Annotated in this window: 43 protein-coding genes and 2 pseudogenes; 27 read left to right on the top strand and 18 right to left on the bottom strand. The window is 42.1% G+C overall.

All coding sequences use genetic code 11. The features are described 5' to 3' along the window. Window positions 1-227 precede the first annotated feature (227 nt). From EQO05_RS12610 to eif1A (EQO05_RS12595), 4 genes are all read left to right on the top strand, one after another. Window positions 228-410, top strand: a complete 183-nt coding sequence (locus EQO05_RS12610; RefSeq protein ID WP_048134822.1) for a CxxC-x17-CxxC domain-containing protein — start codon at window positions 228-230, stop codon at window positions 408-410. Between the two features lie 287 nt (window positions 411-697). Continuing rightward, window positions 698-1,030, top strand: a complete 333-nt coding sequence (gene eif1A, locus EQO05_RS12605) for a translation initiation factor eIF-1A (RefSeq protein WP_128507070.1) — start codon at window positions 698-700, stop codon at window positions 1,028-1,030. A 999-nt stretch (window positions 1,031-2,029) separates the two neighbouring features. Continuing rightward, complete coding sequence (locus tag EQO05_RS12600) at window positions 2,030-2,218, top strand: CxxC-x17-CxxC domain-containing protein (protein ID WP_128507045.1); 189 nt, start codon at window positions 2,030-2,032, stop codon at window positions 2,216-2,218. A 396-nt stretch (window positions 2,219-2,614) separates the two neighbouring features. Continuing rightward, complete coding sequence (gene eif1A / locus EQO05_RS12595) at window positions 2,615-2,947, top strand: translation initiation factor eIF-1A (protein ID WP_128507043.1); 333 nt, start codon at window positions 2,615-2,617, stop codon at window positions 2,945-2,947. Between the two features lie 521 nt (window positions 2,948-3,468). Here eif1A (EQO05_RS12595) and EQO05_RS12590 read toward each other — a convergent pair. After that, window positions 3,469-3,762: a DUF86 domain-containing protein gene (locus EQO05_RS12590; protein ID WP_128507041.1), complete on the bottom strand. Its 294-nt coding sequence runs from the start codon at window positions 3,760-3,762 to the stop codon at window positions 3,469-3,471. A 54-nt stretch (window positions 3,763-3,816) separates the two neighbouring features. After that, the gene (locus tag EQO05_RS12585) at window positions 3,817-4,122 is read right to left on the bottom strand and encodes a nucleotidyltransferase family protein (RefSeq protein ID WP_128507040.1); all 306 of its coding nucleotides are present in this window, start codon (window positions 4,120-4,122) and stop codon (window positions 3,817-3,819) included. A gap of 383 nt (window positions 4,123-4,505) precedes the next feature. On the opposite strand from EQO05_RS12585, the gene EQO05_RS12580 reads away from it, so the two are divergent. The 8 genes and pseudogenes from EQO05_RS12580 (at window position 4,506) to EQO05_RS12545 (ending at window position 8,296) form a co-directional block, all read left to right on the top strand. Further along, the gene (locus tag EQO05_RS12580) at window positions 4,506-4,724 is read left to right on the top strand and encodes a type II toxin-antitoxin system HicB family antitoxin (RefSeq protein WP_128507038.1); all 219 of its coding nucleotides are present in this window, start codon (window positions 4,506-4,508) and stop codon (window positions 4,722-4,724) included. Continuing rightward, window positions 4,725-4,949, top strand: a complete 225-nt coding sequence (locus EQO05_RS12575) for a type II toxin-antitoxin system HicA family toxin (protein WP_128507036.1) — start codon at window positions 4,725-4,727, stop codon at window positions 4,947-4,949. Window positions 4,950-5,324: 375 nt separating this feature from the next. After that, on the top strand, window positions 5,325-5,645 hold the full coding sequence (locus EQO05_RS12570) for a hypothetical protein (protein ID WP_240664652.1): 321 nt from the start codon (window positions 5,325-5,327) through the stop codon (window positions 5,643-5,645). Continuing rightward, window positions 5,642-6,001, top strand: a complete 360-nt coding sequence (locus EQO05_RS12565) for a DUF6516 family protein (RefSeq protein ID WP_128507032.1) — start codon at window positions 5,642-5,644, stop codon at window positions 5,999-6,001. The genes EQO05_RS12570 and EQO05_RS12565 overlap by 4 nt, the downstream gene beginning before the upstream one ends. A 453-nt stretch (window positions 6,002-6,454) precedes the next feature. Then, window positions 6,455-6,607: pseudogene (locus tag EQO05_RS16235) on the top strand (type II toxin-antitoxin system HicB family antitoxin); the annotation flags it as partial. 22 nt (window positions 6,608-6,629) lie between these two features. Next, window positions 6,630-6,824: a type II toxin-antitoxin system HicA family toxin gene (locus EQO05_RS12555; protein WP_128507030.1), complete on the top strand. Its 195-nt coding sequence runs from the start codon at window positions 6,630-6,632 to the stop codon at window positions 6,822-6,824. 2 nt (window positions 6,825-6,826) lie between these two features. After that, window positions 6,827-7,069 (top strand): type II toxin-antitoxin system HicB family antitoxin, encoded by a 243-nt coding sequence (locus EQO05_RS12550; protein WP_128507029.1) that lies wholly within the window; start codon window positions 6,827-6,829, stop codon window positions 7,067-7,069. A 531-nt stretch (window positions 7,070-7,600) separates the two neighbouring features. Beyond that, window positions 7,601-8,296, top strand: a complete 696-nt coding sequence (locus tag EQO05_RS12545) for an undecaprenyl diphosphate synthase family protein (RefSeq protein ID WP_370273802.1) — start codon at window positions 7,601-7,603, stop codon at window positions 8,294-8,296. 472 nt (window positions 8,297-8,768) lie between these two features. Here the strand turns inward: EQO05_RS12545 and EQO05_RS12540 are convergent, their stop codons facing one another. Further along, on the bottom strand, window positions 8,769-9,701 hold the full coding sequence (locus EQO05_RS12540) for a Fic family protein (RefSeq protein WP_128507025.1): 933 nt from the start codon (window positions 9,699-9,701) through the stop codon (window positions 8,769-8,771). A gap of 374 nt (window positions 9,702-10,075) precedes the next feature. On the opposite strand from EQO05_RS12540, the gene EQO05_RS12535 reads away from it, so the two are divergent. Together EQO05_RS12535 and EQO05_RS12525 are read left to right on the top strand one after the other, a co-directional pair. Next, window positions 10,076-14,842, top strand: a complete 4,767-nt coding sequence (locus EQO05_RS12535; protein ID WP_128507023.1) for a DUF3320 domain-containing protein — start codon at window positions 10,076-10,078, stop codon at window positions 14,840-14,842. A gap of 201 nt (window positions 14,843-15,043) precedes the next feature. Then, window positions 15,044-16,036 carry a DUF4238 domain-containing protein gene (locus tag EQO05_RS12525; RefSeq protein WP_128507021.1) on the top strand — a complete coding sequence of 331 codons (993 nt, stop codon included), beginning with the start codon at window positions 15,044-15,046 and terminating at the stop codon, window positions 16,034-16,036. Between the two features lie 352 nt (window positions 16,037-16,388). On the opposite strand, the gene EQO05_RS12520 is transcribed toward EQO05_RS12525, so the two are convergent. The 3 genes from EQO05_RS12520 to carA all read right to left on the bottom strand — a co-directional run bounded on the left by EQO05_RS12520 (window position 16,389) and on the right by carA (window position 22,119). Beyond that, entirely contained in the window at window positions 16,389-17,573 is a 1,185-nt protein-coding gene (locus EQO05_RS12520) for an argininosuccinate synthase (RefSeq protein WP_128507019.1), read from the bottom strand. 227 nt (window positions 17,574-17,800) lie between these two features. Then, window positions 17,801-21,013: a carbamoyl-phosphate synthase large subunit gene (gene carB, locus EQO05_RS12515; protein WP_128507017.1), complete on the bottom strand. Its 3,213-nt coding sequence runs from the start codon at window positions 21,011-21,013 to the stop codon at window positions 17,801-17,803. Beyond that, window positions 21,013-22,119 (bottom strand): glutamine-hydrolyzing carbamoyl-phosphate synthase small subunit, encoded by a 1,107-nt coding sequence (gene carA, locus EQO05_RS12510; protein ID WP_128507067.1) that lies wholly within the window; start codon window positions 22,117-22,119, stop codon window positions 21,013-21,015. The genes carB and carA overlap by 1 nt, the downstream gene beginning before the upstream one ends. A gap of 811 nt (window positions 22,120-22,930) precedes the next feature. On the opposite strand from carA, the gene EQO05_RS12505 reads away from it, so the two are divergent. The 6 genes and pseudogenes from EQO05_RS12505 to EQO05_RS12480 all read left to right on the top strand — a co-directional run bounded on the left by EQO05_RS12505 (window position 22,931) and on the right by EQO05_RS12480 (window position 29,374). Beyond that, window positions 22,931-24,286, top strand: a complete 1,356-nt coding sequence (locus tag EQO05_RS12505; protein WP_128507015.1) for a glycine betaine/L-proline ABC transporter ATP-binding protein — start codon at window positions 22,931-22,933, stop codon at window positions 24,284-24,286. Continuing rightward, window positions 24,283-25,116 carry a proline/glycine betaine ABC transporter permease gene (locus EQO05_RS12500; protein WP_128507013.1) on the top strand — a complete coding sequence of 278 codons (834 nt, stop codon included), beginning with the start codon at window positions 24,283-24,285 and terminating at the stop codon, window positions 25,114-25,116. The genes EQO05_RS12505 and EQO05_RS12500 overlap by 4 nt, the downstream gene beginning before the upstream one ends. Before the next feature lie 162 nt (window positions 25,117-25,278). After that, a complete protein-coding gene (locus EQO05_RS12495; RefSeq protein ID WP_205793809.1) occupies window positions 25,279-26,220 on the top strand; it encodes a glycine betaine ABC transporter substrate-binding protein in 942 nt (313 codons plus the stop codon). A 267-nt stretch (window positions 26,221-26,487) separates the two neighbouring features. Further along, window positions 26,488-27,333: a tetratricopeptide repeat protein gene (locus tag EQO05_RS12490; protein ID WP_128507011.1), complete on the top strand. Its 846-nt coding sequence runs from the start codon at window positions 26,488-26,490 to the stop codon at window positions 27,331-27,333. 485 nt (window positions 27,334-27,818) lie between these two features. Further along, window positions 27,819-28,757: pseudogene (locus EQO05_RS12485) on the top strand (ankyrin repeat domain-containing protein); the annotation flags it as partial. Window positions 28,758-28,873: 116 nt separating this feature from the next. After that, a complete protein-coding gene (locus tag EQO05_RS12480; RefSeq protein ID WP_128507007.1) occupies window positions 28,874-29,374 on the top strand; it encodes a hypothetical protein in 501 nt (166 codons plus the stop codon). 436 nt (window positions 29,375-29,810) lie between these two features. Here EQO05_RS12480 and EQO05_RS12475 read toward each other — a convergent pair whose 3' ends face one another. From EQO05_RS12475 to gatE, 4 genes are all read right to left on the bottom strand, one after another. Then, a complete protein-coding gene (locus EQO05_RS12475) occupies window positions 29,811-31,172 on the bottom strand; it encodes an aminotransferase class III-fold pyridoxal phosphate-dependent enzyme (protein ID WP_240664650.1) in 1,362 nt (453 codons plus the stop codon). A 79-nt stretch (window positions 31,173-31,251) separates the two neighbouring features. Continuing rightward, on the bottom strand, window positions 31,252-32,733 hold the full coding sequence (locus tag EQO05_RS12470; RefSeq protein ID WP_128507004.1) for an aldehyde dehydrogenase family protein: 1,482 nt from the start codon (window positions 32,731-32,733) through the stop codon (window positions 31,252-31,254). Between the two features lie 327 nt (window positions 32,734-33,060). Further along, a complete protein-coding gene (locus EQO05_RS12465; protein WP_128507002.1) occupies window positions 33,061-33,444 on the bottom strand; it encodes a response regulator in 384 nt (127 codons plus the stop codon). 572 nt (window positions 33,445-34,016) lie between these two features. Continuing rightward, window positions 34,017-35,918 carry a Glu-tRNA(Gln) amidotransferase subunit GatE gene (gatE, locus tag EQO05_RS12455; RefSeq protein ID WP_128507001.1) on the bottom strand — a complete coding sequence of 634 codons (1,902 nt, stop codon included), beginning with the start codon at window positions 35,916-35,918 and terminating at the stop codon, window positions 34,017-34,019. Window positions 35,919-37,027: 1,109 nt separating this feature from the next. Between gatE and EQO05_RS12450 the strand changes: the two genes are divergently transcribed. Then, window positions 37,028-38,401 (top strand): hypothetical protein, encoded by a 1,374-nt coding sequence (locus tag EQO05_RS12450; protein ID WP_164888552.1) that lies wholly within the window; start codon window positions 37,028-37,030, stop codon window positions 38,399-38,401. A 620-nt stretch (window positions 38,402-39,021) separates the two neighbouring features. Here the strand turns inward: EQO05_RS12450 and EQO05_RS12445 are convergent. Beyond that, on the bottom strand, window positions 39,022-39,675 hold the full coding sequence (locus EQO05_RS12445) for a DUF2284 domain-containing protein (RefSeq protein ID WP_128506997.1): 654 nt from the start codon (window positions 39,673-39,675) through the stop codon (window positions 39,022-39,024). Between the two features lie 169 nt (window positions 39,676-39,844). Between EQO05_RS12445 and EQO05_RS12440 the strand changes: the two genes are divergently transcribed. After that, entirely contained in the window at window positions 39,845-40,276 is a 432-nt protein-coding gene (locus tag EQO05_RS12440) for a universal stress protein (protein WP_128506995.1), read from the top strand. 222 nt (window positions 40,277-40,498) lie between these two features. Here the strand turns inward: EQO05_RS12440 and EQO05_RS12435 are convergent, their stop codons facing one another. Continuing rightward, window positions 40,499-41,944, bottom strand: coding sequence for a 4Fe-4S binding protein (locus EQO05_RS12435; protein WP_128506993.1), 1,446 nt, complete (start codon window positions 41,942-41,944; stop codon window positions 40,499-40,501). Beyond that, window positions 41,944-44,337: a CoB-CoM heterodisulfide reductase HdrA2 gene (gene hdrA2 / locus EQO05_RS12430; protein ID WP_128506991.1), complete on the bottom strand. Its 2,394-nt coding sequence runs from the start codon at window positions 44,335-44,337 to the stop codon at window positions 41,944-41,946. The genes EQO05_RS12435 and hdrA2 overlap by 1 nt, the downstream gene beginning before the upstream one ends. 1,426 nt (window positions 44,338-45,763) lie before the next feature. Between hdrA2 and EQO05_RS12425 the strand changes: the two genes are divergently transcribed. From EQO05_RS12425 to EQO05_RS12405, 5 genes are all read left to right on the top strand, one after another. Next, window positions 45,764-46,045 carry a ferredoxin-thioredoxin reductase catalytic domain-containing protein gene (locus EQO05_RS12425; protein WP_128506990.1) on the top strand — a complete coding sequence of 94 codons (282 nt, stop codon included), beginning with the start codon at window positions 45,764-45,766 and terminating at the stop codon, window positions 46,043-46,045. Between the two features lie 368 nt (window positions 46,046-46,413). Further along, window positions 46,414-46,878 carry a (Fe-S)-binding protein gene (locus EQO05_RS12420; protein WP_128506988.1) on the top strand — a complete coding sequence of 155 codons (465 nt, stop codon included), beginning with the start codon at window positions 46,414-46,416 and terminating at the stop codon, window positions 46,876-46,878. Window positions 46,879-46,889: 11 nt separating this feature from the next. Beyond that, window positions 46,890-48,134 (top strand): formylmethanofuran dehydrogenase subunit B, encoded by a 1,245-nt coding sequence (locus EQO05_RS12415; protein WP_128506986.1) that lies wholly within the window; start codon window positions 46,890-46,892, stop codon window positions 48,132-48,134. Beyond that, window positions 48,134-48,532, top strand: coding sequence for a molybdopterin dinucleotide binding domain-containing protein (locus tag EQO05_RS12410; RefSeq protein WP_128506984.1), 399 nt, complete (start codon window positions 48,134-48,136; stop codon window positions 48,530-48,532). The genes EQO05_RS12415 and EQO05_RS12410 overlap by 1 nt, the downstream gene beginning before the upstream one ends. A 109-nt stretch (window positions 48,533-48,641) precedes the next feature. Next, window positions 48,642-48,929 carry a hypothetical protein gene (locus EQO05_RS12405; RefSeq protein WP_128506982.1) on the top strand — a complete coding sequence of 96 codons (288 nt, stop codon included), beginning with the start codon at window positions 48,642-48,644 and terminating at the stop codon, window positions 48,927-48,929. Window positions 48,930-48,947: 18 nt separating this feature from the next. On the opposite strand, the gene EQO05_RS12400 is transcribed toward EQO05_RS12405, so the two are convergent. The 5 genes from EQO05_RS12400 to EQO05_RS12380 all read right to left on the bottom strand — a co-directional run. Continuing rightward, on the bottom strand, window positions 48,948-49,586 hold the full coding sequence (locus EQO05_RS12400) for a class I SAM-dependent methyltransferase (protein WP_128506981.1): 639 nt from the start codon (window positions 49,584-49,586) through the stop codon (window positions 48,948-48,950). 44 nt (window positions 49,587-49,630) lie between these two features. Then, complete coding sequence (locus EQO05_RS12395; protein WP_205793808.1) at window positions 49,631-51,031, bottom strand: NosD domain-containing protein; 1,401 nt, start codon at window positions 51,029-51,031, stop codon at window positions 49,631-49,633. Window positions 51,032-51,599: 568 nt separating this feature from the next. Further along, window positions 51,600-53,879 (bottom strand): PGF-pre-PGF domain-containing protein, encoded by a 2,280-nt coding sequence (locus EQO05_RS12390; protein ID WP_128506979.1) that lies wholly within the window; start codon window positions 53,877-53,879, stop codon window positions 51,600-51,602. Between the two features lie 409 nt (window positions 53,880-54,288). Next, window positions 54,289-56,319: a nitrous oxide reductase family maturation protein NosD gene (locus tag EQO05_RS12385; protein WP_255420856.1), complete on the bottom strand. Its 2,031-nt coding sequence runs from the start codon at window positions 56,317-56,319 to the stop codon at window positions 54,289-54,291. A 987-nt stretch (window positions 56,320-57,306) separates the two neighbouring features. After that, on the bottom strand, window positions 57,307-57,671 hold a 365-nt coding region (locus tag EQO05_RS12380), incomplete at its 5' end, for a PGF-pre-PGF domain-containing protein (protein ID WP_128506975.1).

Here is a 57,671-nt window from a genome sequence, read left to right as displayed (position 1 = left end):
TCTGGCTACCTTCTCTGGGAATTAATTTAAAAATTTTTCTCATTTGAGAGAGTGTACTTCCTTTACTATAGATGCTTTTATATAATTTGACTATATAGTGTATCATGCATCGAAAATAAAGAGACGTATAATCTGTCATTAAAAACCAATTTTGTTTTTTAATGTAAGGGGCTATACAATCTTGTTTTTAACTATTGATTATTTGCTAAAGCGGAGGTGAAACGAAAATGGCTTTTAATGACAGAAATTTCAGGGGAAATTCCGGAGGTTTCCGTGGTAACAGCGGACCAAGGGAAATGACAAAAGTAACCTGTTCTGACTGCGGTGTTGAAACGGAAGTACCTTTCAAACCTACCGAAGGCAGGCCAGTATACTGCAGAGAATGTCTTCCTAACCACAGGAAATTCTAAAGATAATCTGCATCAGGTGTTACTAGTTTTGTAAAATTAAATTTTACATTAACGCCTGATTCATCTTTTTCTTTTTGTTTTTTGGTTTATTCTCTCTTGTTTCTTGCTTATTTTCAACTCGTGCAGCAGGAAAAAGTAAGGACAAAAAGGCATTGAGAATAATAATTGGTAAGAATCATTCAATTTTCGACTTATTAATTTTTCAACTCAACTCATTAATTTCCACTTATAAAAAATCAATCATAGATTATCAAGGAGGAATTAACCTGGCTAACTATAGAAGCACTATTAGAAAAAGAAGATCAGGATCTACAAAACCAGTAAACTCAGGAGATACCCCTGAAGTATCCAGGGTAAGAATCCCCCGCAAGGACAGAAATGAAGTCCTGGCAACAGTTGCGTGTTTACTCGGTTCGAAAAGGGTAACGCTTCAATGCATGGACGGAGTTGTCCGCATGGGCCGGATTCCAGGCTCTAAAAAGAAGAGGATGTGGATTCGCGAAGGCGATGTTGTAATAGCCAATCCCTGGGAAGTGCAGGACTCCAAAGCCGAAGTAACCTGGAAATACACAAGGCCTCAGGTCGAATGGCTTGAGCGAAAAGGCTACATTAAGTACTGATCTAGAAGTATCAGACTGAAGATGCCTGATAAAGGTATCTTAAATAAAGGTGTCTGAAAAAGATACCTGAAATCCATATTTTCACTTTTCTGCAGGAACGCGCCTGCTTTGATGCGAGCCAGGTTATATAGACAATAACTTATTGGCGTATCATGTACTTTAGCACTTATGATTGCTATAGAAGAATGCTGACTTTTTCCATTCTATTTTAACTCAATGTTAATATATTTTTCCTGCGAGCTGCATGCCCCAATCTAAAAAAACTAAAACCCAGGGTTTTGTAGATTTAGAAGGAGTATTTTACGGGCTGAAGTTGATCAACAGAATAAATTTTTGACAATTCAGATTGAGGAGAAGCAGCCAATTTGGAGTTGTGAATCGGAAGCTTAATATGTGCTGTGCAAGATGCAAGTATAGACAAATAGATCAGCACAGAAATTTATAAAATTATCAGAGACAACTTCCGCATAGAAGTTTCGCAATGATTATGCTTATATGAGCAAGTTGACCATGTTTGATATCTAAAAAGAGCTGGATGAAGCAGGCGATTCTGTTCTCAATAAGATCAAGAGTGTTACATGATATTGTTTCTTATATTACTTTATGTCCTTAAGATGGTTGTGTTTTATTGGATTGCGAAAAGGATACTCAGATGGAGAAAAAAAAGACAGGGTTATGTCGACTCTCTTGAACGAACCTGATATCTAAACAGCGAGACACAAATCAGGTCAAGTTATAGCCAGACGTCAGTATAGCCAGATGTCAGCCAGGAAATTCATGAATCCGGAAGGATTAAAGGGTTCTCGAAAAGAAAGAATAGTCTGGTTTTGTGTTTTCCATCGATACATTTATATATTTTAACTGCTATGTATGTGTGTTGACAAATAAAGATCCGTATAATCATCTGTTATTAAAAACCAATTTTTGTTTTTAATCAAAGAGTTCTATACAATCTTATTTTCAAACAAATAACAAAAACTAAAACAAGGTGAAACAAAAATGGCTTTTAATGACAGAAACTTCAGAGGAAATTCTAACTTCGGCGCTCCCAGAGAAATGCACAAGACAACCTGTTCAGACTGTAAAGCTGAGACAGAAGTGCCTTTCAAACCTGACCCGGAAAGACCGGTTTACTGCAGAGAATGTCTTCCTAACCACAGGACACCCAGAGAAAACCGCAGATACTAAATATTGTTTGTGTAACTGAGTTTACATCAACACTTATTCGTTCCATATTTCAGGTCTATTTTAGACCTGAATATACTTATTTACCTGTGACCTTTTGCAGTTTGAAAAGAGCACTTTACAGGGAACGTTTTCCTAACCACAAAAAATTTTAAGAATAATCTGCATCAGGCATTATTTCGTAATTAAGGTTACATTAACGCCTGATTCATCTTTTCTTTTTGTTTTTTTGTTTATTCTCTTTGTTTCTTCACTTATTTCCACATCTGAGGAAAGGAAGAATAGAAACAAACAGGCATCGAAAGTGAGGATTGACACAAACTGTTCAACCCAAAACCTATAATAAAAAATCATAAAGTATATTAAGGAGGAATTAACCTGGCTAATTATAGAAGCACTATTAGAAAAAGAAGATCAGGATCTACAAAACCAGTAAACTCAGGAGATACCCCTGAAGTATCAAGGGTACGGATTCCTCGCAAGGACAGAAATGAAGTCCTGGCAACGGTTGCGAGTTTACTCGGCTCGAAAAGGGTAACGCTTCAATGTATGGATGGAGTTGTCCGCATGGGCCGGATTCCAGGCTCTAAAAAGAAGAGGATGTGGATTCGCGAAGGAGACGTTGTAATAGCCAATCCCTGGGAAGTGCAAGACTCCAAAGCGGAAGTAGCCTGGAAATATACAAGGCCTCAGGTCGAATGGCTTGAACGGAAAGGCTACATTAAGTACTGATCTAGAAGTATCAGAGTAAAGATGCCTGATAAAGGTATCTTAAATAAAGGTGTCTGAAAAAGATTCCTGAAATACATGTTTTACTTTTCTGCAGGTTCGCGTCTATTTTACTGATGGCAAGATTCTATAGATGACCTATTGAATCATACTTTAGCATTTATAATTACTATAGAAAAATGCTGAAATTTCTTTCATTGCATCTTATTTTCTATTTTAGAGCCGATCCCAAAGCTCAAAACCTACTTTCCTGGATCTTTTATTTTAAATAACCAATCATGTCTCGGATTACGAAAGCAATCCTGAATAATTCTGATAATTAAGACTAGAACTTGATTTTGGGATGAGTTTTTAATGTATTTTCCTGCCGGCGGTCTGCTTAAATTTACCCCTAATACGTTTGTTAAGATAAACTTAAGAAAAGAGAAATTGAAAAACTCGTGATTTTCGCAGGTTTATAAGGGGCACTTTGCAGGGCCTTTTTGCTCAAAGTGATCTTTTCCTCCAAGGGAGGTTTTTCTGATTCACATCTCATCCAGTATGCGTTTGATATCAGGTTTTGCTTCTGGAATACCTTCTATAACGGATAACCAGACTACCTTCAGATTTACTCCAAAATAAGCATGAATCAACTTGTCCCGTATCCCTGCCAGATCTTTCCACGGAACAAAAGGATATTTTTCGCGTACTTCGGAAGGGATATTCTTTGTTGCTTCGCCAATGATTTCCAGAGCTCTGATTACTGCAAACTGGGTTTTGCGGTCTTCGGTAAACTCTTCAAATGTCCAGCCGCTGACAAATTCTTCTGCTGCTTCCATTGCATCATAGATATCCTGAATACAGTCTTTTGCTTCGCGAATATCGATCCCTCTTCAAACAGCTTCAACTTCACTCAGGATGTGTTTGCCTATGTTCGGCTTTAAAGCGTCTTTCATAACCAGATCCACTTTGATACCTAGGGCATCCGAAAGGTAGTTTTCAAGGTTGACAAATTTAAAAATAGTAGGGGTTCTGGAAAACTCAACGAGTATGTCCAGGTCGCTTCCGGGTTTCTGTTCTCCCCTTATGTAAGATCCAAAAATACCCAGATAACTGACATGATACTTTTCTTTAAGCTCAGGGAGCATCTCATGGAGTTTCCTAATATAGATTTCAGCTTCCTTTCGGCTTTCCGGCATTTTTTCAGGCTCTGTCTGGTTCCTCTTGATATGCTGTAGTATTTGCGGTTGTAGTATTTATAACTACTAAAGAAGGAGGGTGAAAACTTTTTAACGTTCAATTAAATTAAGATATATTTTTCCTGCTGACGGTCTGCTTAAATCTACCCCCAACACGTTTGTAAAGATGATGTTAAGAAAAGAGAACTAAAAACCCTTAATCTTTGTAAGTTTTAAGGAGCCCTGTGCAGGGTCTTTTTTGCTCGAAGTGATATTTTCCTTTGGGGGAGGGATTTCTGATTAAAGTGAAAACTTGTCAACTATATTCTGTTTTCGTAAAGCTGTCTGAAGTTAACCCCTTTTACCCATACAAATTTAAACAAAAAGCCTTATAAGCGATATTTATGCGGTTCAAAATTATCCTTGAGGAAGATGAAGAAGCAGGGGGATTTATTGCTAGCTGCCCAGGTTTACCGGGCTGTTTTTCGCAGGGAGACACGACAGAAGAAGCTATTGAAAATATAAAAGAAGCAATTCAAGCCTGTTTGGAATCCTTGGCAGAAGATGAACTGCAGGAATGCATTGGAAAGTCCTCCTGCAGAGTGGTTGATGTGGTTGCTTGAATGTCTGGACTTCCTGTGATTTCCGGGATGCAGGCAATTAAAGCCTTTTCTAAAGCTGGCTGGTTTCCTCACCGGCAGGTAGGAAGTCATGTTGTCCTGAGAAAAGAGGGATCAAAGGTTACGTTGACAGTCCCGAAGCACAAAGAACTGAAACCGGGCCTTTTAAGAAACTTGATAAAAGCCTCAGGACTGACGGTGGAAGAATTTGAAGCTCTTTTAAAGTAAAATCTTTGTGAGTTTAGTTGTTTTACCTAACAAAATTCAGTTTTAATATATTTTTTCCTGCTGGCGGTCTGCTAAATCTTCCCCGAATACGTTTGTAGATATTGAAAAACTAAAAAACCGAGAGTTTCTAAATCTAAAAGAGTTTAGAAGTAGCCCTTTGCAGGTCCTTTTTTGATCGAAGTGAATTTTTTCCTTTGGGGAGGGAATTTTCTGATTGGAAGTGAACTCTTCTTCACGTTCATTTCAATTGAAATATATTTCTCCGACTGACTGTTGCTTTAATTTCTTAAAACTATTTTTGCAAATGTGGTGGAAAAGACAAATTCTATGAGTATACAAATACATTTAAGATTGGAGAGACAAAATGCTAGTTAGGTGATACTATTGGGAGAAGCTATCGAGTACGTAAAAATTCCTCGTAAAATCTTTGAGCCTATAAGTGACATGGTGAAAGTAGGCCTTTATAAAGACGAACAGGAGGCATTAAAGCAACTTGTGCATGACCAGGCTGAACAAAAGATTGATTACTATGGTAAAAAGGTAGCTGAAATGGAGAAAAAGTACGGTATGGATTTTTCTGCTTTTGAAAAAAGAATCCAATCGAGAGTAGAGGAAGAAGACTTTGAAGAGTGGGATGATTTCATAATCTGGGAAAGCTATGTCACAGCATCACGATATTGGGAAAAGTTCTTATGACTATAAGCAAAATCGTTTCTGCTCTTTCATCCAGTGAGATTGTACTTGAATTAAAAGTTCTCAAAGCAATAGTTGAACCTCCTGTCCAGGCTTTAAAAGCAAGAGCAACTCTCAAAGATGGCTACCTATTGGAGATTAGTGAGAGTGTGGGCCCCGATTTCAGACGATATTCTTATCACCTGCAAAAAGAGGATGCAATGATAAAGCGTTGGGATAATTCTCCACACTGGAAAAATCTAAAAACGTTCCCCTATCATGTCCATAAAGGAAATGAAGCAGAACCCAGAGAATCTCCCGAAGTATTTATAGAAGATGTTCTCCGTAAGGTGAAGAAACTACTGAGTTTAAATCCATGATTCTCATAATTTTTCATTACTGTACACTAGAAATACATTTTAGAAAAGTCCAGGTCTGAGTTATCTTCTTTTGATCTTCTTTGTGAGCAATTTCACTCATTTTACCAGTTCAGTTTTAATATATTTTTGCTGCCACCGGACTGCTTAAACCTACCCCGAATACGTTTGTGAAGATAAAGTAAAGAAAAGCGAAATTGAAAAACCCGTGATTTTTGCAGCTTAAGAAGGGGCACTTTGCAGGGCTGATAAGTTTAATTTATTTCTTCCTCTATTAAGTGCCAAGAATCCAAAACTTAATCAACCGATCCGTAGAATCTATATAAGATCTAGACAGCATAAAAGTAAATACAAAAAAGTTCGGACAGGAGTCTTATCATGCTTATACAATACACCCAGGCAGCTCTTGAGAGGGCAAAATACGAAATAATCGATGACGAATAACCATATTATGGAGAAGTTCCCGAACTTGAGGGTGTATGGGCTACTGGCAAGATCTTGGAAGAATGCCGCAGAAACCTGAAAGAAGTTATTGATGAATGGATTGTCATCAGATTAAGAAACGGACTGCTTCTGCCTGGATTCTGCAAGTTTTCGAATTATATTTAAATACCCCTGAATACAGATTAATATGAAAGTGCGTGAGGTTATTAAACTTCTTGAAGCCGATGGTTGGTATCTGGTTGCTACAAAAGGCAGTCACAGGCAGTATAAGCACCCAACCAAACCAGGCAGGGTAACAATTGCAGGTCATGGTGGAGATGACCTTGCACCCGGCACTTTGAACAGCATATTAAAACAAGCTCAATTGAAAATGGAGAGCTAACCATGTACCGTTTCCTTGTTGTAATCGAAAAAGCAAACAATAACTATTCAGCGTACTCTCCTGACCTGCCGGGCTGTGTGGCTACCGGTTCCACCCGAGAAGAGGCAGAGAGGAATATCCACGAAGCTATTGAGATGCATGTGCAGGGGTTGCTGGAGGATAATTTACCCATTCCGAAATCAGAATCTTTTGCCGAGTATGTGGCTATTGCTGAAAAACCCTCTACCGGTTCCGAAGTTGTGTAAGTTATATTTCTCATTGTTAAATCTTTTTTAAGTAGCTCAAAATATATTTTTCCTGTCGGCGGTCTGCTGATATCTTCCCCGAATTCTTTTGTAAATTCAAAGTGAAATTGAAAAACCCGTGATTTTCGCAGGTTTAGAAGGAGCCCTTTGCAGGGCCTTTTTTCCTCGAAGTGATCTCTTCCTTTGGGGAGGGATTTTTCAGATTCAAGTGACATTTTTCAAGTGAATTATGGATCAAGATAAGCTGTCGAAACCGGACCGCCAAAATCGAAAAGAAAATCTTCCCTGTTTCCAGTTCAGTTTAAATATATTTTTCCTGCCGGCGGTCTGCTGGAATCTTCCCCGAATACGTTTGTTAAGAAAATAGTGAGATTGAAAAGCTGTGATTTTGCAGGTTTAGAAGGAGCCCTTTGCAGGGCCTTTTTCGATCGAGGTGATCTTTTACTTTTGGGGAGGGGTTTCTGATTAAAATAAAACTTCCAGCTAGACTTTGCGTATAAATTTGTTAGCTAAGTTCAATAAAGATTATTTATAGCATTTTTAAGTAAAGAAATAGGGGGTTATTTTCTGGATATACCTAAATTTAAAAGACTACCAAGGCACATAGCCATAATACCGGACGGCAACAGGCGATGGGCTCTAAATCGAGGTCTGGAAAAGCATGAGGGATACAAAAATGGAATAACTCCAGGCCTGGAAGTATATGATATATGCGAAAAAATCGGAATAAGTGAAATTACTTTCTTTGGGTTTACTCAAGACAACACAAAAAGGCCTCAAATTCAAAGAAAAGCATTTGTTGACGCCTGTATAAAATCAGTTCAGGAAATTTCTAAACGCGATGCAGAAATACTTGTAATAGGTAACACTAATTCGGATGTGTTTCCAGAAGAACTGCTTGTCTATACAAATAGAGTCAAAGTCGGGAAAGGTAAAATAAAGATAAATTTTTTGATAAATTACGGCTGGTATTGGGATTTAATGTATGCATTTGATAACTCCACGGATAGTAAGAGAACGATAGAAAATATTGCATCAGCAGATATTCCAAGAATAGACCTACTTATTCGCTGGGGAGGAAGATGTAGACTTAGCGGAATGCTTCCAGTTCAAACGGTATATTCGGACATATATGTAATCGATGAAATGTGGCCAGATTTTAAGCCAGAACACTTATTCAATGCACTGGAGTTCTATCAGGACCAGGATATTACATTGGGCGGGTAATTTACCTTTTTGTCTTTCATCTATTTTTTAAAATTGATTTCATTCTTCTTTAGGCTGTTTTCTGGTTAAGTTGAAATCTGTTAACCAAATCCTGTTTTCATATGAGATATCTGAAACTTGACCCCCCAAATAGGAGATGAAATCCTTTCAATCATTCATTACTACTTGGTCATACATTTTTTAGGTTGTAAATATAGCTACAGGATTTGCAATAATAGGATTAGTGATTTTTGCAGATTTATAAGGAGCCCTTTGAGGGCCTTTTTTGCTCGAAGTGATATTTTACTTTGGGGGAGGAATTTCTGATTCAAGTGACATTTTTCAAGTGAATTATGGATAAAGAAAGATTGTCTGAAACTGGCCGCCAAATACGAAATGAAGATCTTTCCCACTTTAATTTACTTAAAATAGGCTTTATCTGCCTGTTGTTTGCCTGAATATTGTCCTGGTATATTTGTTAAGAACACAGAAATCAAACATCCTTTTTTCCGTGCTCGGATAGATACTGATCAACCGCACGTCTTGAACTATGCCACGTCTTTCCTATTTTTACTGCATCCAGAAGCCCCTGTCTTGCTCGTAGACTGAGATATTCCTGAGAATAAGGTGTTTCCAAGGAAAGTTTTTTAAGGGGTATCAATTCATCGGCTCCGCCTGAGATCGAGAGATATAGGGTTAAGTTTTCATCCACGGATTTTGCTATAAAATTGGCAAATGGTCCCAGGTTTCCTGCATCCGCGGCTCTAAGGGACTTGTAATATTTTACCCTGTCCTCTTTTTTGAGCACGACAGGAGGGTAATCCCTTGAGATCAAATACAGGTTTGTGAGAAGTCGGGCTACCCGTCCGTTTCCGTCACTGAATGGATGAATTTCTACAAACCTGTGATGCAGGAAGGACGCCATTTCAACTGGATGCTCACTGTTTTCAGATATCTTTTCGATAAGTTCATCCATCAGTTTCACTATCTTCGACCAATCGGGCGGAGATTTCACTGCGCCGGCTATCCTGACATTTCTTGTGCGGTACCTACCTGCATCTTCAAGTATGCCTCTGGTTACAATTTCATGGATTTCCTGAATTATTATATGGTCTATTGAACATTTTTTCTTTGCCAGCTCTTCCATCCGGTCAAAAGCTTTTGCATTGTTGGTCGCTTCAATATGTTCCCTGAGAGATTTCCCGCCAATAGTCAGCCCTTCTTCCAGGACAAGTTTTGTTTCCTGGAGTGTTAGCGTGTTCCCTTCTATTGCGTTCGAGTGGTAAGTGTGCACTAACCTCATCTCTTCATGGAGCCTGCCTAAAGCATCTGCCGGAATGGGTCTCATGGAGGTTAACTGCTCCATTTTTTCGTTTATTCTTGCAAGAAGTTCTTCTTTAATCAGGGATGTATCGGTATGTGTCATAACTTTATGTATCCGATATATGCCCTCTGATATATATCGGTATCGGCAAATTTTTGAACAATCCGATATAAATAGTTCCTATTTAGTTCAATTCAGCTTTAACACATTTCTTCCGCCGGTGGTCTGTTGGAATCTTTCTCGAACATGTTTGTAAAAATCTGAGGAATCTAAAACCGTGATATTTGCAGATTTATAAGGAGTTCTTTGCAGGGCTTCTTTAAATTAAGTGTTTCTTCTTCCTCTTGGGAGATTTTCTGATTTTATTGAAATTAAGAAGATTTTTATTGTAAGAAATTGTATGAAAAAGGCAGATTCGTTAATAGTTCCTTCTTTCTCATTATAGATTTTCAAATTTAGATACTGGCAGTGTTAATATGGCGAATATAGAAAAAGAATTAGATCTCTTGCGTCAAAATCTTTTAGATCTTTCTCTAAGAAATAACTTAGTTAACTATAGGGTATCAAAAAGTCAAACTTTATCGATAATAGATGAACATCCTCGTGAGATTTACAATATATTTGTCCTTCAAGAAAAGTCGATGAAGTTTTTACCAGCTATAAATCAGGATTCTAACACATTAAAAACTGATTTTGAGGCAGTTGATAATGCAGATATTAAATGGGCTCCAATAATTAATGAGGACGAAGAGCCAGAGAATTATTTTGACAATTACCTTAATACTCCTTATGAACCTGAAGAGCTTGAAAAACGTCTATTCTACATAGCTAATAAAGCTAATTCAGTATTTGAAGAACAAGGATATCCAGTACTATATCTTGCCCTTGGTTTTCTAAATTGGACAGAGAGCAAAGATTCAAATATCGTACATAAAGCTCCCCTAATTCTTGTTCCAGTCGAACTTAAACGTCCGGGAGTGGGACGTAAATTTACGCTACAATGGACTGGAGATGATATCTTTACATCGATCACCTTGCAGGCAAAGCTTGCTGAACAAGGTGTTGAACTCCCAGAATTTGAAATGCCTGATGAAAAAACTGGTATCGACACTTATTTCCAATCTGTTGTAAATGCTATTTCAGAAAAGAAGGATTGGAAAGTACTTAGTGAAATTTCACTTGATTTTTTTAACTTTAAAAAATTCGTTATGTACAAAGACTTGGATCCTGTGGCGTGGCCTGGAAATTTATCTCCTGCAAATCATCCTCTTATGGAACAAATTTTTAACCCAAAGTCAGATCCAAGGAATTTACAGAGCTTTTCAGAAAACGATGTTGATATAAAACTTTCTGCAAAAAATACATATCATATTATGGATGCTGATTCTTCTCAAATTGCAGTTATTGAAGATGTAAAAGCTGGAAAGAATCTCGTTGTAGAAGGACCTCCAGGAACTGGAAAATCTCAGACAATTGCTAATACCATTGCTGAATTACTAGTACAGGGAAAAAGCGTACTTTTTGTTAGTGAAAAAATGGCAGCTTTACAAGTCGTGAAAACTCGTATTGATAATACAGGTCTGGGCGATTTATGTCTCGAGATTCACAGTAATAAAGCAAAGAAAAAAGAGGTACTGTCTGAACTTGAACGCACTTTAAACAAGCCTCCAATAAAACAGGTAAATATTGATCAAGAGATTAATAAACTAGAGCAGTTAAAGTCAGAATTAAATGAGTATGCAAGGGCTCTTCATGAACCCATTGGAAAACGTGGCATTTCTTTATATAATCTATATGGTTTAAGAGAAGAAGTCCGACTTTATTTTACAAAAGTAAATAGATCAATGCTAAGAGTTGAGTTTTCCGATCCCGATAAATGGGACAATAATCAATGGGATAAAGCAATTTCAACACTTGAGAAGTTGACAGAATTGTTACCTTCTATAAACACAGTATCATCTAACCCTTGGAGAGGTTGTGAACCCGATGACCTTTTGCCTCCTGACATTGAGGAGCTTAATAAATTAATTGATGAGACTTTGCAATCGGTCTCAGATCTAGAATCCCTAGTTAAAAAAGTGGTGAATCTTACTGGAACTGATACTCCTTTATCAGAATCTCAACTCATCCCTTTAATTGATGCTGCTAAAATTATTGTCTCAATGCCTCAGATAGATGAAGAGGTTCTAAAAAATCCAGAGTGGAACTCTCCAAATAAAGATGCAGAGGAGCTCATATTAGAATTAAGAAAATATCAAGAACTGGACTCAATTGTCAAAGATAAATTTAAAATTTCTATATTAGAGATTGATGTTTCTTCTTTTAAATCATTGTCTTCAAAGTTCCTAAAATTTTTAAGTTCAAAATATAAAAAGACTAAACGTGAAATTCAAAGTTATTATAACTCAAAGCCTCCTTCTGATGATATTAAAATCTTAGAAGACTTACGTTATGTATCTGACTTGAAGTTAACACTAGAGAATTTTGAGAGCTTACAATCTAGAGGAAAAAAGTTTTTTGGAATTTATTGGAATAATGAAAAAACAGACCCCAAATCATTGGAAGATCTCAGTAAAATGATTGTTTCTTTTAAAAGGTGTGTATTAGAAGGCAAACTCTCAGAAAATGCTTGTAAGCTAATAAGCAAAGGTTCTAACAAGGAAGATTTGAGTTTGGATATTAAAAATATACAGCAAATTAACACTAAATTGGTAGACCAGCAAAATTCATTGTTCAGACTAATCAAGCCAGACTTTGAAACTATATTTGGAAGAAGTTTTGATGACGTTACATTTGAAGAGACAAAAAATAAATTAAACTTGTGGAAGTACGAACAGTCATCGCTTATCACATGGAGTCATTTCATCAATCACAGAAACAAGTGTTTACATACCGTTGCAGCACCTTTAATCCATTTAATTGATAATGATAAAATTATTGCAGAAGACCTTGTGTATGCGTTTAAAGGTAACTACGTAGATAGTTTATTGAGAATTATTTTTAGAGAAAAAAAGTTCCTTCCAGAATTTGTTAAAGAACTTCAGGATAATAAGATCAGCAAATTTAAAGAACTCGATAAAAGAGTTATTTTCTTAAATCGTCAACGTATCGCATACGAAGCATACTGTCATAGACCTAATTTATCTTCTGGAGCTTCAAAAGATTCTGAAGCTGGCATCCTCTTAAAAGAGTTTACTCGAAAGCGTGGCCACCTACCAATTAGAAAACTCATGACTAAAGCTGGAGGCTTAATACAGAAAATAAAACCCTGTTTTATGATGAGTCCTCTCTCAGTTGCTCAGTACCTTGACCCAAGCACAACAAAATTTGATGTAATTGTTTTTGATGAAGCCAGTCAAGTTAAGCCCGAAGACGCAATTGGAGCTCTGTTGCGTGGAAATCAAGCCGTTGTGATGGGAGATTCTCGCCAACTTCCTCCAACAAGCTTCTTTGATCATGTTGCTGATGCTTTAGACTTTGATCCTGATGATGATTCAGATTATAAAGATATGGAAAGTATTTTGAATATGTGCAAGAGAAGTTTTCCTTCAAAATCACTTCTCTGGCACTATCGGAGCAGACATGACTCTTTGATCGCAGTTTCTAACCGTGAATTCTATAATAATCGCCTTTACGTATACCCCTCTCCCATGCATGATAGTGAAAATCTCGGATTAAAATTTGTGCATCTTCCGGATACTATATACGATAGAGGTAAAAGCAGTGTAAATCTTGGAGAAGCGCATGCAGTTGCAAAAGCTGTTCTAGAACAATATAACCTTTATCCCTCTAAAAGTATTGGAGTAGGTACTTTCAATACCAAACAGCAGCAAGCAATATTAAATGAAATAGATTTACTCATACATCAAGATCCTGCAATATACTTTAAAAATGAAAAAAGTGAGAAATTTTTTGTTAAAAATATCGAGACCATTCAGGGAGATGAAAGAGATATTATTTTCATAAGTGTAGGCTTCGGATTTGATTCTTATCATAAGTTGTCCCGCAGTTTCGGTGCTCTTAATCAGGAAGGTGGGGAAAGAAGACTTAATGTTTTGATCAGCAGAGCGCGTGAGAAGTGTATTGTTTTCTCGAATTTCACAGCAAAAGATCTAAGCATTGACGGGAGTGCTTCAGTTGGTTTGAAAGCCCTAAAAACTTTTCTTGAATATGCAGAAACTAAAAATTTTAATCCAATATCTGGTCCTGGCGAAGATAGCGACTCACCATTTGAGGATTCCGTGTACGAATTCCTGAGAGACAATGGATACGAAGTTCATAAACAGGTTGGATGTGCTGCCTATAGAATTGACCTTGCAATTGTAGATCAGCGTAATCGTGGACGTTATCTCATTGGAATTGAATGTGATGGTGCACAGTACCATTCTTCGCCTGTTGCACGCGATCGTGATAGGTTACGTCAACAAAGATTGGAGGAGCTTGGATGGAAAATTTACAGAGTATGGTCAACAGATTGGTATCGTCACCCTGTAGAAAGTGGGAAAAAGTTATTGGAAGCTATAGAAAGCACAAAATTAAGCAAGATGACTGAAGGAATTAGTCCGAAAAATAATTCGGAGACTTATCAGGATAAGATCAGGAATGATGAGAAAACCAATGTGATCAATTGTTTTACATCGCAGAATGAAACATTGGAAAAGCCTCAAAATGAAATTCCAAAATATAAAATTTGTCCACTGACTGATATTTCTACAAAAGATTTCTCTGAATTATATGAATTTCAATTAGAAGAAATAATTACAAAGATTGTTAAGATTGAGGGACCTATCCATTCAGATGAGCTAATTCAACGCGTTAAAATGCACTTTGGAATTGCACGTGCTGGAAACGTAATAAAAAGCACGATTCAGAGTGCAATTAAATCTGCGGAGAAATCAAAAAAGATATTGATTAAAGATCATTTTCTTTGGCCAGATTCTGAGCCTGATTGTTTATTGAGAAAACGTTGCGGGGACACATCAGTGAAAATTGAATGGATTTGCGATGAGGAAATAGCTCAAGCTGTATTTTTTGTTCTTAATAACCAGTACTCTACTGCTCAGGAAGATCTAACATCTCAGGCGGCACGAGTTCTTGGAATTAAAGTGGTACGAAAGAACGCTAAAGATAAAATTAACAATATAATTGAGTCTCTAATACAAGATAACCACCTGACAAAACTACCGAATAATATGTTATACTTCAAAGAGACCGTTACTGCTAAGCAAATTATTCAGCATTAAACGTATCTCTAGAAAAAACGAACAAACCAGGTCTTCGGAATAAAGGGCATTTAGAGAGCTGCGAGCAAGGATAGTAAGTGCGCCTTTGTAGAGTTTGACCTTCACTATATGTTTATAAGATAAAGTAAAGGAATAACTATTTAACAACTCTAAAAAAGAAAAAAACGTAAGTTTTAAGCAAATTACATATTATGAAGAAGTATGAGCGAATCAAATGATCAACAACCTATAAGTCACCATTATGTACCAAAGTTTTACCTTAGACAATTTTCAACAATGAAAAAGAAAGAATATCATATATATACACTTGACAAATATACAAAGAAATATTTTAAAACTAACATAAAGAATGTTGCCTGTGAAGATTATTTTTACGATATCATTAAAGGCGAACCGGATTATTTTTATAAACGATTTTTAAATATTCATAAAGCTGATAAATCTAAGTTGAATAAAGTGTACAAAGAAATTAAAAATTTAAAAGATTTAGCTGAATTGAATGCCGGTGAAGAACCCCTATTTGTTATTTCTCTTGAGCAGTTTCTTAGTGTTCTTGAAACTGAGTTTAGTAAAGTACACAAAAAAATAATAGACTCAGAAGATTTAGCTCAATTGAGTGAATATGAAAAAGTGTTGTTTGCTTTATCAGTCTTTTTTCAGTATAGAAGAACTAAAGCACAAAGAGATAATATTAAAAACACTACTTGCCGCTTTATAAAAGAACGGATAGAAAAAGCAAAATCTGCTAACGAAATCGAAACTTTAGTGTGTTTGCTTTATATGGAAGAGTTACTACCGTATCTTCATATAACAGCTATGTTTAGTACCATGGAAAAAAATAGAAATGTCTTTTTAAGCATGGGTTGGACACTATATATAAACCAAACTAATTCGTCTTATTGGACCTCAGACAACCCAGTTGCAGTAGATAACATAACTGATTTTGATCCATACAAAGAGTGCCAAGTCCGAAAAGGATGTAAAATCTACTTCCCCCTAAGCCCAAAAATTTGTTTGCTCATGTACGATTCCTCTTCATATGAATATCCACCCAAAATAAGAGATGATAATCTTCAAAGTGTTATTGACAAAAATAAGTTTCAAGTGAATAACTCAGTAAGGCACATTTTTTCTCGTGATGATATTTCTCTTACTGAGGAACAAATACAGATCCTTACAACAAAGTGCTTATAACATATTCGGAAATTCGAATATTAATTTGGTCAAAATGCTTGGGAGTATATTTTAAGTTAGAATAAAGTACTTATAAAGACTTTTAAAGCTTGATAAATTAGTCTCATAACCTTATTTTCTATACCAATCAATTTTCATTATTCATTAGGAAAAAGCCGGTCTCCTTCGTCGACCGGTGAGAGCCCGGGGTATAACATGTGATCTTAAAAATGTTACATGTTTATTAGAAAATAAAGAGATTTGATTCCACGCAAACAATAATCAAAACAGAAAAAACAGCTAGAGAATAAGCGAAGTTCAATTAAAAAGTAGAAATCTGCTCCCTTAAAAGGAACAGACAAAACTCACAACTTTATTTTTCCATTACCTTCCTGTACATCCTCGCCTGGAACCCGTGATACTTCGCAAACCCTTCTGCATCCTTCTGGTCAATCGTCTTACTATCAAATGAAACCAGATCCTCGGAATAGAGGGCATTCGGCGAACTGCGGGCAAGGATTGTGAGGGCGCCTTTGTAGAGCTTCACTTTTACTGTGCCTGTGACCCTTTCCTGGGACTTGTCGATAAAGGCGTTGAGGTCGGCAAAGAGGGGGTCGTCCACCAGGCCGGCGTATGCCATTTCGGACCACTGGTCGTCGACGATTTTCTTGAACTTCAGTTCCCCGCGGGTGAGGACGAGTTTTTCGAGGTCGGCGTGGGCTGCGAGGAGGACGGTTGCAGCGGGGTGCTCGTAGTTCTCGCGGGCTTTTAAGCCCAGCACACGGTCTTCAATCATGTCGGTTCTGCCGACGCCGTTTTCGCCTGCAATGACGTTCATCTTCTTAACGAGGTCGTAGCCGCTGAGGGTTTCGCCGTCAAGGGAGATTGGGACACCTGCTTCGAAACCGATGTCAATAATCCTGGGCTGGTCAGGGGCTTTTTCAGGAGAGGTTGTCCACTCATAGATTTCCTCGGGCGGGACAAAAGAGGGGTCTTCAAGCCTGCCGCCTTCGATGCTGCGGCTCCAGATGTTTTCGTCAACGCTCCAGGGCTTGGATTTTGTGGCTTCCACAGGGATTCCGTGCTCTTTTGCGTACTCGATTTCCCACTCGCGGGTCAGGTTCATTTCCCGCATCGGGGCGATAACATCCATGTCGGTCTGGCGGAAAACGGCTTCGAAACGGAGCTGGTCATTGCCTTTCCCTGTGCAGCCGTGCGCAAGGGCGACTGCGCCTTCTTTTCTGGCAGCCTCTACCACTTTTTTGGCGATCAGGGGGCGGGCAACCGAAGTTCCCATTACGTAGCCTTCGTAGCTTCCGTTGGCTTTGATGAGGGGGAAGATGTAGTCTCTTATGAACTCTTCCTTTGCATCGATTGTATAATGCTTGTCGCTGATCTTCTCGGCTTTTACGTCCGCCCTTTTGATTTCCTCTTCAGGCTGGCCGACATCGACCGAGATTGTAATTACTTCATCGTATCCGTACTTTTCCTTGAGGATGGGAATGCACACCGAGGTGTCAAGCCCTCCTGAATATGCAAGTGCAACTTTCTTTGCCATGCTTTTACTACCCCTTTAATTTATTAATTAAGACAAATAAGAGTGATAAGTGACCTGAGTGATATGGTGACTTGAGACAGATAAATAAGGTTGAATAAACCTGTTAGTCAAAGCAAAATATTTAAAGATGGCAGACAGGCCATCTTTTTCGGTTCAGATCGTTTGAGCAGAACGCTGGTTCGGAACTTCCCGGCTTTTATCCGGGTTCTGCCTTCCAGGGCTTTGATTTACTGCTCCATCTCCCTGTGGTACTCGTTAATGGATTTGATTGTAAGGTCCTGCCCTTTCTTCATGGTCTCTATAGCATCGGCTGCGGCAATTGCTGCCTGCATTGTGGTGATGTACGGAACCTTGAAATCCACGGCTGCCCGCCTTATCCTCGAACCGTCCCTGCGGGACTGTTTGCTTGTCGGGGTGTTGATAATAAGGTCAACCTCGTCCCTGCGCATCATATCTATGACATTAGGGCTTCCGTCGTGGACTTTCTTTACCACGTCCATGAAAACCCCATGCTTTGCAAGATAGTTTACAGTACCCTGCGTGCCCATAAGTTCAAGCCCTGCAGCCTGCAGTTTCTTTGCAACATCTACAAGGTCGGTTTTGTCGGCATTCCTTATGGAGAGGAAAACCTTTCCCGTAAGGGGCAGGACGTTATCGGCTGCAAGTTCGGCTTTATAATATGCCCTTCCGAAGTCGTAGTCAATACCCATGACCTCGCCCGTGCTTTTCATCTCCGGACCGAGTACAGGGTCTGCGCCTGGCAATTTATCAAAAGGCAGGAGAACCTCCTTAATCGAGACATGTTTGGGTTTCGGTTCGTCCGTATAACCCAGGCTCTTTAAGCTGTGCCCTGCAATAACTTTGGCTGCGATTTTTGCAAGTGGAATTCCAACCGCTTTTGAGACAAAGGGAATTGTTCTGCTTGAACGGGGATTTGCTTCAAGCACAAAGACCTTTCCACCTTTTTCTGCCATCTGAAGGTTGATCAGGCCTTTGACCTTGAGACCAAGGGCAACTTTTCGGGTATAGTCCCTGACCTGTGAAAGCACTTCAGGCGAGAGGGTCTGTGGCGGAATTACACATGCCGAATCCCCGGAGTGTACGCCTGCTTCCTCGATATGCTCCATAATTGCGCCTATAAGCACATTTTCCTGGTCGCAGACCGCATCGACGTCGATTTCAGAGGCTGCCTCAAGAAAATCGTCAATAAGGATCGGGTGTTCGGGTGAGACCCTGACTGCCTCTCTCATATAACGCTCAAGGTCGATTTCATCATACACGATTTCCATTGCCCGCCCGCCGAGCACATAGGAGGGGCGCACAAGCACAGGGAAACCGATCCGTTTTGCAACCTCGATTGCCTCCTGCTGGGAAGTCGCATATCCGCCTTCAGGCTGCGGAATACCGAGTTCTTGCATAAGAAGATAGAACTTTTCCCTGTCTTCGGCAAGGTCCATGTCTGCGGGATCAGTGCCCATTATTACGGTATCAAGGTCGGTCCTGCGCTTCAATTCCTGCTTGAGGGGCAGTGCAAGGTTCACGGAGGTTTGCCCTCCGAACTGTACAAACACTCCGTAAGGTCTTTCGCGCTCGATTACGTTCATCACGGATTCCAGGGTTAGAGGCTCAAAAAAGAGCTTGTCCGAGGTATCGAAGTCTGTTGATACGGTTTCGGGATTGTTATTGATGATATGAGTCTCAATGCCTTCTTCCCGAAGCGCAGTGACTGCATGCACGGTACAGTAATCGAATTCGATTCCCTGTCCTATCCTGATCGGGCCTGCCCCGAGGATAAGAATCTTCTTCCTGTCCGTGGGATTCGTCTCGCAGGTGTCTTCGTAAGTTGAATAGTAATAAGGAGTAGCTGCTTCGAACTCGGCTGCGCAGGTATCCACCATCTTGAAAGTTGCCAGAATTCCGGCGTCATGCCTGAGGTCGCTTATTTCCGGTCTTGTCCTGCCGGTAAGCTCGGCAAGGCGGGTATCCGGGAAACCCATCCTTTTTGCTTCGCGCAGGAGTTCAGGTGTAAGTTCCTCTGCCCTGATGCGCTTTTCCATCTCCACGATCCTTTTCATCTTCGAGATGAAGAAGGGATTGATGCCTGAGAGCTCGGCAATTTCCTTTATCGGCATGCCCCGCTCAAGCGCATGGAATAATACAAAAAGGCGTTCGCTTGTAGGTGTCTTGAGGAGAGTTTTTATTTCAGGTTCTTCCCAGCGCTTTATCCCTAACTGGGAATCAATATCGAGGGACTTGAATGCCTTTAGTAAGGATTCTTCAATTGTCCTGCCGATTGCCATGACCTCTCCCGTACTTTTCATGGCTGTGGTCAGGGTCTTGTCTGCCGTTGTGAACTTGTCGAAAGGCCACCTGGGAATCTTTGTAATTACGTAGTCCAGAGCCGGCTCAAAAGAAGCAGGAGTATTTTTGGTAACGTTATTTATGATCTCATCAAGCGTCATTCCGATTGCGATCTTTGCGGTTACGCGGGCAATCGGGTAGCCTGTAGCTTTTGATGCCAGGGCTGACGATCTTGAAACCCTGGGATTTACCTCGACAATGCGGTAGTCGCCTTCTTTTAAGGCATACTGGATATTGCACCCACCTTCGATCTTGAGGGCGCGGATAATCTTAATCGAAGCGCTCCTGAGCATCTGGTGCTCGGCATCGCTTAAGGTCTGGGAAGGGGCAACAACTGCCGATTCTCCGGTGTGGACGCCCATGGGGTCAATATTTTCCATATTACAGATCACGATGCAGGTATCGTTTGCATCCCGCATGACCTCATACTCGACCTCTGCCCAGCCGAGCACGCTCTCTTCTATGAGCACCTGGGAAATCCGGCTGCGCCTGAGCCCGCGTTCCGTGATCTCAAGCAGTTCTTCTTTTGTACGGGCAATTCCACCGCCAGCCCCGCCAAGGGTGTAAGCCGGACGGACGATAAGGGGAAGGCCGAGCTCCCCGACAACTTCTTCGGCCTCTTTTAGAGAATGGACTGCACGGCTTAAGGGTACTTTTTCCCCTATCCTGAGCATGGTCTCTTTAAAGAGCTCCCTGTCTTCGGTATTTTTTATGGCTTCAACAGGAGTCCCCAGAATTTGAACCCCGTATTTCTCAAAAACGCCCATCTCTGCAAGTTCACTGGTAATATTAAGGCCGGTTTGCCCTCCAATGCCTGCGATAATCCCGTCAGGGCGTTCTTTTTCAATAATCTTTTCTATTATTCTGGCATCAAGGGGCTCGATATAAACCGAATCCGCCATTTCAGGATCGGTCATTATGGTTGCAGGGTTTGAGTTTACAAGTACAACCTTTACCCCTTCTTCCTTTAAGGACCTGCAGGCCTGACTGCCTGAAAAATCGAATTCAGCAGCCTGTCCTATAGTGATTGGGCCTGAGCCTATAAGCAGAACCTTCTTTATGTCCTCACGCCTGGGCATTAAATCTCACCTCCGAGAACCTTTACTACCCTGCCAAAAAACGTTTCCTCGGTATCCAGCGGTCCTGCTTGGGCTTCAGGATGGAACTGCACACTGAAAATATCCAGGTCTTTATGTGAAACCCCTTCTACGGTCCTGTCGTTTGCGTTCAGGCACTTTACATAGAGCCCTGTCCCGTCAAGAGAGTCCGCATCAACGGCATACCCGTGATTCTGGGAGGTTATGAAAATTCTGTTTTCAACCAGATCCTTTACAGGCTGGTTTCCTCCCCTGTGCCCGAATTTCAACTTGTAAGTCCTTGCTCCCATGGCAAGGGAAATAATCTGGTGCCCGAAGCAGATTCCGCAGACAGGAATCGTACCTGCGAAAGCCTTTACGGCATTTATTGCGTCCTTTGCTTTCTCAGGGTCTCCCGGACCGTTTGAGATGAAAAGGAGATCCGGGTCGTAGCTTGCGATTTCCGAGGGTTTTGCAGTTGCAGGAACCAGAGTGAGGTCAATTCCCCGACTGTGCAGGTTATTTATGATATTGCGCTTTATCCCGAGATCTACTACAACCGCATGTTTGCGTTTGCTTATGCCCTTCCAGGCGCCTTCGGCTCCGGGAATGAAGCGCGGCTCTTTGCAGGTCACAAGGGAGATAAGTTCCTCGTCCGTGGTCTGTGGAGAATTCCTTGCTATATTGACCGCCTCTTCCCCATCGTCACTGCCAGTTATAAGGGCTGCCCGCATGGTTCCGTGCTCCCTTGCTCCTATAGTGAGCATTCGGGTGTCCACCCCTTCAATTCCTGGCTTTCCCTCATCCTCTAAAAATCTGTGGATAGAACGGGTTGATTTGTAGTGGTAGGGCTTTTTGCAGGCTTCCCTGACAACAAGTCCTTCTGCATGGATATTATCGGACTGGAAACGCTCCCCGCTGACTCCATAGTTTCCGATAAGGGGGTAAGTGAACATTAAGATCTGACCCTTGTAGGAAGGATCTGTCAGAGCCTCCTCATATCCTGTGAATTGAGTGGTAAAAACAAGTTCGCCGCACGCTGTGCCTTCGGCACCAAGACCAGTGCCTTTAATAACTGTTCCATCTTCTAAGCCTAGTACTGCTTTCATCATCTGAACCTGCGAGTAAATATCATAAGACATGTATAAGTTTTGCGATGAATCCCTTGATTCCCGGATTTTCTCTATTTTTTCAGTCTTTTAATATATAAATCTTTCAATTAAATATTCCCACCCGGAAAATCGTCCTTCATATTGTAAAATAAGGCTTATCTCAAAAAATCCGGGCACAGATATAAGATTTTTTTTTCACCTGGTGGGAATTACACTTTTTAATGCAATGAGAAAATAAAATTTTTAACGTAAAAATTTCGAATACCTGGTGAAAGATACTGGTTTACTCGTGGATTATCAATGGAAATACTTCTTAGTAAATTAAAACTATATTCTATGACTTAGATATGCTAAATTGAAGCTAAATTTCATACTTTTTGATCATGAAACCATAGGTATTTTATGCCAGATTTATGGCTCGGAATTATTATCATATATTAAATTTTCGCAAAAATATTATATATCATTGGACACGAAGTACAGGTCAGGAAAATAAGTTGTTTAAGCTGCAAAAATCGAGAGCTCTCTTAAACTTATATTTTCAGTTACCTGAATCTTATCAGTTACCTGAATCTTATCAGTTACCTGAATCTTATCAGTTACCTGAATCTTATCAGTTACCTGAATCTTATCAATTATCCAGGGTTTTTCAGTTATCTGATTATCTGAATATCTGCAAAGAGGGCTAATTAACTCGAACAAATTCAGATTTTACAAAATGACTTTTTGCAGCAATTTTGTAACAACTTCTACCTCCTGTAAAAATTAGATATTTTAACAATCACTTCGGTGGAACTTGGGTATCATAATGGAAAAAAACACAAAACTCGAAGTGCGAAACATTAATAAAATTTTCGGAAAGAATCCTCAGAGAGTGATTTCCCTCTTAAACAAAGGCTTATCTAAAAATGAAATTTTTGAAAAAACAAAGCAGACTATTGGGCTTAACAACGTTAATTTCAAAGTTAATGAAGGAGAGATCTTCGTCATAATGGGGCTTTCGGGCTCAGGGAAATCCACTCTTTTACGCTGTTTGAATCGCCTTATCGAGCCAACCTCTGGAGAAATTCTGATAGATGGAAAAGACATTACCCGGATGAGTGTGGAAGAGTTGCGGAACACTCGCAGAACCAGGCTTGGCATGGTATTTCAGAACTTTGCCCTGCTCCCCCACAGGTCAGTGCTTGATAATGTGGCTTATGGGCTTGAGATCCAGGGGATTCCTAAAAAAGAACGTAATTCTAAAGCTCTTGAAGCCATAGAAACCGTGGGGCTCAAGGGTTATGAAAATAGCATGATAATCCAGTTGAGCGGAGGCATGAAGCAGAGGGTAGGGCTTGCAAGGGCACTTGCCAATGACCCTGATATCCTGCTTATGGATGAGGCTTTCAGTGCCCTTGACCCCCTTATCAGGAGTGATATGCAGGATGAGCTGCTTGCCCTTGAGGATCGGATGCAAAAAACAATTATTTTTGTCTCCCATGACCTGGATGAAGCCCTGAAACTCGGAGACCGCATCGCCCTCATGAAAGACGGAGAAGTAGTCCAGATAGGGACTCCTGAAGAGATCCTGACCGACCCTGCAGATTCCTACGTCTCAAGGTTTGTTGCAGGGGTTGACAGGTCTAAGATTTTCACTGCCGAATCGGTTATGAAACGCCCTGAACCGCTCGTATCCATCAATTCCGGGCCCAGGGTAGCCTTACAATTGATGAAAGAATATGGAATTTCATCAATCTTTGTGGTTGAAGGGAAAAGCAGGCTTTTGAAAGGCGTCCTTATGATTAGTGATGTTGTGGAGGCTCTGAAATCAAAAAGGAGCCTTGAGTCCATTGTCAGGGAGGTTCCTTCCATACCCCCTGAAATGCCCCTGTACGAGATTATTCCTTTAATTGCAGACAGCGATTATCCTCTTCCCGTAGTCGATGAGAAAAGAAAGCTTAAAGGAATTATTATCCGTGGAACCGTGCTTGGGGCTCTGGCAATGTCTGAGGATACTACTGAGGAAGCTTCAGCGGGGGATGATGAGCCTGTTATGGAAGATAAAAATGAGGAGATTTCCTGTAAAAAATGTCAGCAGGGAAACTTAATTCCTGAGAAAAACCTCTCTTCCGAGGTGGAAAAACCAGGGAAAACCTCTGAAGCCATGGAGGTGAAAATATGATCCTCCCCAAAATTCCTGTAGGAGATTTCGTTGAGACCTCTGTATTCTGGGTTGAGCTCCATCTAGGCTGGTTCCTGGACCTCATAAGCGATTTCCTTGATTTAATAATCTCTGGATTCAGCGATATTCTGATGTTTTTCCCGCCATTTGTGATTGCACTAATTTTTGCATTCCTGGCTTATTCTACAGGTAGTAAAAATTTGAAACTTGCGGTGGGAACTTTTGCCGGGTTCCTCTTGATAGAGAACCTGGAAATCTGGGAACTTTCAATGGAAACCCTTTCGCTTGTCATATCCTCGGCATTTCTAGCACTGATCATTGGGATTCCACTGGGAATTCTCACTGCGAAAAGTGATTTCCTCCTCCACATTTTGAAACCACTCCTGGATCTTATGCAGACAATGCCTTCCTTTGTTTATCTAATTCCTGCCCTGATTTTTTTCGGGCTGGGTAACGTGCCAGGTATGATTGCAACTCTGGTGTTTGCAATGCCTCCTGCAATTCGTCTGACTAACCTGGGAATTCGACAGGTGCCACTTGAACTGAAGGAAGTTGCAGATGCTTTCGGGTCTACGCCCTTACAGAAACTTGTCAAGGTTGAGCTGCCTGTAGCCCTGCCGACAATTATGGCAGGGGTAAATCAGTGCATAATGCTTTCCCTTTCAATGGTGGTTATTTCCGCCATGATAGGTGCAAGAGGACTCGGTTACCAGGTGCTCTTCGGAATTCAGCGTGTGGACATCGGCATGGGGTTTGAGGCAGGGCTCGGGATAGTTATCATTGCAGTGGTCCTTGACCGAATTACCCAGAACCTCAGCCCGGATAAATAAGCCCTGTCCTGACCCTCTCTTTAAAGAGAGTTCAGGATAAGGTTTTTCCACTCAAACAAAGCCGCTTTCTTCCAAAACTGAAGAAAACGCATTATTTCAAACCCTGAAATCTCAAAAAAAGATCATATAAATTGAAAAAAATTAAAAAAGGATGTAGATATTTTGACTAATGAAAGGTTTATTTCAAGTGTAAAGAAGCTCGGGCCTATTCTTGCAATCTGCCTGGTTATAGGACTTACACTTTTTGCAGCAGGCTGTGCAGAAAAAGGAGACGAAACCGCAGAAGGAGCAGAAGCTACTTCCCCTGCATCAGGAACATCGGAGTTCAACGAACCTGTAGAGATAGGATACGTCTTATGGGACGGCGAAATTGCAAGTACCAATGTGATACAGCAGGTGCTCGAACAGGCAGGGTATGAAAAAGTGAAAATAACTGCGGTTGATGCAGGTCCACTCTATCAGGGAGTTGCTGACGGGCAGTTTGATTTCACCACCTCAGCCTGGCTTCCTTATACCCACCAGAACTACTGGGAAACTTACAGTGACCGGCTCGATCCGGTACAGACAAACCTTGAGGGCTGCAAAATCGGACTTGCTGTGCCCTCCTATGTAACCATAAATTCCATTGAGGAACTCAATGCCGAAAAGGAAAAATTTAACGGCAGAATAATCGGAATCGAGCCAGGAGCAGGTATTATGCAGGCTTCAGAAACTGCGATTTCCGATTATGGCCTGGAAATGGAGCTCGTCTCAGGCAATAGCGCAGCAATGACCGCCTCCCTGAAAAAAGCTGTGGATTCCGAAGAATGGGCAGTTGTGACTCTCTGGTCTCCTCACTGGGCTTTCGACCGCTGGGACCTCAAGTACCTTGATGACCCTAAAGGCTCGTATGGCGATGCCGACCACGTTGAAACCGTTGCAAGGCTTGGCCTTGAAGAGGAAAAGCCCAGGCTCTACGGCATCCTGACTCGTTTCCAGTGGACTAACGATGACATCCAGGCTGTCATGATGGATATTGAGAACGGGATGACGCCTGAAGCAGCTGCAGCAAAATGGGTTGAAAATAACCCGGAAAAAGTGAATGAATGGATCGGAGAAGAGTAAGTCTCTTTTCCCATCATCTTTTCATACAGCTTTATTTCCTCCGCTTTACCTTTACTTTTTTACCTTTTTCTTTTATCGGATTATTACTCTGAAGGCACGCCCTCAGAGGTTTAATATTATATATCATAGAATGCCAATCTTTTATCAGAATAATTTTTCAGATTAAGAGCAGACTACCTATGTAAACCATCTCGGAATGCGAATTGTGGCAGTTCAAATTTTGGGAATAAGGTTTTAATTATTCTTTCCAATTTCTGAGGCGGAAAAATGGCAAAAATGGCAAATACACTTAAAGAACTAGACAGGTTAGCTGAAGAAGCTTACAGAAAGGGCAGGATTTCTTTTCAGACGGGCAGGTTCGAAGAAGCGCTTACCGCTTATGGCGAGGCGGCTGATGCCTGGGACAAAGTGGCAGGCGTGTTTTTTGAAAAAGGGAAAGAAGCCAGCGGAAAAGAGTTTCTTGAAAAAGCCGGGGACGCCAGATCGTGTTACGGGATGGCACTTTTCAAGCTTGAAAGGTACGAAGAAGCCCTGGGAATTGTTGATGCCGCCCTTGAGCTTAAGCCTGAGAGCCCTGTTGAGTGGTCCAACCGGGGTTTTGTACTCTCAGCCCTGAACAGGAACGAAGAAGCTCTGAAAGCCTTCGAAAACGCGCTCGTATTTGACCCAGAATCCCCTAAAATCCTGACCAGCATGGGTATAGTGTATTTCAGGATGGGGCTACTGGAAAAGGCTCTAGAAATTTTCGATTATGCTCTGGCAGCCGAACCCAGAAAAGCGTCGGACTGGGCCTGCAAAATTCCCAGGTTCAGTTTCTTTTCCAGGAACAAAGCTCCAATTATGAAGCCTGATAATGCAGGGACCTGGTACTGGAAAGGCAGTGTATTGCTCGAACTCGGTGAAAAAGAAAAAGCCCTTAATGCCTTCAGGACGGCTCTTGAAAGCGATCCCGACCACCTCGACGCGCTTCTCACAGGAGGGGATTTGCTTTGCGAATTTACCGAATATGTCGAGGCATTCAGGTGCTATGTACGGGCCCTGAAACTCAGCCCGGGAAATGAGGCTGCCAGCAATGGAAAAGAGTACTGTGAGGCGAAGATTAACGCTTATTAACAAACGAGTATTATAAAAGAGTATTAGTAAAAGAGTATTTAACAAACGGATATTAGCAGGGAATTGTTCGCGAGCCTGCTTAAAGCTCCGAATCTTTATATGTTGGTTATAAAACCTGTAACCTTCCAAGCCATTTATATTTACCAATTCTTATAGTAATGTTGTCTTTTTGGAATCTCACAGGTCCGGAACACTTATATCCGGATAGCATCGGGTATTTGCATATCTTTCAGTGGAGCATTCGTCTCTTGATTCCGGGAAGAATTGATAACCTGAATAAATCTGCAATTGAGAACTGATAACTAAATAAATGTACAATTGAAAAGTGATAACTAGATAAATGTACAATTGTACACATTTCGTGAGGCTGAGTCATATAAGTTATCGAGTCATATAGGTTATCGAGTCATATAAGTTATATTCTTGATTTTGTGCTTCAATCGAAAATGCAAAGATCGCTCCAGTGTGTTAGATGAGAAAGTTTTAGATATTCAGGAGAAACGTTAATGGGCTTTATATCTAATTTATTCGGCAAAGATAAAACACAAAATTTTTTAGACGCTTGCAAACACGGGCAGACAGAAAATGTAGAGAAACTTTTGAACAGCGATAAAATTGAGGTTAACCTGCAGGATGCATACGGTAAAACCGGTTTGATCTGCGCGGCAAATAACGGACACAGGGACCTTGTAGAACTATTTATTGAAAATGGTGCCGATCTCAACGTTCAGGATGAGAACGGCGATACTGCTCTGATTTCTGCGGCAAAGATAGAACGTGGCGATATTCTGGATTTACTCATCAAAGCCGGTGCGGACCTCAACATTCAGGACGAAAACGGCGATACTGCTCTGAAGTTTGCGGTAAAAGTAGGATTCAGGCAAATTGCCGGACTGCTTATTGAAAGCGGAGCAAATCCTGATACCCAGGACAGGAACGGCGAAACCGCTTTGATTTCTGCCGCATATAGGGGGCATAAGGATCTTGCCGAATTGCTCATTAAAGCTGGTGCGGACCTTAATATTCAGGACAATAATCACAATACAGCCCTGAATGCTGCAGCAAAAACCGGGCATAAGAGTATTGTTGAGTTACTCATTAATGCCGGCGCCGATTGTGATGTTCAGGACAAAAGCGGTAAAACGGCTTTGATTTATGCAGCAGAGAGAGGATATAAGGATATTGCAGCGTTACTTGTCAAAGCCGGCGCCGATCTCAACATTCGGGATGAAAATGGGCTAAGCGCTTTGATGTTTTCGGCACAGGCAGGATATAAGGATATAACCGAACTGCTCATTAAAGCTGGTGCCGACCTTACTATACAGGACCATAATGGAAATACTGCTCTTGAGATTGCGGAAGAAATAGGATTTGACGAGATTGTTAATCTGCTCACCAGAGCCGGCGCAGGTTCAGGGTCCTGATTTTCCGGAATATTTCCATAACATTGTTTAAAGGATTGGGTTCGAAAGCCCTTTTTTCTATGTTTTCAATATAATGAAAAAAGCAGAAAAAGCCCTCGTATAATTGATATACCATCGTGACAATCCTTACTGCTATGAATAGCAGCAAATCCGAAAATTCAGCTTTACCTTCTCATTTAACTGACCGTGCAGCCCGTGAAAAGGAGCTTGCCGGAAAGATTACTCCTATTTACGAGTCCGCTATTTTCTCAAGCCCTGTGCTTGACCAGTTCAGGGGCATTATGCCCGATTTCAATAAAAGGCTCTCGCCTGACAGGAACCTGGGACTTTCGTCTTCCGGTTATCTCCGCCTGAGTCCTGAAACTCTTCCGAGGCTTGTTTCCAGCTCCTGTACAGGGATTAAATCTGCTGCTCTTCCGGAGACCGTTTTCGAAAGCCCGAAGATGCCTGCAGGAAAAGGGCTTGAGATCCTGTGTGACCTGCCTGGAAGGATGCTGACAGAGGCAGGAATGCGTACGCTCAAAGCAGACCTTCCTATGGCTCCTCTTGCAAGCAGGCTTTTGACGCTCAGGCAGGTAGAGAACAAAATGAAGGGCTCAGAGCAGGGCAGGGAATAAGGAAAGCGTTGAAAGAATAGGGGAACTGCGTTCCCTATTTTTATTGTTTTACCTCATCTTACTTTCCGGAAACAGTATACTATTTAATGAAAAAAGAAGCCGTTTTTATGCTTTACGGAAAATGGATCACAGCATAGATACCATTATTCCTAGAAGGCTGACTGCCGTCGCAATAGTAGTTATAAAAACAATCAAAGCCGAACCATCGTTCTCAAATAGGTCATTGTTCTTATAATCCATATTATTATATATGCGATATTTGGTTAAAAACCTTTGTAAGTTTTACGGGATCTATTCTATAAAATTACTCTGCAAGAGCATCGAATCTATTTTAAAAAACCCCAAAAGTAATTTAAAAACCCCTAAAATTTTTTACATAAACTCTAAGATTTCTTAAACTCCTCTCAGGTTCTTAATTTTTTATTTTTTTGGAAATTCAAGCTCCTGCTCTTTTCATAGCCTTCTCAAATTTCTCAAGCCCGAGGTCAAGCTCTTCGGCTGTAATTACCAGAGGCGGAGAGAAGCGAATTACCGAATCCCCACAGGGAAGGAGCAGGATTCCTTCTTTAAAGGCTTCCCTGAGAATTTTATCCCGTCTGGAAGGATCTATGGATTTATCAGGTTTCACTATCTCGGCTCCGATCATCAGCCCGAGGCCGCGTACATCCCCAATGAAGGGGAAGTTTTCCTGAAGTTCTCCCAGGCGCTGCTTTATATAGGAGCCGAGTTCCTTTACCCGGTTTTCCGTATTTTCCTTTTCCAGAAACTCAAGGGAAGCGAGGGACGCAGCTGAAGCCAGGAGGTTTCCTCCAAAAGTATTTGAATGGACGCCTGGCGGCCAGTCCATAAGCTTCTGGTCTGCAAGCATTGCGCCTATAGGAAGGCCTGCTCCAAGAGCTTTTGCAAGGCATGAAATTTCAGCCCTGACCCCAAAATTTTCCAGGGCAAGGAAGGGGCCTGTCCTGAAGCAGCCTGCCTGGACTTCGTCGGCTACAAGAAGGACGTCATTGTCCGTACAGATCTGCCTTACTTCTTTATGGAACTCGGGAGGAGGAACGATGTACCCGCCTTCCCCCTGGATCGGTTCTACGAAAACGGCAGCCGTATCCTCAGGACTCAACTCCCGTCTGAAGATGAGATTTTCGAGTTCTTTTGCACATTCGATCCCGCAGGAAGGGTATTCGAATTTAAAGGGACATCGGTAGCAGTAGGCATAGTGGGAATGGGCTGTGCGAAACGCAGGAAAGTGTTCCTTTTGCCTGACTTTTGAGCAGGTCAGGGAGAGGGAACCCAGAGTCCGGCCGTGAAAGGCATTATAAAAAGAGATAAGACCCTGACGCCTTGTTTTCCAGAAGGCAAGCTTGATTGCAGCTTCCACGGCTTCAGTCCCGCTGTTGCAGTAAAAAACCTTTGAATAGCCTGAAAGCTCTTCCAGCTTTTTCGCAAGCTTTAACGGAGGCTCGGCAAAAAAATCCCCGTATCCGCAGTGAGTCATTTTTTCAAGCTGGGCTGAGATTGCAGCCTCAACCTGAGGGTTGGAGTAACCTGCATTCATTACCGCAATCCCGGCAACGAGATCAATATATTCTTTTCCATCGACATCCCTGATAACAGAACCCTTTGCACTGTCCACAACAAGCGGATAGGGACGGGCTGCGCAGGCCGACATTATATTGCAGTCCTGCCCGATAATTTCCCTGGCTCTCGGGCCGACAATATCAAGCAGTTCGATTTCCCCCTCATAAAAATCAGAATCCTGCCCCATATCCTTTGATGCATTCTTTGCCGGCTTTTCCACTCCCTGTACCTTTCCGAATTCCTCGGTTTTCTCCTGATCCAGAACTCATTCCTCCCCGGTTTCTCCATGCTCACGAATCTTATTCTGCCGAATCGATCTGGGCTTTTTGCAGCCTGCCGCTATAATCTATATATACGGCTTTTACCTCGGAAAACTCCCTGATGGCATCGGTCCCGGCTTCCCGGAAGCCGTTTCCTGTCCCTTTCACACCCCCGAAGGGGAGATGGACTTCTGCTCCTATTGTAGGGGCATTGATGTATGTGATTCCGGCTTCGATTTTCTCGATTGCCTTGAAAGCATTTCCTACGTTTCCGGTGTAGATTGCCGAAGAAAGCCCGTATTTGGAATTATTGGCAACCTCAATTGCCTCTTCCAGACTTGAAACCGTAAAAATCCCTAGTACCGGCCCGAAGATTTCTTCCTGCGCTATTCTCATTTCCGGCATGACATCCGTAAACACTGTGGGCTCGAAGAAATACCCCGGAAGCCCGGGATCGGTTCTTTTTCCTCCTGTAAGCAGAGTCGCGCCTTCTTCTTTCCCTATGCTCACGTACCTTTCGGTTTTCTCAAGCTGAGCTTTACTGATCAAGGGCCCGACATCCGTTTCAGGCAGGATCCCATTTCCTATCCTGAGAGCTTTGACTTTCGCAAGCAGTCTCTTTGTGAACTCGTCTTTTATTTTCTCGTGCAGAATCAATCTGCTCGTCGCCGTACAGCGCTGTCCGGTCGTCCCGAAAGCTCCCCACAGCACACCTTCAAGGGCAAGTTCGAAGTCGGCGTCATCCATTACAATTACCGGGTTCTTTCCTCCGAGTTCCAGAGAGACCCGTTTCATGGTTTTTGAACATTCTTTCATTATCCATTTCCCGGTGTCAAGGCTGCCAGTAAAGGAAATAGCTCTTATCCGCGGGTGCTGGACTACGGCTTTCCCGACAGTCCCTCCTGGCCCGGTAACCAGGTTTATTACTCCGGGAGGCAAGCCTGCCTCGATAAGTACCTCTATCAGTTTAAGGGCAAGCAGGGGCGTATCACTCGCAGGCTTGAAAACGATTGAATTCCCAGCTACAAGAGCCGGCATAATCTTCCAGGCGGGAATCGCAATCGGGAAGTTCCAGGGCGTAATCAGGCCGACAACCCCTAGCGGTCTCAGCACGGTCATGCAGAACTTTTCATTGAGTTCGGAGGGCGTTGTCTCCCCGAACATCCGCCTTCCTTCCCCTGCGGCATAATTTGTGATATCTATAGCTTCCTGTACGTCTCCCCTGGTTTCAGGCAGGATTTTTCCCATCTCTTCTGTCATAAGGACAGCAAGTTCTTCCTTTCTTTCCTGCAAAATCCGGGCTGCCCTGAAAAGTAGTTCAGCTCTTCTCGGAGCCGGAACCCTGCTCCATACCCTGAAACCGGCCTCTGCTGCATCAACTGCCTTATCCACATCTTCGGTTCCAGCTATCTGTATCGTGGCAAGGCTTTCCAGAGTAGCCGGATTTATATCCTCAAAGACCTCTCCTGTTGACGAGTTTTTGAACTCTCCCCCTATAAATAACTTGTACTCCTGAACCATAAAATCCCCCTAAAAGCTTGAATATACAAGGAGATAAATATATTGGAGAAATTTTTTTCCGGGCCTGCGGGCTAATCCAACTTTTTATTGGGCAGGAGTAGACTAAGTAAAAGAGCAGGCTATGTAAAATCGGACATAGAGCAGGCTATATAAAAGAGCAGGCTATGTAAAATTGGACATCATATCTCATAAAAACCTGTGAAGAAAAAAAGCCCGAAAACCGGGTTTAGCAAAAGCTATTGACAGATACAATTATCATTGGCCTGAATCGATCCCTGAGCCTGGTTGAAGACTACTGCAGGGATCAAGTTTCTTCTTTTGCTCCTTTTAGCAGCCTGCGCCGCTGCTGACAACCTGCCAGATTCGTTCTGATAGTTCGGAATACTGTGTTCTTGGATCTCCTATCTTCTGGATAAAGGAATTTGCACCATTTTCGATTGCCTGGTGCATAATCTCATCCCTGTTCACGCCTGTGAACAGAATGAAGGGGGTGTTAATGCTTTTGTCACGAATGGTTTTCAAGAGTGTAATGCCGTCCATAAAAGGCATATCATAGTCTGAAACTACCACATCATATGTGTCTTTCTCCAGCTTCTGAAGAGCTTCCCTCGCAGAGTCTACAGTATCCGAGGCGATATCATGGAAAAGTTCTAGAAAAGTCTTCGATAGCTCTAAGAACAGGGGGTCGTCATCTACAAGCAGTACTTTCATGGGGGTCTTCTCCTGAGGTTATTATTCTGTAACCTTCTTGTGGATCAGTTACCATTTACCAGTTCCTGGTAAGAGGTAGCAAAATCTCAGCCATATCTATTATTATTAGTATAAATGTCTTAATTAACATAAAAAGTTAACTTCTATACCCTGCAAACGGGAATCTGCGTGTCTCGGGAGTGAAATTTCTGTCTTTCAGGAATAAGAATTTGTTATTTTATCTTTCTGCGTGCCTGAAGCTTTCTTAAGGAAATCCGGTATAAAAAAACGATGGGAATATAGTATTTCTCAGGAAATGAAGAGTAAAATAAAAAATACAGAAAAACAGTATGAATAAAGAGTAAAGAAAAGATAAAGAGATAGAATAAAAAAGAACAAAAATAAGAGAGAGAAAAGGAACAAAAATAAGAGAGAGAAAAGGAACAAAAATAAGAGAGAGAAAAGGGACAAATAAATAGAGATAAAGAAAAGGAACAAAAAATAAAGATGGAGAAAAGGAACAAAAAATAAAGATGGAGAAAAGGAACAAAAAATAAAGATGGAGAAAAAAGAACAAAAATAAGGAGGGCAGTTTACCCCTGACTAATAAAAATGTCCAGTTCTTTTTTCAGCATCTGGCTGAGGATTTTTCCATCGACTGTGCCCCTGTATTCCTTCATAACGATACCCATTAGTGGGCCAAGAGCTGCCGGACCTTTTTCCCTGATAAAGTCTCCTTTTTCCCTAACCGTTTTCTTGATGAAGTTTTCGACCTCAGCGGGGTCAAAGGCACTGAGCCCGAGATTTGAAATCGCTTTCGGAGCGCTCAGGTTCGGCTCTCCTGCAAGGGCGGTTAGAAGGTCCTGAATGGCTTCCTTTGCGATTTCCTGTTTTGAGATCGCTGCAAAAAGCCCTTTGAAATGCTCATCCGTAAGGTTTTCGGTTTCTACCCCGTTTCTCCGGATCTCCGGGACAATTCCCACAAGCGTCCTGGCAATAAGGGTAGAGTTCACATTTGTGTCTTTCCTGTAGGTCTCAATCAGGTTTTCAAAGAGAGGAAGATATTTTGAGTAAGCTACTTTTTCAGCAAGCTCCTTATTAAGACCATTTTCAGAAACAAAACGTTTCGCCCGCTCGGTCAGGAGTTCGGGAGTTTCGATTGAATCAAAATATTCCTGAGAAATTTCAACCTGTGGCACATCAGTTTCAGGGTACATCCTTGCCGCGCCCGGAAGAGGACGCATATAAGCAGTGTTCCCATCGGGAAGGGCTCTTCGGGTTTCTTCTGGAATCCCTTCGATTGCCTCTTTTGCCCTTGCAATAACCGCTTCGATTGCAAGCCTGGCCTTTTCAGATTCATCTGCGACCATTATTACCGCATCCTCTGGATGTGCACCTATCGCATCCCTGACGGTCTGGACTTCCTTTTCGGTTATCCCGTAATTGGGAAGCTCATCGGTGTGGAAAATCCCTCCTACTCCCGCGGTCTTTGCCCGGTCTGAAAACTCGGTACCGAGCCTTCTTCCCGGCTGAACTTCTTTGCCTACAAGCCCATCGAATTTCCTGAGAAGGGCGGCGAGAATTGCACCTTTTCTCACGCCTTTTTGCAGGACCTTGGATTTTGTGTCTATGAAAAGCCCTGTTATGTCGTAAATTTCTTCGCAGACGAAAGCTTTTCTTTCCATGAGTTCCTGCCGGATAAAAAGAAGGTTCAACTGCCTTTCAACTTCCCTGCGGACGATATCCTCTATGAGGTCAAGCGCCTGCACGCCCTTTATTTCCACTCTTGCGCCTTCGGCAATCGAGATATTTACATCCTGCCTGATCGTGCCAAGCCCTCGCTTTACTTTCCCTGTAGACCTGAGGAACATTCCTATTTGCTCGGCAACCTCTCTTGCCTGGCGGGGGGACTTTATATCCGGCGCAGTCGCGATTTCCACAAGCGGGATTCCCAGTCTGTCCAGGGAATAGATAATCGAGTCTCCGATTTCCTCTATTTTCTGGGCAGCTTCTTCCTCCACACAAAGGCTGTCAATTCCACAACGCCCGTCCGAGGTTTCAATATGCCCGTCGCTTGCAAGAAAAGCGGTTCTCTGAAACCCGCTCGTGTTCGACCCATCCACGACGATTTTCCTCATAACGTGCATCTGATCCACAGGCTTCATGTTGAAGAGTTTTGCAATCCCGAGGGAAATTTCAAGGGCTTCCTTATTCAATTCTCTTGGAGGCTCTTCATCATTCTCTACAAGGCAGGTCGTGTCATATGCCTTATAAATATACTTCCTCCTGATTTTGGTCTGCTCCACGGCAGCCCTGTCCTTTTCTCCCATTTCGCTTTCCGTAGCCCTGAGATACCTGAAAAACTCAAAATCCGAATCCCTGACATCCCTGATAAGGGTAGGACACCTGCAGAACAGCTTCTCCTTCGAATCAAGCTGCTGGTGAATTTCAAGCCCGGCTTTCAGCCCAAGTTCACTGTAATCGTACTTTTCCATATTTTCACCCGAATCTAAGCAGGAAGCGCCTTAATTTCTCTAACTCCCGTTAACTCTTATTAAATTTTCTTAAATCTTCACTAAATTTCCCTGATTTCTCTTTAAATTATCTTTAATTCTCCCTTCAGCCCTTTCTAATTTTCTTTCAAGTCCTGTCTTTTAAATTAAATCTTTTTGCTCTCCCTTGGGTTTTAAGTCCTTCGGCTCATTACTTCCTTTCTTCTTTTAAACCTTTTTGCGCTCTATTCCTTTCTTAGTTTTTTCGGTCAGCACTGGCAATTATATGTTAATGTTGAATAATCATTAAGTAATAAATTGAATGTAAAAGGTATGACAGAATGTATAAAGGTATCTCTGTATATAAGAGTAAAAGAGTGAAACAATTTAATTGACTCACCAGGTAATAAAGAATGGTAACGGGCTGGTCGCTCTCCGGCAGATAAGTGATTATTGAAAACTATTTTAATTTCCGACTTGCCCAGAAAAAATCTCCTCCGGGATTATGGCGGTATTTCTGGAGCGTGCTTATGTGAATTAGCGAGGTTTTAGCTTCTTCAAGCAATTTAAAAATATCCAGTACATTGATAACCACTGAAAAAACCGGAAGTATGCAAATCTCTATCTGGTGCTTCCTTTACTTCGCATCTTCCTCGTTTTCCATTTAGCTTTTTGTTTACAACTAATTTAGAGCTTATATTTATCTATACTTCACTTTCTATATTTCGTCCTATGAAATTTAACAACAAGCAAGCAATGAATACGAAAAGTCGAACCTTTTCTCTTAAGTGTGAATTCTTACAGCACTTTAAACAAAAATATCCGCCGGACACATAGTATGCCCCGACCATTCAGTATTTTAACCCATGTGACTGCAGGTTCTGCACCGCCGCCCCTCACAAACTAACTCAACAAAAATAAACAGCCAAATCTTCCTATAGATATACGATTTAGAACAAACGTTTACGTTTACTAATACAATTTCTTAAATTCTTATATAAATTTCATATTCTTTGATATAAGCTAAAGTAAATATTACAGTGCCTGGAAGAGTAATCTCCAGACCGCTTTATTTTCGGGGGAATGATATGAAAAATTTTTGGGAGAATGACATGAAAATTAAACATATATTGATGATTTGTCTTTTTATCGCTTTGTTATTAATATTCGCAGAAACAGCTACTGCAACGGTAGCCGGAAAAAGTGAGATGCAGATTACTACCGACGAAGCCGATCAAAGCAACTCTGCCACGTTCGGCGACATGGTAGTCTGGGAAGATTATCGGAACGCCGACGGCTATGAGTCTACTGATATCTATGCGTATAACCTTTCTACAGGGCAGGAAACGAAAATAACCAGCAATACCTCATTGAAGTACTCACCTGTCATTTACGGAGACAAAATAGCCTGGGAGGATAACCGCAACGGAAACTGGGATATTTACCTGTACAACCTTTCCACTTCCAAGGAAACCCGGATCACTCTGAATGAATCCGACCAGTATGCCCCTGCCCTTTATGAAGACAGGCTGGTCTGGCTGGACGGGCGCAACGGAGGAGGAAGTCTGGATGTAGACCACTGGCCTGAAGGAAACTGGGATGTCTTCATGTACAACCTTTCCACCTCAAAGGGAACCAGGATCACTACGAATGAATCATGGAAGACTTTCCCTGCAATCTATGGCGATAAAATCCTCTGGGTAGACGGGCGAAACGGCGAGCCTTTACACTCACACCAGATCGTGGATGGAGATCTTTTCATGTATGACCTTTCCACATCTGAGGAAACCCGGCTAGTTTCAAATGTCTCTTCTGACACCAAGCCTGACATTTATGGGGACAGAATAGTCTGGGGAGATGACCGCAACCAGAACTCTGATATCTACATGTATGACCTTGTAAATTCTACCGAGGTCCAGATAACCGACAATGAATCCGAGCAGTGGCGTCCTGCTCTCTATGAAGACAGGATAATCTGGACGGATTATCGCAACGGTAATGGATGGGATAACCCTGATGTTTATATGTACAACCTATCCACTTCCGAAGAAATGCAGATAACGACCAGTGAATCTGAGCAGTGGGCAGATGACATCCATAGCGATATCGTCGTATGGACTGATAACCGCAACGGAAAGAATGATATTTACATGTCCATTCTCCGGGCTTCTGAAGAAGAACCTGTAAAGGAAGAACCTGCGGATGAAGAGTCATCTGAAGCGAGCTCCGTAGAAGAACTGAAGAAATTAAAAGCACATGTAAACTCTCTGGACATAGAGCCCTCTGCAAAGGATCTGCTCGATGCAAAACTCAGGTATACAATCCAGTCTCTTGAAGCCGGGGACACTGATGCAGCCCTGGTTAAGCTTGGTTTTTACATTGAATGCGTTTCAATCATGGAAGCAAAAGACAGGATAGAAAGCGAAGATGCAGATTATATAATTAGCAAAGCCGAGAGAATTTTCGATATGATAGAGAGTTCGTAAAGTTTTACTGGATAACGTAAGTGTTTGTGGCATGAAGTGTGTTCATAATACTGTATGTTTTATCACATGTGGTTCGCGTTTGTAACACGCAGTATATGCTAATGGCACGAGATATGTGTTTATAACATGCATTACTGAAACACACAGGATCTATTCAAATAACAGATGGTGTATCCCTGAGATCCAATGCCTTTTATTCTTTTTCCAACTCAGGGATTTTCAGTCATGAAAGTTATCTTATGAATTTATAAAACCTGCCTTTCTTTCCCGATCAGTATGCCAGTTGACCAGGATTCCGTTTGCCCTGAAATCAGGCTATATTGCTAACAGTCTGTTGAGGTTAAATGAACGTTCTTACCAGGAGGTAAAATATACCGATAAAGCTGAGGAAAAGAAATAGATGGAGCATTATTCCAAGAGCTACTTCATGATTCACGTCACGGTCTTTTAAATATGGGGTGTTTTGTTTTAGAGTGGAGAGAAAATTTCCAATGGAGTCTGCCATGATTATACAATAATTTTTTCCCATATATAGAATTATAGTTTTGAATCATAGTTTTGAACCAGTGCAACCTCTAAGGAAGTAATCCGGTTTAATTTAACAACACTGCCTTTTTGCCTCAATCAACCAAGATCAGTGTAAAAGGTGAGGGAGCTGTATCATCCATAGGGAATCTCTGCATGGGAGTACCGATTTTCTCAAGGGTTTTATCCATTCGGATGCCGAGTCCCATAAGGCACGGCCTGCGGAGAGTTGGGTGGTGGCAGGGACCTTTATCTCCGGCGCATTTTACGCTCGAGTAGTCGCTTGTGGCACACCAGGTACACATGCCTGGAAAGGTTGCAAGAGCCGTATTATAACCAAGGGTCCAGGCGAGTTTTTCAAGCTCAAGGACTCCGGGCTGGATTGTTTCTTTGCGGTCTTTCAATATTGTTTTCAGGCTATTCTCAAATTGCTGTTTTACGGTTTCATCTTCAGGAGGTTCGATGCTGAATTTTACGAAATTCTCGCTGACCTCCCTGGAAAAAACGTTCTCCGACTTCCACTCAACAAGCAGGGCACATTGATAGTCTGCAAGCATTTTTTTAAATTCGCTCACTGTGGGGATATGAGGAGGACAGACCCGGCTTCCGTAGCCGTTGCATCCGAAAATACATTTTAACACAGTTCGGTCTTCGACCACGATATCTTCGGCAGGAAACAGCCTTACACTCTTTGCTCCCAGTTCTTTTGCCCTCTCTTCCAGCTTCTCGTAATTTTCCTTACTTATCATACTTTTACATTATAATTTTCAGGAAAAAATAGTTTTGCAGTATAAATCGGCTTCTCAGGTTAACTTTCTCATTTTAACCGGATTTTCCATTTTCCGATGCTGTTATATTTCGTGCAGGTGAATAGGTAAATGGTGATTTTTCATAGGGGACGTTACTTTTAAGAAAATAATGGTTGCAACTGACGGCTCAGTTTGCTCAAGAATTGCTGCCAATAAAGGAATAGAACTGGCAAAGTTAAGCGGGGGGACGGTTTACGCAGTTTATGTAGTATCCACAGAATACTTTTCTTCAATGGCTGTGGACTTTGACTGGGAGAGGATGCACGAAGCGCTGAAAAAAGAAGGTTACAAAGCTCTAAATTATGTAGAAGGTATAGGAGAACTTGAGAGTGTCAACGTCGAGTCCATCCTGCTTGAAGGCCATCCTGCCGATGAGTTGATAAGGTACGCCGAAAAAGAAGAAATGGATATCATTATTATGGGCACTATTGGAAGGACAGGCCTGGAAAGGCTGATCCTTGGTAGCGTTGCAGAAAAGGTAATACGGCACTCAAAAATTCCTGTAATGGTCATAAAGGAAAAAATGCGGCTCTTGAGATAAGTTTACAGGTTATAGCTTGTAACTTTGATAACTTGTAACCTTAAAGCTTTCTCAAGCCTGCATTCTTTATTTAATCCGAAGCTTTGTCTCTCAGTTCGGTTTGTGTCTTTTTTCCATTACTCTTTCAGCTTCTACAGGTTTTTTCTCCCGCCCTGAGCTTCTACCGGTTTTTTCTCCGGAGCTAATTTTTCCATCTCCGGTCCGGCTTCTTCTCTTTGACTTTCAGCCCTCAATCTTCTTTTTCACGGCTGCGGCTGCATTTTTCGGAGAGTCGGTCTCCCAGAGTTTCCTGATTCTGGCATTCCTGAGGGCTGGCTCCAGAGCCGCGAGCTTTGCCTGCACAGCTGCAAGCAGTTCTTCGTCAATTCCCGGGGGCTCTATGCCCATAAACTTCTGGGCTTTAAGGGTCTCGGTTTCCCTGGCAACTGCCCGGTCGACTCCTTTCCTTACTCCGGTCTTCAGGGACTCGATCGCATCCCTCCACTGAGAGGCCCAGGGGGTATCAGGAATTTCGGTATGGTGGATCTCAGTCCTTTCCACTTTGATGGCGTCAAGGTGGCAGGCTTTCACACAGGCTCCACAGTAAGTACAGTAATCCTCCGCAAAAGCAATTTTTCGCGGGTCTTCAGGGTCTGCAGGTACATACCAGAGTTCCGAGGGGCAGACATTGAAACAGCCGCGGCAGCCCTGAGGATCACATTCCTTCAGGTTTTTATCGATAAGGCTCAGTTGCCCTTCCATAGGCTTTTGCAGGTCTACGGCTTCATACGGACAAACCGCTTTGCAACGGGCGCACTGTGTACACTTCAGTTCATCTACCTTGACTTTTCCTTCAACCCTCGGAGCCTCGCAGGGGCGTTCCCCTTTAACCTTTATTGCTTCCTCAGGGCAGAGGTCCTGGCAGAGTACGCAGTAATCACATTTGTCCTCATCCACGAGTATCTGCTCGAAGGGTACGGGATTTTCAGGCGTCGGTTCGCGCTCCAGCAGGATGAAGGCGTCACAGAACCGGGCACAGATTCCGCAGAAATTACACTTTTCAGTGTCAATCTCGATCTCTCCCTCTGCCCCTTCCTTTAAAGGTGCGATCTCTTCTTTTTTCGGGAAAGTGAATTCCACTTCAATTGCATCCTGAGGGCAGGCTCCTTCACAGAGTGCACAGGGGAGGCACTTCTCGTTTATCTTAACATAAGTATCATACTTCGGGTACTGTTTCTCATCGGGGACTTCTCCCACAGCCTCAAAAGTGATGGCATGCACAGGGCAGAGGTTTGAACACATCCTGCAGAAGGTGCACTTTTCAAGGTCCATCATTACAGCAGGCGCATCAAGCCCGGTTGCAATTTCATGAATTGGCCCCATCTCAAGGGCTTTCGTGGGGCAGATTTCTGCACAAATTCCGCAGCCGTTGCAGCGCTTGTAGTCATAATCCAGAGTTTTGATGGATTTTTCGGTTGCCTGGGTATAAAGGAAATGGGAGCCCTGAAGATCCATGCTGGTTGTAACCGTGATCTTTTCCTGGGCTTCCTCCTCAGCAGTTTCGGGTGCTTCAGCTTCAAGATCTTCGGCTTCGAATTCCTCGGCTTTTGCCTCTATAACTTCACTTTCTCCGGCCCCGCAGCACTCTTTGCATGCGTGAATTTCCTGTTCGGTGTACTCTTCGCTCATTATGCCACCTCCTCAAGTTCGGTTCCGGTTTCTTTAATTCCGGTCTCCTTTACCTTGAGTTCGGTGCCTATTGGACCAATCTCTTCAAGTTCCTTTACAAATTCGGTAATCGTGTTTGAGAAACGTTCTCCTTCCGCAGCCGAGATCCACAGAGTTCTAAGCCGCCTGGGATCAAGCCCGATTCCGTTTATAACTTCCTTTAAGACATCCATTCTTCGTTTTGCATCGAAATTCCCGTGGATATAGTGGCACTCATCCATCCTGCAGCCTGCAACGAGTACTCCGTCGGCTCCGCCTTTTAAGGCTTCAAGCACGAATTCCGGGTTTACCCTTGCCGAGCACATAGTACGGACGACTCTGATATTTGTAGGGTAATGAAGCCGCGACATCCCGGTCAGGTCTGCACAGGCATAACTGCACCAGTTGCAGAGGAAAGCCACTATAAAAGGACTCTGCGACCTGTGCGCAGTTGCAGCCCGGACCTGGGCGAAAATCTGTTCGTTTTCGAAGTTCCGCATCTGGATCGCTCCTGCAGGGCATGCTGCACTACAGTCTCCGCAGCCGTAACATGAAACCTCGTCTACCACGGCTTTCTTGTCTTCAATGGTTATTTTCCCGAATTTGCAGACCTCAAGACAGGTCCGACATCCGATGCATTTTTCAGGATCAACATGGGCTCCCATAGGATCGGCTTCAAGTTCTCCTGTGCCAAGGAGCTGCATAGCCTTGGAAGCACATGCACTACCCTGGGCAATCGAGACCTGAATCTCTTTGGGTCCTGAAGCGCAGCCTGCAAGAAAAACCCCGCTGACAGGGGCATCCACAGGGCGCATTTTCGGATGGGCGCTTGCAAAGAACCTGTCCGGCCGCCTGGCAAGGTTAAGCATCCTGCCTATACCTTCTGCCGCTTTGGTGGGCTCGTAGCCTGTTGAAAGCACGACAAGGTCACAGGCTTCCTCTTCAACCCGGCATTCCAGGGTGTTTTCATACCTGAGTACAGGCCTTCCGTCTTCGCCTGCATAAATTTCCGCAACCTTCCCCCGGATGAAATCAACACCCATTGCCTGCGTCCTTGTATAATATTCCTCATACATCTCCCCTGCAGCCCGGATGTCAATGTAATGGATCGTGATCTCAGCATCAGGGTAGCGTTCCATGATCATCTGGGAATTCTTGAGGGCAGCCATACAGCAAACCCTTGAGCAGTACTCATTGCCCACGGTTTTATCCCTTGACCCGACGCACTGGATGAAAGCTACGCTTTTTGGGGGCTTGCCTGTGGAGGGTACAATAACTCTTCCACCTGTAGGCCCTGCCGAGTTAAGCATGCGCTCAAGCTGCATATTTGTGATAACATCAGGATATTTCCCGAACCCGTACTCCTTTTTCCTTGACGCATCAAAGAGCTGGTAACCCGTTGAAACGATTACCGCCCCGGCTTCAAACTCAATCTCTTCAGGTTTCTGCTCGTAGTCCACGGCATCGGCAGGGCAGGCCTGTAAACACAGCCCGCAGCCGACACAGTGGTCTGGATCTATGAGCACTACCTGGGGAACGGACTGGGGAATGGGCATGTATATGGCTCTTGACTTTCCTACCCCGTAATTCATGGGATTTTCGATCTCTACAGGACAGACAGCCGCGCAGAGGTCGACACAGCCTTTGCATTTGTCTTCAACTATGAACCTTGGCTTGCGTTTGACTTTTACATGGAATTTGCCAACGGACCCGGAAATATCGGTAACTTCAGAATAAGTATAAAGTGTAATATTGGGGTGGTTCTGGACTTCTGTCATTTTAGGGGCAAGTACACAGATGGAGCAGTCATTTGTGGGAAATACCTCGTTCATCAGGGCCATTTTGCCTCCGATAGTGGATTCCCTTTCCACCATTGTGACCGGAAAACCGGCTTCTGCAAGATTCAGGGCTGCCTCAATCCCGGCAACTCCCCCTCCTATAATAAGGACATTTCGGCTGGCTCTGGAACTTGTTGCATTCAGCTCCTTGAGGAATTTTGCCTTTGCAACCCCCATCCTTATAAGGTCAAAAGCTTTCTGGGTCGCCATCTGGGGGTCATCGGCGTGTACCCAGGAGCATTGCTCCCTTATATTTACCATTTCCATGAGGTAGGGGTTCAGCCCGGCTTTTTCCATTACGTGCCTGAAGGTTTTTTCATGCAGCCTCGGGGAGCAGGCAGCTATTACGACCCTGTCTACTTTGTTTTCCTTTATATCCTTGATGATGCCTTCCTGTCCGGAATCGGAACATAGAAACTGTACTTCCCGGGCGAGCACCACATCTTCCAGTTCAGCTGCCATTTCCTGCAGAGCCAGTACATCTATTACTCCCGCAATATTCAACCCGCAGTGGCAAACATAGACTCCGATTCGCATAGTTGGTGACTCCATATACCTGTGTTTTATACTTGTAACGTTAATGATTGCGTCAGGCAATTGCTTCCAAGATTGATGTATAATCTCAAAGTTATAATTCTGAACATAACTCAGAACCATTTAACAGAGCATTCTGCCATACAGAAAAGATTCGATACGACTGCTCAAAAAACTTTTTTGTTGAGAATAATTTTGCCATTGCAAACTCATGAGTTTGTTGTTCTGAGTTTGTTGTTCTGAGTTTGGTGTTTTTACATGAATTGATAATTTTCACATGAAATTATTACTTTTTCACGTTTATTATTTACTGATGAATTGTTGCTTATCAATGAGTTATTACGCACCAATGAATTATTACATACTGAGATCAACATATTAACAAATTTACTTCGCCAGTTAATGTCTGGTTAATAAATCATACTTATCAATTTTATTATCCAGCCATGAATCTGTAACTTAGTCGAAGATAGTTACTTTTACATATCACTATACTTTCTCTTTTGAACTGAATAAAAAGATAGGTGTTTTGTGTAAAATCAAAACCTTTATTTCATACGGCTTTTTCCGAATTTATTAAGAACTGATTTATTAACTTGGAAGTCGGATAACTTCCGGATGCTCCTATAATTCAGTATTTATCAATTACTTTTGTTATACTCTGCAACAGTTTATCTGCAGGACAGAATTTGACAGTTTATTTATATAATAAGATTTATATTATTGGTATATTAACTTTCTTATTTGTCCTGAGCCAGCCGATTATCCCGGTTTAGCATTATAACCTGAGTTCCGGACTGTCAATTCCAGTCTGACCAGTGCTCAGCTGACTGTATACCTGCAGGTCATAGAGAAAACCTTAACATTATTACTTCTGCCCTATCACCGGAGTTTCACCAATTGATTTATAGTTTGAGAGCTTAATTCGTAATCGAGAAACCAGTCTCACACTGACAGCTCAAAGGGATTCAGGAGAAATTGGTTATTGGGGATGAGTGAGTTAAGACCGATTTATGAACTGAGTGAGTTGAAACTGGTTATACGGCAGGAACTACGGAATTCCATAAGGATAAGATATTTCTATAAATAATTTAAATAAAATTAAATATATGAATAAATTAGAGATATGGATAAAGTTAGAGATATGGATAAAGTTAGAGATATGGATAAAGTTAGAGATATGAATAAAATTAGAGATATGAATAAATTAGAAGTGCCAGTAAATTAGAGACAAATATAACTGGAGATATATAGCATTATAAGCCGAAGTTGATGCTAAATACTTAAGCTATTACTGTAAGCGTTCGTATGATTAAGAATCTCCAGTATACTTTATGATACTACCATTCTATAAATAGCACTACCTGTATTCACATGGTCTTCTCATCAAGGTTCAGGATATTTTAATTTAAAGCGAGGAGTTCTTTGTATGGCTGAACATAATGAATTAAAAGAGAAAATGTATGAATGGACTCAAAAATATGCAGAAAAAGCAGGCTACATGCTTAATCCGAATAAAGAAGCTCTTGACTATGTACTTGACGGACTTACGGTCAAACTTGAGAAATTCGGAAGGCGTTACTGCCCCTGCAGAATAGTTACCGGAGATGAAAAAGAAGATAGAAAGATCGTATGTCCCTGTATTTATCATAAAGAAGAAGTCGAAAGGGATGGAAACTGCCACTGTGAACTTTTCTTTAAAGCGAATTAAATTAACCGGATTCGATTTGCCTGTAGAGAGGTTTTACCAGTTTGCTTCTGAAGGTCAGGAAAAATTAATTTACGCGATCTCCTGCCTGAAAGATTCCCGAAGTAAAAGCCTGCATACCTAATGGCATCAGAATCTGAAGGTCTTAACTAATTTATGAAGGTTTGCAGGGTATCCCCCTATAAGCTGAAAGTAACACTGAAAACAAAAAAGCGAGAGTTTAAGGAAGATTACCCGGATATATTTAACTGAAGGTTGTTCGACACATGTTTTCAGTGATACGCTTAATCTTACTTTTTAATCATATTTTTAACCCTGCATAATCTTTAATGAAAACTGACGTAAAAAACTTGACTCAAGGGTGACCTGGAATGACAAATGCAATGGAACTCTATCAGATGCTTCCGAAGACTAACTGCAAAAAGTGCGGAAAAACTTCGTGTATGGCGTTTGCAGTAGCCCTCATGGCCCGCGAGCTCACACCCGAAGATTGCCCGCCCCTTAAGGAAGAATCGAAGTATAGAGAAAACTACGAAAAGCTGAAAGAAATCTTCAAACCATCCGAAGGCGCAACTGAAACGGGCCTTATAGTGCATGAGGACCTTTGTTTCGGATGTGGAAATTGTGTGGTTGCCTGTCCCCCCAATGTAGCAAATGATCCTTATGGAGTAGGTTCGGGAAATGCCCCCAGGAATGTTAATAAGCTGGTCCTGACCATAGAAGACGGCATTGTAAAAGCCCAGAACCTTGAGGAATGCCGCCGTTTCGGAAAGAACAAAATTCTCTGCAATGGTTGTATAGTAACCTGCCCTGTAGAGGCCATAGAGTTCGTGTGAGGAATGTGGATATGGAGAAAAACTATTATGTATGCACAGGCTGCGGACTCCTTTGCGACGATATCGAGGTTGAGTCCGAGAAGAATATAATAAACAAAGTTTATACAGCCTGCAGAGTTGGGGTAGCCCACATGAAGGAAGTCAGGGGTGAAGCAGGCTTCCGGGTTGATAACGCACCTGTTGATGAGGCAACTGCGATCCGTGAGGCTGCATCGATCCTTAAAAATGCAAAAAATCCCCTGATCTTCGGACTTGGGACTTCTACAGACGAAGCCCAGAAACTGGCAATTGAGCTTGCAAGAAAGACCGACGCGACTCTTGACGATACATCCTCGTTCTGCCTGGGTCCCCTGGTCGAAGCTCTTCTTCAGGATAAAATTAAGACCTGCACTCTTGACGATGTAAGGAATAAAGCCGATGTTATTATATTCTGGGGGGCGGACCCGTCCGATTCCCATCCTCGCCATCTCTCCAAACATTCCTATTTCCCCAGGGGAAGCGAAAAGCAGCGGGGCTGGGAGGAAGAAAGAACCGCTATTGCGATCGATGTTCGTAAGTCCCATACTGCAAAAATCTGCGGGAATTACTTCTTCCAGATCCCTCCGGAAGGAGATGCCGAATTTATCGATGCCCTGATCGCAGCACTCTCGGGAAAGCTACCTAAAACCTCCTATAACTACCCGCCCAAGAAAATCCTTGAACTGGCAAATATCCTTAAAGGGGCGAAATTCGGGGTAATCTTTGCAGGGCTTGGCCTGATCTACTCGCTGAAAGACATGGAACCCGTTTTCAGGCTAATGAAAGCCCTGAATGAAAAAGCAAACTTCCAGCTGGTGCCTATGGTAGGGCACTATAATATGCGGGGCTTTAATGAAAACCTCTATGCTGAAACCGGGTACGTAAACAGAGTAAAGTTCGAAAACGGCACTGTAAAGCACGGACCTGAGTACTCGGTTGTCGAATCCCTGAAAGCAAAGACGGTGGATGCGGCTCTTATTATCGGTTCTGACCCACTTTCAAGCCTTCCCAGATCGGTTTCGAAGAACCTGCTTGAAATTCCGGTTATCTCAATTGACCCCTGTGAAACCCTGACCTCAAAGCATTCAAAGGTTTACATAAATACCGCAATCAGCGGGGTGGAATCCGGAGGTAGTGCCACACGCATGGACGGGATCAAGGTAAGCTTTAAGCCTGTTGTAGAGACAGCTCGCCTGTCTGATGAAGCAACCCTAAAGAAGATAATGGAGGCACTCTGATGGATTTCGGATCTTTTCTTGCAGCTCCTGAAATAAAAATCAGAATCGTAACTTACAGGGATATCTTTCAGGATAAAGCCATGATTGAAAACCGCTTTGGGGAGGAATACAGGGACCGTTCAGCCATTATTAAGCTGGACGCTGCAGACCTCAAGCAATTGAATGTAAAAAAGGGCGACACCGTTATCCTGAGCAATTCCTTTGGAAGGATAGTGGTCAAAGCCGAGGAATCAGGATACGATACTCCTCACAGGGGTCTTGCATATATGCCTAACAGCCCCTGGTCCAATATGCTGGTCTCGGATGAAACAGGTGGTACAGGGGTTCCGAAATTTAAAGATATCTCCGTAACCGTTACCAGTGCAAAAGGAGAGAAAGTGACGGAATTCAAGCCTTAAATTTTTCCTGTTGAAATTAAATAGTCCCTTTATATATCCTTAAAAACAGTAAAAATCCTTTTATTTTTTTCCTTTTTTATGTCTAGTTAGCTGCAAACCGGATGAGAGTATGACCAGTAAACTCCTGAAATTTACCCGAATCCTGAAAAACGGAAATGTTTTCTATCGCTTTGAGGACTTTGAAAATATAGATTCCAGATGGGAATTGCCCTGTGAATACCTTTCAGGAGCTCATTTTGCGGCATGGGATGGAATTCTTCTATATTCGGACGGGAAAACCCTTTTTTCACTTGCCTGTGGAAGCGAACTCTCAGAAAGCGCCTACTCCGAACTGATGCTCATCGTCGATACCGGAAAAGAAAGGCTCAGGGAAATCCGGAACCGGAACTCTTTTTAAGCCTCCTGGTTCTGGGCTTCAGAAAGGCTTCCTGGCGGAAAGTACTGCAAACCATCCTTTTCCGTGCCCTTTTTCCGGAATTTCGGCTTCCCTGATTTCCTCAGGCTTTTTAAAGAGTGTCTGGCAGGTCTCAAGCCCTTCGAATCCGAGACCGGTCAGATATCCCGACACTTCGGTTACCGAGAGGAAATGCGCTTCCGAATAAAATCTGCCTTTCCTATTCCCAGACTCGATCCGGCGCCCCTGGGGACTATCCCTGTCAAGGATTCCGGTTATAATTTGCCCGCCAGGCTTCAGGACCCTCAAGGCTTCCCTGAGTGCCTGATTCGGATTTTCAAAAAAAGCAAGAGCGGTAATTATCAAAACCAGATCAAATTGCTCTCTTTTAAAGGGCAGAAACTCCGCAACTCCAAGTACCACTTCCAGACCCCGTTGCTTTGCGAGCCTGGCCATAGCCCGTACCGGTTCAAGCCCGAACCCGGGAGCCTGGGCAAACCTGCCTGTGCCAGCCCCGATTTCAAGGGCTTTCAATCTCTCCTGATTCTCAGGGAGGAAAGTTTTCAAGGCAAGCAGTTCGGATTCGTATGCAGGTTTATACTTGTCATACCAGGCATCGTATTCTTCTGCATACCTTTCAAAATTTTCCCATGACCTCATTAACCCCCCTCCAGTTCCCGATCTTCTATTTTTTCCGAATTTTTTTACTTTTTCCTGCGCAGGGCGACTGCAAGCAAACCGAGTATCCCGTAACCCAGTCCGAAACCAGGTAAGCCTTTAATTCCACTCTGCTTCTCACTTCCTTCCACAGCGGTTATTATGTAGACTTTGGAAGCAGTCCCGTTTCCGTTGCCCGCGGTAAGATTAACTGTATAAGTTCCGGGCGCTGCATAGGTATGAACCGGGTTTTCATCCGTTGAGTCGACATTCCCATCATTTTCAAAGTCCCAGTGACTTTCGGTTTCGTTCTCTGAAAGGTCGGTAAACTGGACCGAAAGGGGAGCATATCCGCTGGTTGCATTGGTACTGAAGTTTGCAAAGGGAAGAATCGGCTCCTCAGTCTCGACTTCTACGAGAGGCATGTAATCGACATAGTCGCTATTTTCAAGCCTGTAGAGTTTATCCGCAACACCGTCTTCATCCGTATCAGGCATAATTTCCGAGTGCCCCAGGCCGTCGGGTTTTGCCCAGTAATTTCCTGCAAGGTAGGGCCCGCCTACAATATTCGTACCTGCGGTTTTTTCAATATTGTAGACATTGTCGGTTCCGTTATTAGCCTCGGCATTAACAGTATTATTGAAGTAATTATTGAGCACACGGTTCTTGTCACTTTTGGGGCAGATAAAAAGCCCGTAAACCTGATTCGAAACAATAGTATTATCTGAGATCTTATTACTGTCCGAATTGCCCAGGTGAATGCCCCTGCCGTTATCTGAAGCCTCATTTCCTGAGAGAGTGTTGCCTGTTGCAGTCGAAAGCAAAATCCCGTAATCTTTGTTTTCCGAAAGCGTATTATTTAATATGACATTTCCTTCAGAATTCGGGATATAGAATCCATACCTGTTTTTCGAAGCCCGGTTCTCGGAGATTGTATTATAGCTGGACTGCTCAAGTTCTATCCCTTTCTCGCCTTTCCCAATCAGGTTGCCGAGAATCAGGTTATTTTCCGAATTCTTCAGATATACTCCAAAAGTATTATTCAGCAATCTATTATTCTCAACAGTGCAGTTTTTGCACTCGTACATATAGATTCCTGCATGGTTATTTCTTGAATCCATTATCTTGAATCCGCTAATTGTAACTTTACTCGACTCTATATTGAACACATCTGCAGCCGGGTCTCTGGCTATTATTATCGTATTTGCAGGGTTTCCTGATTCTGACTTTATTACCAGGTTATGTACAGTCACTTTGACATTCTCAATATAGGTGCCGGGCTTTACAATTATCATATCGCCTGAGGCGGCGCTATTAACAGCGGCCTGTATGGATTCTCCTGGCTGGACGAAGATCTCAGCCGCCGTTCCGATACCAGAGCTTAACACCAGGATAAGAAAAACTAACAAGAAAATGATTGATTTGCTTATTCCAATTCCTCCGTCCACTCAGGGAAAGCAATGAAACTTCTGCTCTCAAACTGCTTTAACCAATTTTATAAATCGGGGTATTACGTAAATTATGATACTGTGTAAATTCTGCTGTTCATCATCGCATAAATAAGCGTTTACCAGCTGCATAGAATATGCTGAAGATAATTTTGTAGAGTGCCGTATTGATGACGTTGTATTCAATTCCCGCATAAGAACATGTAGGAATTTACAGGTTGTTTGAATTTAATTCGTTTTATCTTTAAGAAATTTTTATACAAATTGTTAGAATAGCCGGAATAATGTACAAAACAATATAAATATTCTGGTTTAAATCAAAATAAGTGAAAAAGAAGAACAGGACGTTAGACAATAGTTAAATAAGCTAAACTTAAATGAAAAAAGTTCACGCTGGAATAAACCTGTTGAAATCAAATCGGTTCAGCCAGCTTATACCAGGCTTGGTGGAATCTTTCCTGATTCTCCTTAATTAGAGACCTGATAAATAAAAATATGATAGAGATCTGAAACCTCCATCTTTAATTTAAATTAGTCGTTCTATCCTTTATGATTTCAAATTATACATTTATTTTTTCTTACTGAGATATACAGTAAGAATACAAACTACGGTGTACAATAAGCCGGGTCCGGGTATGCTTGTGATTTTACCCTCCGTCTCCTCCTTATCTGTTTCCTGTTCGGGATTACGTTTCTGTTCAGTATCCGCGATTGTTGTACCTGTATATTCAAGTTCCTCCGTATCGTTCTCAGGTTCGATTTCATCCCCAGAATCTTTTTCTATGGCTTCCCCTGTTATTGCAAAATGGGTGAAGCCTGGTGTTTCTGCCGTGAAATACATATATTTGTTATCTTCTTTCAAAGGTTTTACGGGCAGCTGTGACCATTTTTTGTCGCTATACCTGTTGAGTATGATTGAATTCCGGTCAATGTCCTTATCCTCAAGCCAGGGTTTCTCGACCTTGAAGCACACCACAGGGTTCTCAATGTTCTTTTCATTTACAAACCCTGCATTTCCTACCCAGAGGTTGAAGTATTTATAGACTTCACCTGAGGACAGATTTGAAGTCAGGGTTGATTTTGCTTTGAGCTGCTCGGCAATTGTTGTGGTCTTGCCTGCGGTCTTCTTTGCATCAAAGCTCACATATGCAATGCAGGTGGCATTCTTTGCGAAGTCAAATTTCACAGGTTTTCCGCTTGCAACATGTGTCTGTGAGAGTTCCTTGATTTCGACATTTCTCGCAGGCTCGGGAGAACCGCCGCCGCCACCGCCGCCGCTCCTGTGTTTCCTTCCTTTATCGTCATCATCCGGATTGTATGGATTTATAACAGTTATTGTAGCAGCTTTTGCCTGGGAAGTGCCGTTTGCATCTGTCGCGGTTAAGCTAACGGTGTAGGTTCCTGCGGTAGAATAGATATGCACAGGATTCTGTTCGGTTGAAATAGCTCCGTCCCCAAAGGTCCAGTTCCTTGAGCTTACATTCTGTGAAAGGTCAGTAAACTGGACCGAAAGGGGAGCATTACCGTTTATTGGATTGGCGCTGAAATCTGCTACAGGGAGCACTACTACCGGCTGCTCTAAAACAATTATTGTAGCAAGTTTTGAATTCGTACCATTCTCATTGCCTGCGGTTAAGTTAACGGTATAGTTTCCCGGGGTCGTATACGTGTGAACCGGATCTCTATCTGCAGAGTCCGCATTTCCGTCATTTTCAAAATCCCAGCTCAAAGATACTGCATTCTGAGACAGGTTCGTAAACCGGACTGTAAGAGGAGTATATCCGCTCGTTGTGTTTGTGCTGAAGTCCGAAACAGGCATTACTGGTTTCTGCGGGCTGGAATAAGGTGCAAGAGGCAGATAATCTGTAACGTTCTCTAAGTCGCCAGTATACACATTATCAGCAATCCCGTCTTTATTTCCATCTGTTGCAGTCTGTGAAAATCCATTGCCTCGGGGTTTTGCCCAGAAATTACCTCCGAGATAGGGACCTCCTACAATATTGGTGCCAGCGGTTTTTGTCGTGTTCCAGGTTGTATCTGCGGTGTTAATATCCGCATTCAGGTCGTTACTGGCGTAATTATTGAAGAAGAGGTTCCTGCGGCAGGCCCGGCACTCATAAAACCCGGATACGTTATTAAAAGCAACAATGTTTTCCGAAACTGTGTTGCCAGTTGAGGAATCCAGATAAATACCCCTGTTCGTTTCATTGGCTGTGTTTCCGGAAATTGTGTTATCGTTCGAATGCGAAATCCACATTCCATGTTCTCTGTTGTTCGATACATTATTACCTGAAATCTTGCTTTTATTTGAGTATAAATGATTAATGCCTCTCTCATTCGAGTTTACGCTATTGTTTAAGAGCCTGTTTCCTTCAGAGTAGAGGACCTGAATTCCATGCTGTCTGTTTAAGTTTACTCTGTTTTCCGAGACGTTGTTATAATTCGAACCATTCAGAGTTATCCCTATCTTATTGTCCGAAAGATGATTATTGGCAACCGTGCAGCTATTGCATCTGACCATATAAATTCCGGTCTCAGCGGATTCAATTCTAAACCCGCGAATTGTCGTGTTACTCGCTGCAACAGAGAATCCGGTTGTTGAGTTAGTGTTGATTATCGTATTTGATGGATCTCCTGATTCGGACCTTATCACAAGATCCTGTTTATTGATTCGAATATTCTCGGTATATACTCCGGGTCTGACGATTATTACATCGCCCGGATCTGCACTATTCACAGCAACCTGTATTGAATCCGTCGAATTGACGGAAATCTCCTTAGCCGCCCCGATTCCACAGGCTAATGCAAAAACGAGCATGACCATTAGCAGGATTAGTGATTTTTTCATATTGGTTCCCCAGTGTAAAAAGTAGAATTCGGCTGAAACTTATTGAATAAATTAGAAAATAAGCGCAAAACAATATAAATATATTGATCCAGTTGGTTTTCCTGAGAGTAAAAATGTGAAAAATATAAAATAGTGTATCTATTAATATCAATTTTCCTGAAATAATTCTCAAAAAAGGTAAATATTTAAAAAATTGCTTCAGACTTTCCTGAAATAATTCTCAAAAAAGGTAAATATTTTAAAAAATTGCTTCAGACTTTCCTGAAATAATTCTCAAAAAAGGTAAATATTCTAAAAATTGCTTCAGAGACGCCTGGAAGAAGTAAAAATAGGAGAAAGGGGATGAAGGATCAAGCCCTCAAACCCGGAGCTTTAGCCTGATGCTTTATCTTTTTGATATCAGGCTGCTTCAATCAAGTTCCATATATTCTTCCGTCTCGTCACTATCCATTTCTACCTTGCTGTAATCGTCTGTTTCAGTTTTATTGGTGTATGTTTTAGTTTCGTTGACAGTTGCTTTGGTTTTATTTGTCTCTGTCACATTTATCTCAGTTTTATTCACCGTTTTATTTACTTCCGTTTTGTTTACTTCCGTTTTATTGACAGCCGTTTCATTTGCCGTTATTTTTGTTTCGTTGGTATCGGTTTCAGGTCTGGGAATACTGTAGTTTACCGGAGGTGCCACAGACCTTTCGGGTTCAGAGCCGCCTACCAGAGGCAGGAAGTCCGAATAATTATTGCCCTGTAATTTGTATGGTGTATCAGCAATCCCATCTCCGTCGGCATCAGTTGCTGTCTGGGAAAATCCGGTACCGTCAGGTTTTGCCCAGAAGTTTCCTGCTATGAATGGTCCGCCAACAATACTTGTGCCGGCAGTTTTTGTAACATTCCAGATATTGCCTTCGCTTCCGTCTTTAACATCTGAATTAAAGACATTATTCAGGTAATTATCATATACGATATTGCCATTGCTTGTAGAACTCATGAAAATGCCTGAAACGCTGTTCAAAGTGATAATATTTCTTGAGATAATATTATTCTGGGAAGTGCTCAGGTGAATTCCACGACCGCCACTGGAAGCTTCATTTCTGGATATATTGTTGTCTGTGCAGTACGATAGCAGGACACCGTATTCCCTGTTATTCAAAATTGTATTGTCGAGGATATTGTTACCGCTGGAAGATATCAGATAAATGCCTCGGCTATTGCCTGAAGCCGTATTATTCTCCAGGAGATTGGTGCTTGAATTGGTCAGATAAATCCCGTGCCCTCCGTTTGAATCCAGGGAATTGCCTGTAAAGTTGTTATTGGTGGAATTTACCAGCACAATCCCGTGATTAACGCTTGTACTTACCATGTTATTAAGCAACGTAGTCCACTGCGAGCGTGTAACATAAAATCCGTACCTGTTGTTTAAGGCCGTATTATTTGACACAAGGTTATAACTTGAATCCCGCAGGCTAACTCCCCTTCCGCCTTCCAGGAGACTGTTGTTAAGAAGAACAGTATTATTGGATAATTCCATGTCTATGCCAAGACTGTTGTTTGAGAGCAGATTCTCACTGATGGTACAGTTAACAGAGTTCAGCAGAGAAATCCCTGAGGCATTACAGTTCGAGACCTCGTTTCCTGAGATATTGGTGTTCATTCCTGAAGAAAGCCGGATCCCGTACTCGTTGTTCAGAGCCAGATTGTCCTGAACCGTGTTCTCCCCGGATCTTAACAGGAAAATACCCCGGGTGTTGTTGACAGCTGTATTGTTTGCAACGCTGTTATTACTGGAATCGGCAAAAGAGATGCCATGAATCATATTTGAATCTGCAGTGTTCCCGGTCAGGTTGTTACTGGTTGAGTACGCTATATAGATACCATAACCATTGTTTGCATTTGCGGTATTGTTTTCCAGCCTGGTATTATTACAATTTTCCAGGACAATACCGTGATTAGAATTCGTGTTTGCCGTGTTTTCCGAAAGTTCGTTCCCTTCGGAAGCAGTAACATAAATTCCAAATCTCTGGCTTGAGATATCATTATTCGTTATTGTATTATAGTGCGATCTCTCAACATTAATTGCTCTTTTACCCTGTTCCACCGTATTATTGAGAATACTGTTGTACATTGAATACTGTACGTATATTCCAAGAGCGTTGTTAACGAGTTGGTTATTGTCTATGGTACAATTATTGGACCCGGACAGATAGATTCCTGACCTGTCAAGCCCGGCTCCCGTAATAGTTAGTCCCTTAAGTACTATGTTATCCGCATCTATGGAGAATACGTTTGAAGCGTTATTATTGGCCGCAATTACGGTATCGCCAGGATTCTCCGAACCTGACCGTATTACGAGATTATCCTTCGTTATTGCAATATTCTCGTTATAGGTTCCGGGACTTATGACTATTTCATCTCCAGAACTTGCATTATTTACCGCGGATTGAATTGACTCTCCGGGCTGGACTGTGAGCTCAACCGCAGTGCCTATACTCGAAGCAAATGTAAATATTAAAAGGGCTATCGCTAAAGTAGCAAATCTGTTTATTTAAATCCCCCACTCTTTTATGTACATTATTATTTAATTTTCTATTAATAAATCTGATTTTAAACATTAAATGATATAAATTTATTGGATTAGAATAATATCAAAATAAAGAGATAAAAATTAAGGTAAAATGTAATCAATAGCCAGCTCAACGAAATAAAACGAATAGTATTTTTTCTCTAATGTTCCGGACTCACTCTCGTTATAAAATCACAGGCTGCTTGCCTCGACATAGAAAATCGCCCTTACGCGTGATAAGGATGGCTCTGGCTCAACAAGCCACACTCGGGTGAATATACAGAAAGCTCATACCGGCGCGGCTGCCGATATAAATTTTGAGTAGAGATGCCTGTATATCCATCGGAAGGAATGAGAATAACTCATAAGCAGAGGGCGCCGAGAAAGAAGCTGGCGAAATAAGTAAACTTACGGCAATAAAGGAAAATAAGAAAAATCACGGAATTAAGAAAAATAGAGAGTATGAAAAATCACGGAATTAAGAAAAATTAGAGAATATGAAAAATCACGAAAATAAGAAAAATTAGAGAATATGAAAAATCAGGGAATTAAGAAAATAGAGAGTATGAAAAATCACGGAATTAAGAAAAATAGAGAGTATGAAAAATCACGAAAATAAGAAAAATGAGAAAATAAGAAAATAAGAACATAGGAAACATGAGAAATAGAAAATCACGAAAATAAGAAAATGAGAAAATAGGAGAATAAAAGGTGAAGCAAAAGTTTAATGTCTTCACCTTACCTGTTTTACTTAAATTTTGCCTTTTACTTCTTTTTCTACCTTTTTTCTTATTTTCATTTCGTCTTTTTGATTTTACATATTATCTCTTTTTCAATTTCTTCTTTTTATTTTTACTCTGTAGTTGTATTTTATTTTCTCTTATACAGGAATACCGTAATAAGGCAGACGACAACGTAAAGCCCTTCAAATCCGGGTATGCTTGAGATTTTACCTTTCCCTGTCCCCTGCTCAGTACTCTGTTTCTGTTCAGTATCCGCTACTGTTGTATTATTCTGCTCAAGATCCTGCGTGTCATCTGTATTTGTCTCAGCAGAGGTTTTTTCTACGGATTTTCCCGTTACTGCAAAATGGGTGAAGCCTGGAGTTTCTGCCGTGAAGTACAGGTATTTGCTATCTTCTTTCAACAGTTTTGCGGGCAGCTGTGACCATTTTTTGTCGCTATACCTGTTGAGTATGATTGAATTCCGGTCAATGTCCTTATCCTCAAGCCAGG

Origin of the sequence: Methanosarcina sp. MSH10X1, from assembly GCF_004099695.1 — an archaeon.
Classification (GTDB): Archaea; Halobacteriota; Methanosarcinia; order Methanosarcinales; family Methanosarcinaceae; genus Methanosarcina.
Note: the sequence above shows the minus strand (reverse complement) of the source record. Positions and strands in the feature narration are given on the sequence as shown.

Coding starts and splice junctions, on each gene's coding strand:
- EQO05_RS12540 (WP_128507025.1), bottom strand. CDS start 9,701: ATGACACATACCGATACATCCCTGATTAAAGAAGAACTTCTTGCAAGA.
- EQO05_RS12610 (WP_048134822.1), top strand. CDS start 228: ATGGCTTTTAATGACAGAAATTTCAGGGGAAATTCCGGAGGTTTCCGT.
- EQO05_RS12535 (WP_128507023.1), top strand. CDS start 10,076: ATGGCGAATATAGAAAAAGAATTAGATCTCTTGCGTCAAAATCTTTTA.
- EQO05_RS12415 (WP_128506986.1), top strand. CDS start 46,890: ATGGAGAAAAACTATTATGTATGCACAGGCTGCGGACTCCTTTGCGAC.
- EQO05_RS12410 (WP_128506984.1), top strand. CDS start 48,134: ATGGATTTCGGATCTTTTCTTGCAGCTCCTGAAATAAAAATCAGAATC.
- EQO05_RS12580 (WP_128507038.1), top strand. CDS start 4,506: ATGCGGTTCAAAATTATCCTTGAGGAAGATGAAGAAGCAGGGGGATTT.
- EQO05_RS12555 (WP_128507030.1), top strand. CDS start 6,630: ATGAAAGTGCGTGAGGTTATTAAACTTCTTGAAGCCGATGGTTGGTAT.
- EQO05_RS12420 (WP_128506988.1), top strand. CDS start 46,414: ATGACAAATGCAATGGAACTCTATCAGATGCTTCCGAAGACTAACTGC.
- EQO05_RS12405 (WP_128506982.1), top strand. CDS start 48,642: ATGACCAGTAAACTCCTGAAATTTACCCGAATCCTGAAAAACGGAAAT.
- EQO05_RS12550 (WP_128507029.1), top strand. CDS start 6,827: ATGTACCGTTTCCTTGTTGTAATCGAAAAAGCAAACAATAACTATTCA.
- EQO05_RS12520 (WP_128507019.1), bottom strand. CDS start 17,573: ATGGCAAAGAAAGTTGCACTTGCATATTCAGGAGGGCTTGACACCTCG.
- EQO05_RS12470 (WP_128507004.1), bottom strand. CDS start 32,733: ATGGTTCAGGAGTACAAGTTATTTATAGGGGGAGAGTTCAAAAACTCG.
- EQO05_RS12490 (WP_128507011.1), top strand. CDS start 26,488: ATGGCAAAAATGGCAAATACACTTAAAGAACTAGACAGGTTAGCTGAA.
- EQO05_RS12450 (WP_164888552.1), top strand. CDS start 37,028: ATGAAAATTAAACATATATTGATGATTTGTCTTTTTATCGCTTTGTTA.
- EQO05_RS12500 (WP_128507013.1), top strand. CDS start 24,283: ATGATCCTCCCCAAAATTCCTGTAGGAGATTTCGTTGAGACCTCTGTA.
- carB (WP_128507017.1), bottom strand. CDS start 21,013: ATGCCCAGGCGTGAGGACATAAAGAAGGTTCTGCTTATAGGCTCAGGC.
- EQO05_RS12445 (WP_128506997.1), bottom strand. CDS start 39,675: ATGATAAGTAAGGAAAATTACGAGAAGCTGGAAGAGAGGGCAAAAGAA.
- EQO05_RS12600 (WP_128507045.1), top strand. CDS start 2,030: ATGGCTTTTAATGACAGAAACTTCAGAGGAAATTCTAACTTCGGCGCT.
- EQO05_RS12590 (WP_128507041.1), bottom strand. CDS start 3,762: ATGGAAGCAGCAGAAGAATTTGTCAGCGGCTGGACATTTGAAGAGTTT.
- EQO05_RS12425 (WP_128506990.1), top strand. CDS start 45,764: ATGGCTGAACATAATGAATTAAAAGAGAAAATGTATGAATGGACTCAA.
- EQO05_RS12435 (WP_128506993.1), bottom strand. CDS start 41,944: ATGAGCGAAGAGTACACCGAACAGGAAATTCACGCATGCAAAGAGTGC.
- EQO05_RS12440 (WP_128506995.1), top strand. CDS start 39,845: ATGGTTGCAACTGACGGCTCAGTTTGCTCAAGAATTGCTGCCAATAAA.
- EQO05_RS12575 (WP_128507036.1), top strand. CDS start 4,725: ATGTCTGGACTTCCTGTGATTTCCGGGATGCAGGCAATTAAAGCCTTT.
- EQO05_RS12525 (WP_128507021.1), top strand. CDS start 15,044: ATGAGCGAATCAAATGATCAACAACCTATAAGTCACCATTATGTACCA.
- hdrA2 (WP_128506991.1), bottom strand. CDS start 44,337: ATGCGAATCGGAGTCTATGTTTGCCACTGCGGGTTGAATATTGCGGGA.
- carA (WP_128507067.1), bottom strand. CDS start 22,119: ATGAAAGCAGTACTAGGCTTAGAAGATGGAACAGTTATTAAAGGCACT.
- gatE (WP_128507001.1), bottom strand. CDS start 35,918: ATGGAAAAGTACGATTACAGTGAACTTGGGCTGAAAGCCGGGCTTGAA.
- EQO05_RS12585 (WP_128507040.1), bottom strand. CDS start 4,122: ATGCCGGAAAGCCGAAAGGAAGCTGAAATCTATATTAGGAAACTCCAT.
- EQO05_RS12505 (WP_128507015.1), top strand. CDS start 22,931: ATGGAAAAAAACACAAAACTCGAAGTGCGAAACATTAATAAAATTTTC.
- EQO05_RS12400 (WP_128506981.1), bottom strand. CDS start 49,586: ATGAGGTCATGGGAAAATTTTGAAAGGTATGCAGAAGAATACGATGCC.
- EQO05_RS12465 (WP_128507002.1), bottom strand. CDS start 33,444: ATGAAAGTACTGCTTGTAGATGACGACCCCCTGTTCTTAGAGCTATCG.
- EQO05_RS12565 (WP_128507032.1), top strand. CDS start 5,642: ATGACTATAAGCAAAATCGTTTCTGCTCTTTCATCCAGTGAGATTGTA.
- EQO05_RS12390 (WP_128506979.1), bottom strand. CDS start 53,879: ATGAAAAAATCACTAATCCTGCTAATGGTCATGCTCGTTTTTGCATTA.